The sequence below is a fragment of the Streptomyces sp. NBC_01334 genome (genome assembly GCF_035983595.1).
Taxonomy (GTDB): Bacteria; Actinomycetota; Actinomycetes; order Streptomycetales; family Streptomycetaceae; genus Streptomyces; species Streptomyces coriariae.
Genome location: NZ_CP130718.1, coordinates 9039979 through 9097649 on the forward strand (window position 1 = coordinate 9039979; position 57671 = coordinate 9097649).

Consider the following 57671-nt stretch of genomic DNA (forward strand, 5'->3'; position numbering starts at 1 on the left):
GTCCGCGGGGAAGGCGGCGACGTGCGGGTCGTCTACTCGCCGCTCGACGCGCTGCGGATCGCCCAGCAGAACCCCGACCGCGAGGTGGTGTTCTTCGGCATCGGCTTCGAGACGACGGCTCCCCCCAACGCCATGACCGTCCACCAGGCCCGGAAGCTGGGCATCCCGAACTTCAGCATGCTGGTGTCCCATGTCCGGGTACCGCCGGCCATCGAGGCGATCATGTCGTCGCCGAGCTGCCGGGTGCAGGGCTTCCTCGCGGCCGGGCACGTGTGCAGTGTGATGGGTGTGGAGGAGTATCCGGAACTGGCGGAGCGCTTCCGTGTCCCGATCGTCGTGACCGGCTTCGAGCCGCTGGACATCCTCGAAGGCGTGCGCCGGGCCGTCCGTCAGCTGGAACGCGGCGAGCACACCGTCGACAACGCCTACGCCCGTGCCGTCCGCCCGGAGGGCAACCCGGCCGCCCGGGCCATGCTGGAGGACGTCTTCGAGGTCACCGACCGGGCCTGGCGCGGAATCGGCGTGATTCCCGGCAGCGGCTGGCGGCTGTCGTCGAAGTACCGTGACCACGACGCCGAGCACCGCTTCGAGGTCGAGGGGATCCGGACGGAGGAGCCCGCCGAGTGCCGCAGCGGCGAGGTCCTGCAGGGGCTGCTCAAGCCGCACGAGTGCGAGGCCTTCGGCACCCTGTGCACCCCCCGCACCCCCCTGGGCGCCACCATGGTCTCCAGCGAGGGCGCGTGCGCCGCGTACTACCTCTACCGGCGGCTGGACATGCCCGCCGTCAAGGCCCGGGAGGCGACCCCCGTTGTCTGACATCACCGATCTGCCCGCCGCCGGCCGCGCCCTCGACGTCGAGGGCTGGACCTGCCCGGCGCCGCTGCGTGACCGGCCCCGGGTCGTCATGGGCCACGGTGGCGGGGGAGTGCTCTCCGCCGAACTGGTCCAGCAGATCTTCGCGCCCGCCTTCGGGGGCGAGGTGCTCTCGCAGCTGGGCGACTCCGCCGTGCTGAGCCTGGGCGGGGCCAGGCTGGCGTTCTCCACCGACTCCTACGTGGTGCGGCCGCTGTTCTTCCCCGGCGGCAGCATCGGCGACCTGGCGGTCAACGGCACCGTCAACGACCTCGCCATGAGCGGTGCCCGCGCCGCCTACCTCTCCTGCGGATTCATCCTGGAGGAGGGCGTCGAACTGGACGTGGTCCGGCGGGTGTCCGAGGCGCTGGGCGCGGCCGCGCGTGCCGCCGGGGTGGAGGTGGCCACCGGGGACACCAAGGTGGTGGAGACCGGACACGGCGACGGGATCTACCTCAACACCGCGGGCATCGGTCTCGTTCCCGCGGGCGTGGATCTGCGGCCGCAGCGGGTCGTTCCCGGTGACGTGGTGATCGTCAGTGGCGCCATCGGCGTCCACGGGGTGGCGGTCATGAGCGTGCGCGAGGGCCTGGAGTTCGGGGTCGAGATCAAGAGCGACTGTGCGGCGCTCGGCGGCCTGGTCGACGCCATGCTCGCCGTCACCCCGGATCTGCACGTGCTGCGCGATCCCACCCGAGGCGGCCTGGCGGCCGCGCTCAACGAGATCGCGGCGGCCTCCGGCGCGGGGGTGGTCATCCGGGAACGCGACGTCCCGGTCCCGTCGGCCGTGGCCAACGCCTGCGCCATTCTGGGCCTGGACCCCATGTACATCGCCAACGAGGGCAAGTTGGTGGCCTTCGTCCCGCGCGAGCACGCCGACGCCGTCCTCGAGGCGATGCGGGCCCATCCCCTGGGAGCGGAGTCCGTGGTCATCGGTGAGGCCGTCGAGGCGCATCCCGGGATGGTCGTGGCCAGGACCGGGCTGGGAGGAACACGGGTGGTCGATCTGCCGATCGGGGAGCAGCTGCCGCGGATCTGCTGACGCGGATCCCGTGCGTCGTGCGACGCGCGTCGTAGGGCTCCTCCACGCCCCCGCGGCCGGGGGCGTGGAGGAGCGGGTCGTTCGCGCGCGAGCGGGCCTCAGCGGCCCGATCGGCGTCCGGACGGCGGGTCCTGCGGGTCCACGCCGGTCGCGGCGGACGCGTCCCTGGCGCCGCTGGGACGCTGGGATCGACCCTTGCGGCCGGTGTCGCGTCGGCCCTTCTCGTCCGTGTCGGCGTACTTCTCGCCGCGTTTGCTGAGACTCTCGACCGTGTCACCCGGAACGGACTTCGTCTCCTCGGCTGATCTGGTCCGGCCCCGGCCCTTCTCGTCGGCGTACTCAGCTGTGTGGAAGGAGCGGTGAGAGCTCGGGTTGTCCTGCTGATGTGTCTCGTCCACATCGGGCGACCAGCCGTGCTGCCCGGCGCCCTCGTGCCGGCTCGGCCCCTTGCCGGGGGGCGGCTCGGACGAACGTGGTTTCTTCGACATGGTCCGACCTGCCTGTTCCTGGTCAGTGGAGGACGCCGGTCGAGCGCCACCGTGCTCATTGAATTATCCCCTCTTGTGATATTTCGAGCACGCCGTGACCTCATGCGCCCCGCCGGCCCGGCCGGAACAGTGCTGCCGACTAATTGTTGTCGAAATTGTTGACGATCTCTCGAGTGTGGGCCACGCTGACCGCTCGGTGGCGCCGTCGCCCGTGGCGCGCCCGCACCGAGAGGGGAACCCCATGCGTTGGTCCTTCGTCCGCGGTCGAAGGAGATCGGCCGCTGTCGCCGCCCGGGTGGCGGTGGTGGCCATGCTCGCCGCTGTCCTGGTGCCGGTCACGAGCGCGAGCGGCGCGCAGGCGCCGCACCGTGCCGTCACGGCCGACGGTCTGGCGGATCTGCCCGCGGTGCGGCCCGTGCTGGACTGCGCCCGTGTGACCGGCCTCGACCTGGACGGGGTCACCGACGCGCCGGTCACGATCTCCTCGGCGACCGTCGTGACGACCGGCGCGGCCCCCTACTGCGAGGTGCGGGGGACCATCGCCCCCGCGAACACCGTTGTCATGCGCCTGCCGGTCAACGGCTGGACGCAGCGCTACGTCCAGACCGGCTGCGGTGGCCTGTGCGGAAGCGCCGCCATCAACTACGGCCAGGCGTCGACCTGTCCGGTCGTCCAGGACGGCACGGTCGCGAGCGCCACGACCGACATGGGCCACCAGGGCCTGAACGACGGCTCCTGGGCGTTGGACAATCCGCAGGCACAGATCGACTTCGCCTACCGGGGCGTGCACGTCACGTCCCAGGTGGCCAAGGCGGTCATCGCGAGGTTCTACGGCAAGCGTCCCGCGTACTCCTACTTCACCGGCTGCTCCGACGGCGGCCGTGAGGCGCTCATGGAGGCCCAGCGTTACCCGGACGACTTCGACGGCATCGCCGCCGGCGCGCCCGCGAACAACATGGTCGTCCAGAACACCTTCCACCACGCCTGGAACGTGCTGACGAACAAGGACGCGAACGGCGACTACATCCTCCTCGCCGACAAGCTGCCCCTGATCCACCGGGCCGTGCTGGCGGCCTGCGACGCGCTGGACGGACTGACGGACGGGCTGCTCGACGACCCGCGGCGCTGCGCCTTCGACCCGAGGACGCTGGTGTGCGTGTCCGGGCAGGACCCGTCGACGTGCCTGACGGCAGCGCAGGCCGCCGTCGTCCAGCGACTGCACGACGGCGCCACCGACGCGCAGGGCCGCAGGCTGGAGCTCGCGATCTCCCACGAGTGGGGCTCCGAACTCGAGTGGACCCTGTTCGTGCCGAAGGCGCAGGGCGAGACGGTGGCGAGCGAGAACTTCGTGACGTCCTTCGCCCGCTATCTGGCGTACCCGAACGCCCCCGACCCGGACTTCCGGCTCTCGGACCTCGACTTCACCGTCGAGTCGTTCTGGAAGACCGTCCAGTCCTCCAGCTACCTGGCGGCCATGGACCCCGGCCTCGGCGCCTTCGAGAAGAGCGGCGGCAAGCTGCTCCTCTGGCACGGCTGGAACGACCAGCACATCTCACCGCAGGGGACGCTGGCCTACTACGACGCCCTGCGTGACACGATGGGGGCGAGGACCGCGGACCGGTTCGCCAAGCTGTACATGTTCCCGGGTGTGGCCCACTGCGGGGGCGGTGACGGGCCGAACACCTTCGACGTCCTCACCCCGGTGATGGCCTGGGCGGAGAGCGCCACCACGCCCGGCCGGATCGTCGCGTCCAACAGCACGAACGGCACCGTGACACGCACCCGGCCCGTGTACCCGTACCCCGAGGTCGCCCGCTACGACGGCACGGGCAGCGTCGACGACGCCGCGAACTTCGTGGCCCGGACCCCGTCGGCCCGGCCGGACGGCGACGCCTACGACTGGCTGGGCAAGCGCCTGTACTCCCATGGCTACCAGACGTGGTGCAGGGTCGTGGACGGCGGACTGGTGTGCCGCCCGACCCGGACCTGGCTGACGGAACGGCAGCGGGCCGCGTAGCCCCGGAGCCGGCGTCCCGAGAGGGGCGCCGGCGCTTCCCGCCGGTGATTTCCGTGTCGGCGCTTCCCATGCCGGTGGAGACTGGTCCGTGGACCAGACCGCCGGCCAGGATCCCCGAACCGCTGGGAACGACCATGGACTTCACCGTCGAGACCGCCACCGAACCGGTCGTGGACAGCTTCCGCAGCACCGAGGACCCCCGGCTGCGGGAGGTGCTGAAGAGCCTGACCCGCCACCTCCACGCCTTCGTGAGGGACGTCGGGCCCACCCCGGGGGAGTGGGAGGCGGCGATCGACTTCCTCACCGCCGTCGGGCAGAAGTGCGACGACACCCTGCAGGAGTTCGTCCTCCTCTCCGACGTCCTGGGCGTCTCCATGCTCGTCGAGACGCTCGACGGAGCGGAGGAGGGGACGGAGAGCACCGTCCTCGGCCCGTTCCACATGACCGAGTCGCCCCGCAGGGACCTCGGCGACAGCATCGACCTTCTCGGTACCGGCCGCCCCTGTGCGGTCTCCGGCCGGGTGCTCGCCACCGACGGCACCCCGCTGCCGGGTGCACACTCCGAGTAAGGCAAGCCAATCCTAATGTCGGATAACGTTCCCTGTGCAACTATCTGCCGGGCGCATGCACATGGGGAGTCGGCCTTGCCGCACACGATCGATACCGCCGGGGCCGGACCGGACGCCGTGACCGAGAGGGGCTGGGTGGCGCTGGAGTCGCAAGCCGAACTGCGCGCACTGCTGGGCGAGCCCTGGCCCGTGGTGATCGAGAAGGTCCACGACCGGCTGACCGACCAGGACCTGGCCATCGTCGCCCGCTCGCCGTTCTGCCTGCTGGCCACCTCCGACGCGCACGGCAACTGCGACGTCTCCCCGCGCGGTGACGCCCCGGGTTTCACCCATGTCGTCGACTCCGGCACGATCGCCCTGCCCGACCGGCCGGGGAACCGTCGGGGGGACAGCTTCCACAACATCCTCGACAACCCGCACGCAGGCCTGCTGTACCTGATCCCCGGCGGCAAGGAGGTCCTGCGCGTCAACGGCCGGGCCCGCATCCTCACCGACGCCCCGTTCTTCGACGCCATGACGCTCGACGGCCGGCGGCCCGAGCTCGCCCCTGGTCCTGGAGATCGACGAGGTCTATCTGCACTGCCCGGCGTCGCTGCGCCGCTCGGGCGTGTGGGATCCGGCGTCGTGGCAGACCGGCTGAGCCGGGTGCGGGACACCCCTGATCGACTTGAAGTTAGGTTAGGCTAACCTTCGTCGTGTGAGATCTGGTGAAGAAGCAGCCGCCACCCCGCGGCTACGCGGTCATGAACTGTCGGCCACGGGTGTGACCGTGTCGTACGACGGCGTCGACGTCGTGCACGGCGCCTCGGTCGTGCTCCGGCCCGGCGAGGTGACCGTGCTGGTCGGCCCCAACGGCAGCGGCAAGTCGACGCTCCTGCGAACCATCGCCCGTCTGCAGTCGGCCCGCCACGCCACGCTCAGGATCGATGCCGACACCGACGGCCTCACCCTGACCGCCCGTGAGTTCGCGCGGCACGTCGCCCTGCTGACCCAGGGTCGCCCCACGCCCAGCGGGCTGACGGTGCGGGACGTCGTCGAGTTCGGCCGCTACCCGTACCGGGGCCGCTTCGGCCGGCCCGATCCGGACGCGTCGGCCGCGGTCGACCGGGCACTCGCGCTGACCGGCGTCACGGACCTCGCCGAGCGCGGCGCCGACCACCTGTCCGGCGGGCAACTGCAGCGGGTGTGGCTGGCCGGCTGCCTCGCGCAGGAGACCGGCGTGCTGCTGCTGGACGAGCCGACGACCTATCTCGACCTGCGCTACCAGATCGAACTCCTCGACCTCATCCGCGACCTGGCCGACGACCATGGGATCGCCGTCGGCGTCGTGCTGCACGACCTCGACCAGGCGGCGGCCGTCGCGGACCGGATCACGCTGCTCGAAGCGGGCCGGATCGTCGCCGACGGCCTGCCCGAGGACGTCCTGACACCGGAACGTCTGACGGCTGTCTACGGCATCCGGATCGACGTCGACACCGACCCCCTGACCGGCCGACTGCGCACCCGCCCGATCGGCCGCCACCACACTCGACACACTCGAACCGAAAGGCTCGGCACCACCTCATGAGACGCCTCCTGCTCACCGCGGCCACCACCACCGCCGCGGCGCTCACCCTCGCCGCGTGCGGCACCACCGAGCCTGCCGCCGACAGCTCCGAGAAGCCCTCCCAGGCCATCAGTCTCACCGACGCCACCGGTGCGAAGATCAAGCTCGACGGCCCGGCCACCAAGGTCGTCGCCACCGAGTGGAACGTCGTCGAGAGCCTCGTCACGCTCGGCGTGGACCCGGTCGGCGTCGCCGACGTCAAGGGCTACAAGACCTGGGACACCGCCGTCCCGCTGAAGAACGAGCCGAAGGACATCGGCACGCGCGGCGAGCCGAGCATGGACACCATCGCCTCGCTCGCGCCCGACCTCATCGTGGCCACCACCGATCTGACCCCCGCCGCGGTGAAGCAACTGCGCAAGGTCGCCCCGGTGCTGGAGGTGACGTCCGCCGACTCCACCGACCAGATCGGGCAGATGCTGGAGAACCTCGACCTCATCGCCAAGGCCACCGGCACCACCGCCGAGGCCGAGACGGCCCGTACGGCCTTCGAGGCCAAGGTCGCCGAGGGCAAGAAGGCCCTCGCCGCCGCCGGTCTCGCCGGTGCGCAGTACGCCTTCGCCGACGGCTACGTCGCCTCCAACCAGGTCTCCCTGCGCCCCTACACCAGCGGTTCGCTCATCGGGGCCGTCAACGAGGCGGTCGGCCTGAAGAACGCCTGGACGGTCAAGGGAGACGCGGCCTACGGCCTCGGCACCACCGACGTCGAAGGTCTCACCGCCCTGCCGAAGGACACCCGGTTCGCCTACATAGCCAACGACGACGACGCGAGCAGCACGCCCTTCACCGGTGCGCTGGCGAAGAACGCCGTGTGGACGTCCCTGCCCTTCGTGAAGGCCGGCGAGGTGCACCGACTGCCCGACGGCATCTGGATGTTCGGCGGTCCCGAGTCGATGGAGGCGTACATCGACGCCGTCGTCGACGCGCTGACGAAGTAGCGCCGGCCATGGCCGTCACCGCAACGCCCCCCGCGCTCCGTCCACCGGCCGCCGCGTCCCGGACGGGCGCGGCCGCGGTGACGGCCGCCCTCGTCCTCCTCGTCGCGGCCCTCGCCGTCGTCGACATCACCCAGGGCACCGCCGCCGTCGGACCGGTCGAGGTGTTCAAGGCCCTGACCGGGCGGTCCGATCCGGCCGACGCCTCCGTCGTGATCGCCTCCCGGCTGCCGCGGATGACCGCCGGCATCATGGTCGGCGTCATCCTCGGCGCGGCCGGCGCCGTGCTCCAGGCCGTCAGCCGCAACGTGCTCGCCGCTCCCGACACCCTCGCGGTGAACGCCGGTTCGTACCTGGCGCTCGGGCTGGTCGGCGTCACCGGCGTCTCGCTGCCGATGATCGCCTCCTCCGGGGTCGCCTTCGTCGGCGGACTCCTCGCCGCGACCGTCGTGCTCGCCCTGTCCGGCCTCGGCACGGGCACCGTACGGCTGGTCCTCGCGGGCACCGCGCTGGCGCTGGGGCTCACCTCCGTGACCGAAGGCCTGCTCCTGCTGTTCCCCCAGGAGACCGAGGGCCTCTACCAGTGGAACCAGGGCAGCATCAGCCAGAACGGCTTCGACGGCGTCCTCCAGATGCTGCCCGTCGTCCTGGTCGGGCTCGTCGGCCTGCTGCTGACCGCCCGTCGGGTCGACGCGCTGGCCCTGGGCGACGACGCGGCACGCGGGCTGGGCGTCCCGGTCCGCGCCACCCGTCTGACGGTGGTCGTCCTGGCGACGCTGCTGTCCGCGGCGGCCGTCACCCTCGCCGGGCCCATCGGTTTCGTCGGCCTGTGCGCCCCGGCCCTCGTGCGACCGCTCGCCCGCCGGTACCGGGGCTTCGTCCGGACCCGGACGACCCTGCCCGTGGCCGGCCTGGTCGGCGCGGGCCTGGTCCTCGGGGCGGACGTGCTGCTGCGGGCCCTCGTGCCCGCGGACACGGCGGTCGCCGTGCCCACCGGTGTCGTGACCAGCCTGGTCGGTGCCGTCTTCCTGGTGGTGATGGCCCTGCGGCTGCGGGACACGGCCGGGGCGGACGCGCCGGACCGGTTGCGGATCCCGAGCCGGGCGGCGTTCCTGACCACCCTGGCCGTACTCGTCGTCGTGGTCTTCGGCGTGACGATCGCCGGCGTCCTGCTCGGCGACAGCAAGCTGCTGCTCGGCGATGTCGCGAACTGGGTACAGGGGCGGGCCGGCCGGGCGGTGTCCTTCGTCCTCGACACCCGGGTGCCCCGCGTCCTCGCTGCGCTGTGCGCGGGCGCGGCGCTCGCCCTGGCCGGCACGCTGGTGCAGGCCGTGACCCGCAACCCGCTCGCGGAACCGGGCGTCCTGGGTGTGTCCGGCGGGGCCGCGCTGGGTGCCGTGCTCCTGGTCACCACCGTGCCCGTCGCCGGGACCTGGGGCGTGGCGGGCGCCGCGTTCGCGGGCGCCGCGGTGACCTCCGTCGTCGTCTTCGGGCTCGCCGCCCGGGGCGGCTACCAGCAGAACAGGCTGGTCCTCGTCGGCATCGGCACGGCCGCCGGCACGACGGCACTGATCAGCCTGCTCATCGTGCTCACCGACCCCTTCAACGCGACGAAGGCGCTGACCTGGCTGTCCGGTTCGACGTACGGCCGGACCATGCCGGACGTCCTGCCCGTCGCGCTCGTGCTGACGGTGGGCCTCGCCGTCGCGGCCGCCCGGCGCACCGAACTGGACCTCGTCTCGCTGGACGCGGACACGCCCCGGCTGCTCGGCCTGCGACTGTCCCGGGCCAGGCTCGGGTTCCTGGTGGTGAGCGTCCTGCTCAGTGCGACGGCGGTCGCCTCGGCCGGCACCATCGGCTTCGTGGGCCTGGTGGCGCCGCACGCGGCGCGTGCCCTCGTGGGCCGACGGCACGTCCGGGTGGTGCCGGTCGCGGTCCTCCTCGGCGCCGCCCTCGTCTGCACGGCCGACCTGCTGGGCCGTACGGTCATCGCCCCCGCCCAACTGGGCGCCGGCCTGATGACGGCGGTGATCGGCACGCCGTACTTCCTCTATCTGCTGGTGCGCGGCAGGCGGGGGCGCTAGGCGGGGCGCTGGGCGCTGAGCCGCTCGGGGCGGGCGAGGCTGCGGACCCGTGCGGCGGCGAGGTCGCCGTCCGCCCCCACCGCGATCAGGGCCGCCGTGGCGGTTCGGGTGCCGTCGTCGCTCCAGGTCCCGGCGTTCACGCACTCCAGGAGCGCCAGTGTCAGCCCTTCGACGGCTCGGCCGAGCGGGTCGGGCGGGACACTGGTGTGGAAGACGCCCTGTCGCTGTCCGCGCTCGATGATCGCCGTCGCCGTCTCGCGGGCCGGGCCGAGGATCTCGTTCACGCGCTCCGCCCCCAGGTCCTGGGGTGCCAGTCGCAGCAGCACGCGACAGCGGTCGCCGACGGGCCACAGGGTCAGGACGAAGCGTGCCATCGCGGTGACGGCGTCGGGGCCGAGGACCGGCATGGTCGCCAGCGCGCGTCCGAGGGCCTCCGTCGCGTCCGAGGCGAGCCCCTCCACGAGGGCCGACCGGCCGCCGAAGTGGTCGTAGACGGTGCGGCGCACCACGCCGGCGGCCTCGGCGATGTCCTCGAGGCTGCTGTCGGGATCACGGCCGAGTTCCCGCCTCGCCGCTTCGAGGATGCGGGCCCGGGTGAGCCGTGTCCGGTGGCGTCCACCGCCCGCGACGTGTGGGTCGGTCATGTCGGACCTCCGGTCGGCCGGGGAGGATGCCTCGATAATTGCACGCTGACGGGCAATAAACCAGTGCGCCGGCGCCCTCCGCGGCTCCACCGAGCTCGCGTCACTCGGCCTCGATGCGTACGACCCCGGTGGTCGCGCCCTGGTAGACAACGCCGCTCACCCGCGGGCAGGGCGAGCGTGCGCACGGCGCCCGTGCTCGCCCGTCTGACGCGAACGCGCCTGCGCCGGGGCGTAGTTCCGGGTGTCCGGTCGACAAGGGCCGGCGAGCAGGTGGCCTTGCAGTGGCGTACGACCACGGGAGAACATGGGCGCGCCCCGCGGAATCCGCGCACGCACCGCGCAGCAGGGCACCGTCCGGTGCACAGACTTCAGGACCGAGGGGAGCCACGGTGGGGACAGCGCCCTTCCGCCCGGTCCGTACCGCGGCCCTGTCTCCGGCCCGGACGAAGCGTCGGCACGTCGACCTGTGCCGGACCCACACCGCGCTCTGTCGCTGACCCGACCCGATCTCCGGCCTTCTCCTGACGGGCCTGCGCCTGTCCGCCCTGCCCGACCAAGAGCGGGCCGCGCGGGCGCGGGTCCTCACCCGCCGCCGGAACACCATGTCAGGGCCACCGCCCACAGCCGGGTGTCCGCCCTTCCCGCAGAGCCGCGTCCGGGTGCGAGCCCGTACCCGTGGAACTCCGTCCCCCCCTGAGATGACACCGACGACGGTGAGAAACCGACGTCGGTGAGAAATGGACGAGCAGTGAGCGTGCAGCAGCCCAGGACGCTGAAAACCGTGACCGGAGCCGGCGGTACGTCGGAGACCTACGACCTGGCGGTCGATCCGACCCGGTCCACGCTGGACACGGCCGTACGGGTGGCGAAGCTCGCCGAGGCGGCACGGATCGATGCCCTGTTCACCGCCGATCTGCTGCGCTTCGACGCTCAGGGTTCGATCGGATCGCAGGAGCCCTTGGTCTTCGTCTCGGCACTGAGCCAGGTGACGTCGCGGATCGGCCTGATCGCGACGGTCTCGACGACGTTCCACCACCCTTTCAACCTGGCCCGGTTGTTCGGAACGCTCGACCATGTGAGCAAGGGGAGGGCGGCCTGGAACCTGGTGACCTCCTCGGTCGGTGAGGAGAACTTCGGGCCGGGTGAACTCCCCAGCCCCGAGGAGCGCTACGCACGCGCCGCGGAGACGCTGGAGGTGGTCAACGCGCTGTGGGACAGCTGGCAGTCCGACGCCCTCACCGTCGGTGCGGACGGGAAGGCGGTGCTGCATCGCGACAGGGTGCACCCGATCCACCACTCCGGCCGGTTCTTCGACGTGGCCGGCCCGCTCAACATCCCGCCGCTGCCGCAGCGGCGGCCGGTTCAGATCCAGGCCGGGCAGTCCGCGGCGGGCACGACACTGGGCGCTCGTTTCGCGGAGATCGTCTTCACCTCGCTGCCGACTCTCGACCACGCGCTGGACTTCACTCGGAAGATCCGAGGCCAGGCCGAGGAGTTCGGCCGCGCCGACGGGCTGCCGCTGATCTTCAGTTCGTTCCACGCCACGTTCGGCGCGACCGAGGAAGAGGCGCGGCGACTCGTTCGCGAGCGGCGCGAGGCGATCGACTTCGAGCGCGGTCGCGACCAGGTCGCCGACATGCTCGGTGGCGGCATCGACCTGTCCGGCCTGCCCCTCGACGCACCACTGCCGCAGAGCGTGCTGCCGGAGATCGCCTCGGTGAACCGGCGCCGCGGCCGGGTCGACATCTTCGCCGGGTACGTCCGACAGGGCTACACGCTGCGCGAGCTCATCGTCGCGGCGCAGGACACGGGTCACTGGGCTGCCGCCGGCACTCCCGAACAACTCGCCGACGCGGTGGAGGAAAGGTTCCGTGCGGGCGTGCTGGACGTGATCTCCCTGAGCGGTCTCGCCGACCCACGGCAGCACGACTTCGTCGTCAACGGCCTGCTCCACGAACTCCGCAAGCGGAAGATCGTCGCCGCCGACTACACCGGTACGACGCTGCGGGAGAACCTGGGACTCGAGTTGCCGGCCGGAAAGACGCCGGCCCGCCTGGGCTGACCGGCGCGTGGTCCGGTGCCCAGGCGGCACCGGACCGTTCGGGCGTCACACCTGGCCGGCGCTTCTGCGGCCCCGGCGGTCGGCGCCGAGCCGGACGAAGTGGGCGATGAGTTCGGGGGCGTCCACCGCGGCGGGGTTGACGACCTGCTCGGCGGGTGCGCCCTGGAGGAGGCGTTTCACCGGGACTTCGAGCTTCTTGCCGGTGCGGGTGTGCGGGATGGCCGGGACTTCCAGGATCTCGTCGGGGACGTGGCGGGGTGAGGCGCCGGTGCGGATGGCGTCGCGGATGCGGTTGCGGAGGACGTCGTCCAGCTCCGTACCGGCCGCGAGGACGACGAACAGCGGCATCCAGTAGCCGCCGTCGGGTTCCTCGGCGCCGATGACTAGGGCTTCGGTGATCTCGGGCAGCCGTTCGACGACGTCGTGGATGTCGGCGCTGCCCAGCCGGACGCCGTTGCGGTTCAGGGTGGAGTCGGAGCGGCCGTGGACGATCACCGAGCCGTGGGAGGTGAGCGTGATCCAGTCGCCGTGTCGCCACACACCGGGGTAGGCGGAGAAGTAGGCGTCGCGGTAGCGCGTGCCGTCGGGGTCGTTCCAGAAGCGCAGCGGCATCGACGGGAGAGGCCGGGTGACGACCAGTTCGCCGACCTTGTCCACCACCGGGACGCCCTCGGGGTCGTACGCGACGAGTGCCACGCCCAGGTGCGGCGCGGACAGTTCACCGGCCCAGACCGGCGTGTTGGGCGCGCTGCCGGCGAATCCGGAGACGATGTCGGTGCCGCCGCTGATGGAGGCGAGCAGGACATGACCGCCGACGTGGTCGCGGACCCACGGATAGGCGGAGGCCGGCAGGGCGGAGCCGGTGCAGCCGACGACGCGGATCGACGACAGGTCGTGCACGGACGGGTCGATGCCGAACTTGGCCATGCCCAGCAGGTACTGGGGACTGGTGCCGAAGACGGTCACGCGATGGCGGGCCGCCAGCTCCCACAGGACGTCGGGACGGGTGAACGGGGCGGGGCTGCCGTCGTACGTGCACGTGGTGGCGCCGGTCAGCAGGGTGGAGGCGATGAGGTTCCACATCATCCAGTGGGTGGTGGTGTACCACAGGAGACGGTCGCCGGGGCCGAGGTCGGAGTGCAGGCCGAGGGTCTTGAGGTGTTCGAGCAGGACTCCGCCGTGACCGTGGACGATGCCCTTGGGCAGGCCGGTGGTGCCGGAGGAGAAGACGACCCACAGGGGATGGTCGAACGGCACCGCGGTACAGACGAGTTGTTCCGTACGGGTGGCGGCGTCCTCCCACGGGACGACCGGCGACGGGTAGGAGTGCGAGGGCCAGGGCAGGCCGACATGGCCGACCAGCAGAGTGGCCTTCAACGTCGGCAGCGCGGTGGCCAGTTCGAGGACGGCGTCGCGACGGTCGTGGGTGGCACCGTTGAAGAGGTAGCCGTCCGCCGCGATCAGGACGGTGGGTTCGAGCTGGGCGAAACGGTCGGCCGCGGCCCTGGGGGCGTAGTCCTGCCCGCACACCGACCACACCGCGCCCAGACTGGCGGCGGCGAGGAACGCGATGATCGCGTGCGGGGTGTTGGGCAGATAGCCGACGACCCGGTCGCCCTCGCCGACGCCCAGGTCGCGCAGGGTGGCGGTGACGGAGGCGACCTGGGCGCGCAGCCGCTCCCCGGTCACCTCGTACCCGGCGCCGGTCTCGTCGAGCGCGACGATCGCCGTGTCGTCGTCCCCGAGGTTGCGCAGGGCATGGTGGGCGTAGTTGAGGGTGGCGCCGGGGAACCAGACGGCGCCGGGCATCCGCTCCTCCTCGAGCACCCGCTCGTACGGGGTGTCCGCATCGACGTCGAAGTACTCCCACACCGCGCTCCAGAAGCCCTCCAGGTCGGTGACCGACCAGAGGTGCAGGGAGGCGTAGTCCGCGTCCACGGCCACCCCCCGGTGCCGGGCGGCCCAGCGGGCGAAGTCCACCATGCGGCTGGCGGCGGCGGCCTGCGGATCGGGCGTGAAGAAGGGGTCCGGGCAGTGCGTGTTCATCGCGTGGTGCTCCTCGACAGGCTTTCCTCTGCCGACCGTCGGGAAGGCAGGGGGCTTCGGGTGGTGTGCAGCAGGGACGCCCAGTCGGCCGTACCGGTGAGGTCGCCGGCGCCGGACGGCACGACGTCCATGACGACGCGGTCGGGACGCAGCAGCACGGCGTCCGCCCTTCCCTCGCGCAGCCAGGCGGCGAGCAGGCCGTCGTCGCCGAGGCCGGCCACCGGGACGGTCCGGGCGCCGAGGCCGTCCGCGACCGCCCGCAGCGAGGGCGCCGGCGGTACGGCGGTCAGCAGGGCGAAGGAGTCGCCGAGCAGTTCGTCGAGACGCACGCGTCGACCGTCGACGGCCACCCACGGCTGCGGGCAGAAGCCGCCCGCGAGACCACGGCCGCCCCAGCGGGCGCGACGGCGCACGAGCGGTCCCGGGCCGAGAACCGGACTGAGGTCACGCGCGGCCGCCGTGGACAGGCCGGGGATCCGCACCGCCGCGCTCAGGACGCCGCGCCGGACGGCGGCGGCGCCGTCCTGACCACCGGTCATGGCCCAGCCCATCGCGACCGCGAGCCGGATCATATGGCGGGCGTGCGGCTTGCGTTCGCTCTCGTACGACTCCAACAGTCGCTCGTCCGCGCCCTGCTGGAGGACACGAGCCAGCTTCCAGGTCAGGTTGCGGGCGTCGCGCAGGCCCGCGCAGAGTCCCTGTCCGATGAAAGGCGGGGTGAGGTGCGCGGCGTCACCGAGGAGGAAGACCCGGCCCCGGCCCCAGCGGTCGGCGATGCGCGCCCGGAAGGTGTACCGCGCCTGCCGCAGCACCGTGAAGTCGGCTCCGGGCGCGAGGTCCACCCATGGGGCGACGAGGTCCCGCAGCCGCTCGTGATCGAGTTCGGAGTCGTCCCGCAGCCGGAACTCCCAGCGGTAGCGGTCCTCGCCGATGCGCATGAACGTCGCAGGACGTCGGGCGTCACAGATCTGCTCGACGCCTTCCCAGCAGCGGACCGGGAGGCTGGTGCGCACGTCGACGACCGTCCAGCGTTCCTCGAAGCGCAGGTCCTCCCAGACGGCGCCGACGGCGTCGCGGGTGAGGTTGCCCGCGCCGTCGCAGCCGAGGACGGCGTCCGCCCACAGCAGGTGCTCACCCGTTTCGTCGCGGTAGGCCACGCGGACCGACCCCTCGCCGCTCGCCCCCTGGCCGTTCGCCCCGTCGCCGTTCGCCCCCTCGCCGTCCGGTCCTTCGCCGTCCTGGTCGACGCCGACGACCTCCACTCCGCCGCGCAGTTCGCACTCCGGCGTGCGGGCGAGGGCGTCGCGCAGCAGCCGTTCCAGTTCCGGCTGGTCGAACATGCTGGTCTGCGGGAAGCCGTGGGCGCCCTGCGCGGCGCGCGGGAACTCGGCCATCACCCGGTGCCGGGCGTCCAGCAGCCGCAGCCCGCGCGCGGGGCGGGCGATCGCGGCGAACTCCTCCTGGACGCCCGCGGCCTGGAGGATGCGGCGCACCTCGTCGTCGGTGGCGACGGCGCGGGGCAGGGGGTAGACGTCGTGGTGGCGTTCGAGGACGACGGTCCTCACGCCACGCCGGGCCAGCAGCAGGGCGGCGGTCACGCCCACGGGCCCGGCTCCGACGATCACCACGGGTACGTGTCCCGGCCGGGGCGCGGTGTCCCGTGGTCCGGCGGCCTGGTCTACGGTCATGTGCGGCTCACTTCGGGTCTCAGGTCGCGTCGGTCATTTCGCGTCGGTGACGGCGTCGGTGACGGTGGTGCGCTGCTCACCGAGGTCGATCCGCCCGTCCGGCGTGGCGATCGTCGCGGTGATCAGGTCGCCCCGGCCGAGGTAGCGCGGGTTGCGGGCCTGGCTCTTGAAGAAGGCCTTCCACTTCACGGCAGGCGGCAGCAGCGCGCCGATCTTCTCGACCGCCTTGGGCGGCGCCTTGAGGGCGGTGCCGCCGGGCGTGCCGGTGAGCAGCAGGTCACCGGGGTCGAGCGTCTGGAAGCGCGCCAGCAGGGTCAGTGCCTGCGCGGGACGGACGATCATGTCGGCCAGGGTGCGGTCCTGGCGCGGCTCGCCGTTGACGGACAGCTTCAGCCGCAGGTCGAGAAGGTGCGCGAAGTCCTCCGGGTCCAGCAGGGAGAGGTACGGGCCGGCCGGGGTGAAGGTCGGGTACGACTTGCTCTCGTAGAACTGTGTCTTCGTCAGCTGTACGTCCCGTGCGCTGACGTCGTTGGTGATCACGAGTCCGGCGACGTAGGCGGGCAGGTCCCCTTCCGTGACGACCGTACCGACCGGCAGCGGCGCCCCGATGACCAGGCCGAGTTCGATCTCGTAGTCCAGGAACCGCACGTGGGGCGGGCGGACGATGTCGTCGTGCGGGCCGCTCACCGAGCCGGACGCCTTGCGGAAGAAGGCGGGCGGGATGTCGCCGGTGAATCCCGAATCGCGGGCGTGGCTGCGGTAGTTGACCATCTGGGCGACCACCCGGCAGGGGGTGGTGACCGGTGAGAGGGCGACCAGGTCGGCCACGGGCGTGCCCGTCCCGCCCGAGACGGCGGCCTCCCGGACGGCGGCCCGGTCGGCCAGCAGTCCGGCGGTGGTGACCGCTTCGGTGTCGATACGGACGGCGCGCGTGTCGCGCACCACCCACCAGCCGTCGGCGGTGCGCAGGACGTCGGTGCTCATGTCGTTGCCTTTGTGAGGGGGCGGGGGAGGAGGGGACGCAAGGGGCGGAGGGGGTCAGGAGTTCGTGGCCTTGAGCAGGCCCAGGAGTCGCGCGGTGTCCATCTCGTTGTCGCCGCGCAGGGCCCGGAACACATCGCGGACCCGGGCGGGGGAGGGACTCGCGCCGAGGAAGTCCCGGGTGGCCGGCGGTCCCCACTGGGCGAGGCCGCTCGTGGACATGGGCGCCCAGCCGGGATCGAGGTCGCGGGAGAAGAGGTCGCCGTCGGCGAAGTGCTCCAGCATGAAGCGGTCGGGGTCGCGCCAGTAGTCGAAGAGCTGGCTGCCCTGGATGTGCCGGCCGATGCCCCAACTGCGCTTGTAGCCACGCTCGCCGAGGTACTCGCCGCCTGCGGCGATGGAGTCGAGGTCGGTCACCTGGTAGGCGGAGTGGACATAGCCGTTGCCCGGCCCGAGGTGCATCGCGAGGGTGTGGTGGTCGACGGCGAGACTTCCCTGGTCGCAGCGGATGAAGGCCATCGTCGGACCGCGGTCGCGCTGCCCGTCCAGGAACAGGAAGTCGGACACGATCATCCCGAGGGTGTCCAGGTACCAGTCCAGGGCGCGGGCGAACACCCTTGTCTCCAGCACCAGATGGCCGAGGCGCTGGATACGGGACGGTTCGCGCGGCGGGCGCTGCGCGAGGTTCCTGCGACGGTGGTCCGTGCCGGAGTTGAGGAGCAGCGGCTGCTGTTCGGGCAGCGCCGGCAGCTGCTCCCCGCAGTGCACGACCCGGACCGGGAAGCCCGAGGGATCGAGCAGGTCGACGACCTTGCCGCCCCCGGGCACGTCCGCGTCACGTACGGCTCGCACGTCACGTACATCACTTGCGTCCCGCACGTCACGTACATCCCGCACGTCCGAGCCGGTGGCGCGGGCCAGCCGGTCCAGGTCGGCCCGCTCGGCCGCACGGAACGCCGGGCCGATGAAGCGACTGGCGCGTCCCTTGCGGATCACCATGCACGGTGTGCCCGCGAAGGTGCCGCGCAGCCACAGCTCACGCTCGGTGCGGGCGGCGATGCCGAATCCGAAGTCACGGGCGAAGACCTCGGCGCGGTCCAGGTCGGGCTTCTCGAACTCCAGCCACGCCAGGTCGGCGACCTTGATGACGGGGTTCCGGGAGCGCCCTGGATGTTCGCCGCGCAAGGCGCCCTGCTCGCTGTGGAGGTCCTGGTGGGCCGTCCTGACGTCCGTGACGCCGACCGCGTTGACGTGAGTTCCGGACATGGTGTCCTCCAAGCAACAGTGCCGTAATGAGGAAATCATCAGCTTTGACACTTCGATCGTCAAGGGTCGGCTCGATGATGAGTGATGATTTCGTCAGATGTGAGCTGAGTGATTCATCAGAACTGTGACCTGGCACACCCGGTGGGTAGACTCACGCCCATGTCGACGTCAGCCCCGCCCCTCAACCGTTTCGAACGCCGCCGTGCCGAGACCCGTCAGGCGCTCGTCCGCGCGGCCCGGCAGATCCTCGCCGAGACCGGGGACACCAGCGCGAGCATCCAGGCCATCGCGGAGCGCGCCGATGTCGGCTTCGGCTCGTTCTACAACCACTTCGAATCGAAGACGGACCTGTTCGACGCGGCGGTCAAGGACGCTCTCGAAGAGCTCGGCCAGGCCTTCGACGAGCATCTCCAGGGCATCGACGACCCGGCGGAGCTCGTCGCGGCGGGCTTCCGCCTCAGCGCGCACCTGGCCGATGCCCGGCCCGAGCTGATGCAGGTCCTGCGCCACCGCGGACTCGGCCACATCCACTCCGACACCGGGCTGGCTCCGCGTGCCGTGCGCGACCTGGAGGTCGGCATCGCCTCCGGCCGGTTCACCGTCGGCGACCCGACCGTCGCCCTGACCGCCCTGGGCGGCTCCCTGCTGGCACTGCTGGAGCTGCGGTTCGCCCGTCCGGACCTCGACGGGGACGAGGCGGCCTCGAACCTGGCCGAGATGCTGCTGCGCATGCTGGGTCTCCCGCCGCGGGACGCCCGCGAGGTCGCCCGGCGCCCGCTGCCCGACCTCGGCTGACGCGCGACACCGCACGACGTGACGTCGTAGCGGTGCGCCCCGAACCGTCCGACGCCCGAAGGCCTGAACTCGGTCCGCCCTGGCGCTCCGTCCCCCAGGGCCGAATGCGTGTGTTCACCGCCCGGTCGGGGGCATCCGCTCAGCAACGACCTGGAAAGAGCAACGACACCGCACGAGCGACACCACCGATCCGGCCGACAACCGAACCGGCCGACACTCCGAAGGGACGGACCCCTTGCTCGCCATCATCTCGGCAGTGCTGTTCTTCATCGCCTTTCTGATCAACGCGGCGGAGATCTCCACCAACGACACCTTCACCTCGACCAACCTCATGCTTCTGGGCCTGACCGTGCTCGCCCTCCACGTCGCGGGCATAGGCAGCGGCTGGTCGGTGCGCGGCCGCCGGCGCTGAGCGCCCCGGGCGCAAACCGACCCGTACTCGCGGACAGCCGCCCCCACAAGGGAAGATGGAAGGCGTAAGCCTTGATCGACCGATGTGGAGGAGCGGGCACATGCAGCACGAGCGAGCGGGCACGAAGGCCGGCCCCGAGGATCTCGTCGACGTCGCCCGGCTGGTCACGGCGTACTACGCGCTGCACCCCGACCCGGCCGACCCGGGGCAGCGCGTGGCGTTCGGCACCTCGGGGCACCGGGGATCGTCGCTGAACACGGCGTTCAACGAGGACCACATCGCCGCGACCAGCCAGGCCATCTGCGAGTACCGGACCGCCCAGGGCACCGACGGCCCCCTGTTCCTCGGCGCCGACAGCCACGCCCTGTCCGAGCCCGCCCGGGTCACCGCCCTGGAGGTGTTCGCGGCCAACGGAGTGACGGTGCTCGTCGACAGCGCCGACGGCTACACGCCGACGCCCGCCGTCTCCCACGCGATCCTCACCCACAACCGCGGCCGCACCGCCGCCCTCGCCGACGGCGTGGTCGTCACCCCGTCGCACAACCCGCCCGCCGACGGCGGCTTCAAGTACAACCCGCCGAGCGGTGGCCCCGCCGGCTCCGACGCCACCTCCTGGATCCAGGACCGGGCCAACGAGATCATCGGGTCCGGCCTGAAGGACGTACGGCGCATCCCCTACGCCCGCGCCCTCGCCGCGCCCACGACCGGCCGCCACGATTTCCTCGGCACCTATGTCGCCGACCTCCCGAGCGTCCTCGACCTGGACGCGATCCGCGACGCCGGTGTCCGCATCGGCGCCGATCCGCTGGGCGGGGCGTCCGTCGCCTACTGGGGCCGGATCGCCGAACAGCACCGGCTCGACCTGACCGTCGTCAACCCGCTCACCGACCCGACCTGGCGTTTCATGACGCTCGACTGGGACGGCAAGATCCGCATGGACTGCTCGTCGCCGTACGCGATGGCCTCGCTGATCGAGCAGCGCGACCGCTTCCAGATCGCGACCGGCAACGACGCCGACGCCGACCGGCACGGCATCGTCACGCCGGACGCCGGCCTGATGAACCCCAACCACTACCTGGCCGCGGCCATCGCCTACCTCTACGCGCACCGTGAGCAGTGGCCGGCCGACGCGGGGATCGGCAAGACGCTCGTGTCGTCCTCGATGATCGACCGGGTCGCCGCCGACCTCGGGCGCCGCCTCGTCGAGGTGCCCGTCGGCTTCAAGTGGTTCGTGGACGGGCTGGTCGACGGCTCGCTCGGCTTCGGCGGGGAGGAGTCGGCCGGTGCCTCCTTCCTGCGCCGCGACGGCTCCGTCTGGACCACGGACAAGGACGGCATCATCCTGGCGCTGCTGGCCTCCGAGATCACGGCGGTCACCGGCAGGACCCCGTCCGAGCACTACGCCGGCCTGACGGACCGCTTCGGCTCACCCGCCTACGCGCGCATCGACGCCCCGGCCACCCGGGAGGAGAAGGCGCTGCTCGGCAAGCTCTCGCCCGCGCAGGTCACCGCCGACTCCCTGGCCGGCGAGCCGGTCACCGGCGTGCTCACCGAGGCCCCGGGCAACGGCGCGTCCATCGGCGGTATCAAGGTGACCACGGCCAACGCCTGGTTCGCGGCCCGTCCCTCGGGCACCGAGGACGTCTACAAGATCTACGCCGAGTCCTTCCTCGGCCCCGACCACCTCCGCCGGGTCCAGGAGGAGGCCAAGGACGTGGTCGACGCCGCGCTGGGCGGCTGAGCCGCCCGGACCGGACGGCCATCCATGTGACGCGCGCCACACTATTGCTCCGGAACCCGGTCGGCGGCCGCCCCGACTACTGAAGCGGTACGGCGCGATCCCGGCGACGTCGTACGACGTCACCTGGAGACGCGGCTGATGGACGTATCCCGGAATTCCTCCTTGTCCGGCGTGGGCGCGGCCTTACGGAGGGCGGGTCCCCCGCCCGCCCTCTGCGGCTTCCTGCTGCTCATGGCGCTGATCTTCGCGGTCTCCTACGCCGTCGGCACCGCCTCCGGCCCCGTGGCGCCCGGCATGCACGGCACCGGAACCGGGACGGGCGGCGACGGCGGCGGCAGCGGGGGAGCGGAAGACGCCGACGACATGGGTGACATGGGCGGCATGGCCGACCCGCACGGGGGCGGCCACTGATGAGTACGGAACCGGTGACCGCCCTGGTCACCACCGATCTGATCGTCGGCGGCATGACCTGCGCGGCCTGCGTGACCCGGGTCGAGAAGAAGCTCGGCAAGCTGGACGGTGTCACGGCGACCGTCAATCTGGCCACCGGGCGGGCTCGGGTGAGCCACCCGGCGGACATCGGCCCGGACGAACTCGTCGCGACCGTCGAGAAGGCCGGCTACACGGCCGCCCTGCCCGAGCCGCCCAGGAGCAGGCAGCCCACGGACGGCGGCGACGCGTCCGAGGGAACCCGGCAGGAGCGGCACCGACTGGTCGTCACCGCCCTGCTCGCGCTCCCCGTGCTCGTCCTGTCGATGGTGCCCGTCCTGCAGTTCCGCAACTGGCAGTGGCTGTGCTTCGTGCTCGCCGCACCGGTCGCCGTGTGGGGGGCCCGGCCCTTCCACGAGCGTGCCGTGCGAGGACTGCGGCACTCCGCCGCGACCATGGACACGCTGGTGTCGCTGGGCGTGGTCGCCTCCTTCCTCTGGTCGGCGTACGCGCTGTTCCTCGGCGGCGCCGGAGACCCCGGTATGCGGATGCCGTTCACGCTCGTGCCGACCGCCTCGGACGGCGTCGCGCACATCTATCTCGAAGCGGCCGTCGGCGTACCGCTGTTCGTGCTGGCCGGACGGTTCCTGGAGGCGCGGGCCCGGCACGGCACCGGGGCGGCGCTGCGCTCGCTGGCCCGGCTCGCCGCGAAGGAGGTTTCCGTCCGGGCCGCCGACGGATCCGAACGGCTCATTCTCATCGAGGAATTGAGGGTCGGTCAGGTATTCGTCGTGCGGCCGGGGGAGCGGGCGGCCACCGACGGCGAGGTGGTGGAGGGCAGTTCGGCCGTCGACCTGTCCCTCGTCACCGGCGAGAGCGACCCCGTCGAGGTGGGACCGGGGTCCGCGGTGGTCGGCGGGGCCGTCAACGCCGGCGGGTTGCTGCTCGTACGGGCCGAGGCGGTCGGGTCCGACACCCAACTCGCCCGCATCACCCGGCTGGTCACCGAGGCACAGGCCGGGAAGGCGCGGGCGCAACGGCTGGCCGACTCGGTGGCCGGCGTCTTCGTGCCCGTCGTGCTGGCGCTGGCCGTCACCACCCTCGGGTTCTGGCTGGGCGCCGGGGCCGATCCCCAGGCGGCGATCACCGCGTCCGTGGCCGTCCTGGTCGTGGCCTGCCCGTGCGCGCTGGGCCTCGCGACCCCGACCGCGCTGATGGCCGCGACCGGCCGGGGCGCCCAACTGGGAATCCTGGTCACCGGGCCGCAGGCGCTGGAGGGGCTTCAGCACCTCGACGTCGTCGTGCTGGACAAGACCGGCACGCTGACCTCCGGACACATGAGCGTCGCCCGGGTCACCGCGGCATCGGACGGGCTCGGCCGCGACGCGGCACTGCGGCTGGCGGGAGCAGTCGAGCAGGGTTCGGAGCATCCGCTCGGCCGCGCCCTGTGCGCTTACGCCCGACGGGAGTCCGACGAGCGACGGCTGCCGGAGGTGAGCGACTTCGGCGCGCTGCCCGGGCAGGGAGTGCGTGGCCGGGTCGAGGGACGGCTCGTCGAAGTCCTCGCACCGGACGAGGAGTTGCCCGACGGCCTCCGGGCCGCCCTGGCCGCGGCCGAATCCGCCGCTCGCACCCCCGTACTGGTCCGGGTGGACGGCAGGGCCGAGGCCCTGGTCGAGGTCGGGGACGTCGTACGCCCCGGAAGCCATCGCGCGGTGGACCGGCTGCGGCGGCTCGGTGTGCGTCCCGTACTCGCCACCGGAGACCGGGAGGCGCCGGCCCGTGCCGTCGCCCGGGCCCTCGGCATCGAGGAGGTGCACGCCCGCCGCAGTCCCGAGGACAAGGCCGCCCTCGTGGCCGGGTTGAGGGAGCAGGGCTACCGGGTCGCGGTCGTCGGGGACGGAGTGAACGACGCCGCCGCGCTGGCCGGCGCCGATCTCGGGATCGCCATGGGCAGCGGCACGGACGTGGCCATCGGGGCCGCCGACGTCACCCTCGTCCGCGGCGACATCGAGGCCCTCGCGGACGCGGTCCGGCTCGCCCGGCGCACGCTGGCCACGATCCGCGTCAACCTGGTGTGGGCCTTCGGCTACAACGTCGTCACCGTCCCGCCGGCCATGGTCGGCCTGCTCAACCCGATGGTCGCGGCGGCCGCCATGTCGGCGAGTTCGGTGCTGGTCGTCGCCAACAGCCTGCGGCTGCGCGCCTGGCAGCCCTCGGCCCGCCCCGTTGCCGTGCGGAAAGGCACCCGATGACCGAACGAGTTGCCCGGCCGCCCTCGCGCCGCCGGCTCACCGACACGCTGCTCGCCGCGCTCGCGCCCGTCGCCGTGTGCGGCCTCGCCCTCGGCGGCCTGAGCACGTGGACCGCCTACGGCAACGCCGGCAGCCCGGCCCGGATCAGGGTCACCGACGGCAAGGTCTTCCTGCCCTCCGCCGGTGTCCCGGAGACGGCGGCGTTCTTCCGGGTCGCCAACAGCGGGGGCTCGGCGGACCGGCTGCTCGAGGTGACCACCGCCGAGGCCGGCGCCGGCTCGCCCCGTCTCAGCCGCCACCTCATGACCGGCACCGGCTCGGCCTCCGCGCAGACGGTCGCCTCCGTCGCCGTACCGGCCGGGGGGATCCTCGACATGTCTCCGAGCGGCCTCGACGTGATACTGCCGGTGAAGTCGGGCTGGCAGTCCGGTGACCTCGTCGCGTTCACCCTGCAGTTCGAGCACGTCGGGGCGGTGAAGACGCTCGCGGTGGTGGTCCGGCCGGGCCAGGACAGCGGCTGACCCCGGCTGAGGAAATCGCTCCGCAATCGCGGGAACCCGGGGCCGCCCGTGGCCGACTATTGCTCCGGGACGACCATTCCAAAAAGATGGGGGTATTAATTCGCCGGGAGAAATGCCGGTATTCCATGTCCGACAGTTTCCGACTGTCGGCCCCTCGTGCTGCCCGAAAATCCCGGAATCGGTTTCGGTGCGGCAATGTGAGGTGCGGGAAAACAACCGTTCCCATTCCGGATTCCGACTGCTACGGTGACGGAAATTGATCGACCGGCCGGAATTCCGTTCATGGAATTCCGCATACTGTGATGCTGAGGGGGTGATGGATGATGTCCCTGTTCGTTCTGGCATTGGGGCAGCTCGTCATCTCGCTCGACTACAACATCGTGTACGTCGCCCTGCCGGACATCGGCGCGAGCCTGGGTTTCTCCGGCCACGACCTCCAGTGGGTGGTCAGCGCCTATGTCGTGGCCACCGGTGGTCTCCTGCTCCTGGGCGGCCGGGCCGCCGACCTGCTGGGCCGGCGCCGGATGTTCGTCCTCGCGGCGCTGCTGTACGCGGGTTCCTCCCTGGTGGGCGGCCTGTCGGAGACAGCGGGAGTCCTGGTCGCCGTCAGGGCGGTGCAGGGCATCGGCGGTTCCCTGCTGTTCCCGGCGACGCTGTCCCTGATCAACACCCTGTACGCGGAAGGGCCCGAGCGGAACCGGGCCCTCGCGGTGTGGGGCGCCGCCGGAGCCGGCGGGCTCTGCTTCGGCTCCCTGCTCGGCGGGGTGCTGGTGGAGGCGTTCGGCTGGCCGTCGGTGTTCTTCGTCAACGTGCCCGTCGCGGCCGCGCTCGCGGTGGCGGGGCGGCTGCTCTTCCCGCCCGACGGGCCACGGGACCGCTCGCGGCGCTTCGACGTGGCGGGCGCGCTGACCGCGACGGGCGGGGTCACGCTCCTGGTGTTCCTGCTGGTGCGGGCCCCGGCGGAGGGCTGGGACCCGCCCGCCGCCCTGACCGGCGCGGCGCTCTCGGCCGGCCTGCTGACGCTGTTCGCCGTCGTCGAGCGACGATCGCGTGAACCGCTCGTCCCGGCACGGCTGTTCGCCCGGGGCGGCCTGGTGGTCGCCATGGGGGTGACCGCCCTGTTCAGCGCCACGTTCAGCTCCCTGCCGTACTTCCTCACCCTGTACTTCCAGACCGTCCACGGCTACAGCGCCGTCGCGACCGGCCTCGCGTTCCTGGTGCCCGCCCTGGTGATCGCCGTGGGCACACAGGCCGGGGAACGGGCCGTGACCGCCTTCGGTGTGCACCGGGTGCTGGTCGGCGGCATGGCGCTGGGGGCGGTCGGGGCGGCGGTGCTCGGCCTGGGGCTCACCTCGGACGGCTCGTATCCGCGACTGCTGCCCGGGATCGTGCTCCTGGGGCTCGGTCAGGGTGCCGCGTGGACGGGGATGTGGATCGCCGCGTCCGCCGGGGTGGCCGCCGGCGACCAGGGCGTCGCCTCCGGACTGGCCTCGACCACCCTCCAGGTGGGCGGCGCGGTGGGCCTCGCCGTCCTGGTCGCGATCGCCGGCGGCGTCGGACAGAACGCCCCGGGCCCCGGGCTCCTGGACGGCATCAGGACCGCCGTCTTCGCGACGGCGGGCGCCATCGCCCTCGGCGCGCTCGCACTGCTCGCCCTCCGCCGGAGCACCGTGAGCGCCGGTCCCGCCGCAGTCCGCGCGGAGGGCGGCGATCCCGACGGGACCGGGCGGCCCGGCGGCCACGCCGACGACCCCCGGGCTTCGGGGAGCACGGGTGCCTAGCTGCCCATGGCCGCGGGGAGCACCAGTGCCCAGGCGCCCGTTCCCGCCCGCTCTTCCTGCCTCGTCTCCCGACCCGCGCCCCTGAACCCGCCCCGCTGTCCCACCCCTGATCCACCTCCCCCTCCCCGGGCCGCCCGGCCCGTCCTTCGTCATGCCAGGAGCAGACCCATGTCCCCGATCGCCGGCGGTTCCCCCGCGCCCCCGGCCGCCGTGCTGTGCGGGCTGGCCGGATGGGTGCCGTCCCGGGTGGTGACCAACGAGCACCTCGCGCGACGGCTCGACACCCACGACGCCTGGATCCGCACCCGGACCGGGATCCGCCGACGGCACGTCGTCGAGCCCGGGCAGGCGACCTCCGACCTGGCCGTCGAGGCCGGCCGTCGGGCCCTCGCCTCCACCGGTACCGACACGGTGGACGCCGTCGTCGTCGCCACGGCCACCCCGGACCGCACCTGCCCGGCCACCGCCCCCGCGGTCGCCGCACGGCTCGGCCTCACGGGAGTGGCGGCCTTCGACGTCGGTGCCGCGTGCACCGGATTCGTCTACGGACTGGCCGCCGCCGCCGGGCTGATCGCGGCCGGCGTGGCCGAACGGGTCCTGCTCATCGGGGCGGACACCTACTCCACCGTCGTGGACCCGCTGGACCGGGCCAACGCGATCATCTTCGGTGACGGCGCCGGAGCCGTCGTCCTGCGCGCCGGACATCCCGACGAGCCCGGCGCGGTCGGCCACTTCGACCTCGGCAGCGACGGCGCCCACGAGGACCTGATCATGGTCGCCGCCGGTGGCTCCCGGCAGCGCTCCCGGCCCGCCGAACCCAGCCACAAGGACCGGCACTTCGCGATGCGGGGCAAGGAGGTCTACCGCCACGCGGTGACCCGGATGGCCGAGTCCGCGCGGGCCACGCTGTCCCGGGCCGGCCGGAAGATCGACGACGTCGACCACTTCGTACCGCACCAGGCCAACCTGCGGATCCTGCACGCCGTCGCCGACGACCTCGGTCTGCCCCGGGAGCGGTGTGCGACCCACGTCGAGTCCGTCGGCAACACCGGCGCCGCGTCCATCCCGCTCGCCCTCGCCGACGCGGCCGCCCGTCGCACGGTCCGGTCCGGCGACCGGCTTCTGCTGACCGGCTTCGGCGGCGGCCTCACCTGGGGTTCCTGCCTCCTGACCTGGCCCGTGCTCCATCGACAAGAACGGACGACGCCATGAGCACCACCTACGAGCAGCTCGTCGACATCCTCACGAGACTCCACGACGCCCCCGCCGACCGCATCCGCCCCGAGGCGACCCTCGGCGAACTGGACGTCGACTCGCTGACCACGGTCGAGATCAGCATCCGCATCGAACGCGACCTCGGCGTGACGGTCGGCGACGACGAACTCGGACCCGACCTCACCCTCGGCGACATCGCCGGACTCGTGCAGGCCCGCCGGCCGGCCGCCTGACCCCATGGAAGGAAGCACCGGAATGCAGACAGAGGAACAGCCCGGCACCGCGATCGGCGCCACGGTCGAGGGCTTCGACCACACCACCGCCTCGGACGCCGACATCGAGGCACTCAAGAGCATCGTCTACACGAGGAAGATCGCCGTCCTCAAGGGACAGCACCTCTCCCCGCAGGAGTTCCTCGCGCTCGGCAAGCGGCTGGGCCGCCCCGAGACCTACTACGAGCCGATGTACAAGCACCCGGAGGTCCCGGAGATATTCGTCTCCTCCAACGTGCCGGAGAACGGCAGGCAGATCGGCGTACCGAAGACCGGCAAGTTCTGGCACGCCGACTACCAGTTCATGCCGGACCCCTTCGGCCTCACCCTGATCCACCCCCAGGTCGTGCCGGAGAGGAACCGCGGGACGTACTTCATCGACATGGGACGGGCCTACGAGAAGCTGCCCGAGGAGCTGAAGAAGGAGATCGCCGGCACCCGCTGCACCCACTCGGTGCGCAAGTACTTCAAGATCCGGCCGCACGACGTCTACCGCCCGCTCTCCGAGATCATCGACGAGGTCGAGCGCAAGACCCCGGCCGTCGTCCAGCCGACCACCTTCACCCACCCGATGACCGGCGAGACGGTCCTCTACGTCAGCGAGGGCTTCACCGTCGGCATCGAGGACCGGGAGGGCAACCCGCTCGACGAGGAGCTGCTCAAGCGGCTGTTCGAGGCGAGCGGGCAGCTCGACGACACGTTCACGCACGACGGCATCCACCTCCAGGGCTTCGAGCGGGGCGACCTGCTGATCTGGGACAACCGCAGCCTCGTCCACCGTGCCCGGCACACGAGCACGCCGGAGCCCACCGTCTCCTACCGCGTCACCGTGCACGACGAACGCCGGCTGCACGACGGGATCAAGGCGGCATGACGGACGAAGCCCTGCTGGCGCACGTGCTGACGCCGTACAAGGACCACTGCAGATACCTGCGCTCGGCCGTCGTGACGGAGATCGACGGGCGCGCCTCGGCGCGCTGCGAGTTCGAGATCCCCGAGTCGTGCTACATCGACGACACCGGCCATCTGAATTCCGTCGAGGTGAACATCTGCTACAACCAGATGATGTATTACCTCGTGGCCAAGTCCGTGCAGGAAGGACTGGGCACGGGATTCGAGTCCTGGACCCTGGACGACTTCTTCGAGCGCCAGCTCCCGGACATTCTCATCGCCCGTTTCGCCGCCAGTTTCCGGCGCCCGATCGATTCCCGCGCGTTCTCGGGGGAGATGGAATTGAGTTCCGTCACCCGGCGCGTCCCGGCAGCCGGCCACCCGTTCCTCCACGCCGAGACCGCCTACCGCTACCGGGACGCCGGCTCGGGCCGGTGCGACGGCGAGGCGACCCTGGCGTTCGTCAACCTACCCTGACCCGAGGCGAGAGAAGAACCATGACCACGGACAGACTCCCCCACCCGGAGCTCCGGACGCTCGTCCGGACCACGGGATTCCACGCGCGGCACCGGCCCACCACCCCCGCGATCCTGTGCGAGGGGCGCACGCTGACGTACGGGCAACTGCACCGCGAGAGCAACCGCGTCGCCCACGCCCTCCGGGCCGCCGGACTCACCCCGGGCGACCGGGTCGCCTACCTCGGCAAGGAGTCCGAGCACTACTACGAGATCCTCTTCGGCTGCGCCAAGAGCGGCACGGTGCTCGTCCCCGTCAACTGGCGGCTCACCGCGCCCGAGGTCAGCCACATCCTCCAGGACTCCGGTACCCGACTGCTCTTCCTGGAGGACGAGTTCGGGCCGATCGTCGACCGGATGCCGACCGCGCCCCCCGAGACCGTCGTCGCGCTCGGCGAGCGCCTCGCCGCCTGGAAGGCGCCCCACCCCGACACCGAACCGCCGGACACCGCCACCCCGGACACCCCGGTGGCCCAGCTCTACACCAGCGGCACGACCGGCCTGCCCAAGGGCGTGGTCCTCGCCCACCGCAGCTTCTTCGCGATACGGGACGCCCTGGCGAGCGAGGGGCTGGACTGGATCGACTGGCGGGCCGGCGACATCGCGCTGATCGGCATCCCCGGCTTCCACGTCGGCGGCCTGTGGTGGGCCACACAGAACCTCAACGCCGGCACCACGATCGTCGCGATGCGCGCCTTCGCCGCACGCCGGGCCGTCGACCTCATCCGCGACCTTGGCGTCACCACCGCCTGCGTCGTCCCGGCGATGCTCCGCATGATGCTGACCGAACCCGGCGTCCGCGCCGAGGACTTCACCACCCTGCGCAAGACGGTCTACGGCGGTTCCCCCATCTCCGAGGCCCTGCTGGAGGAGAGCCTCGCCGTCCTCGACTGCGAGTTCGCCCAGATCTACGGGCTCACCGAGACCGGCAACACCGCCGTCTGCCTGCCCCCGGCCGCCCATGTACCGGGCGGCCCGCTGATGCAGGCGGCGGGACGGCCGTACCCGGGCGTACGCGCCAAGGTGATAGACGGGGAGGGCCGGGAGCTGCCGCCGGGCGCGGTGGGGGAGGTCTGTCTGGCCACGCCCGCCCACATGGTCGAGTACTGGGGACTGCCCGAGAGGACCGCCGAGACCCTCGTCGACGGCTGGATCCACACCGGGGACGCCGGCTGCCTCGACGAGGACGGCTACCTGTTCATCCGCGACCGCATCAAGGACGCGATCCTCGTCGCGGGCGAGAACGTCTACCCGGCCGAGATCGAGAACGCGCTGGAAGCCCATCCCGGCGTGGCCGAGGCCGTCGTCGTCGGCGCACCCGACGAACGCTGGGGCGAGTATGTGCACGCCTTCGTCGTCCCGGCCCCCGGCCCGCCGGCCCGCCCCCGGGACCTGCACACCTTCCTCGTCCCACGGCTCGCGAGCTTCAAGCTGCCCGCCCGTTACGAGTTCATCGACGCCGTACCGCGCAATCCCAGCGGAAAGATCCTGCGCCGCGAACTGCGCGACCGCTTCTGGCGCGACTCCGCACGCAAGGTCAACTAGCCCCTCACCAGGGCCGGATCGAGAGAGAACGACATGCCTGCTCCCCTCACCCTGGACGGCTTCCGCGCGGACCTGGCGGAGTACCTGTACCAGCATCCCGACGAGGTCGACCTCGACGAGCACCCCCTCCACGCGGGCCTGGACTCCCTGCGGATCGTCACCCTCCTCGAACGGTGGCGGGAGACCGGCGTGGACGTCACCTTCGTCGACCTCGCCGAATGCACCTCGTTCGCCCAGTGGTGGCAGCTGCTCTGCGCCCGCCGGGGAGGAACGACGTGACTCCGCGCCGTCCGCTGCCGCCCGCCCAGGAAGGCGTGTGGACCGGACAGCGGCTCGACCCGGACAGCCCCGCGTACAACACGGCCGAGTACGTGCACATCCACGGCCCGGTGGACGCGGTCCTCTTCGACGAGGCCCTGCACCTCGTGGTCGCGCAGACGGAGGCCCTGCACGTCGTCTACGGCGTCGACGACCAGGGCCGCCCCTGGGAAACGGACGCCCCGGCCGGCGACTGGCGCCTGCACACGGCGGACCTCACCGCCGAACCCGACCCGCACGCGGCGGCCCTGGCCTGGATGGACGAGGATCTGGCGCGCCCCGTCGACCTCGCCCGCGGCCCGGTCTTCGGCCACGCCCTGTTGCGGATCGCGGGGGATGAACACCTCTGGTACCACCGCGTCCACCACATCGCCCTGGACGGCTTCGGCCTGTCGCTGGTCGCCCGGCGGGTCGCCGAGGTGTACACCGCTCTGGTCGCCGGGGAGCCGGTGCGGGAGAGCGGCTTCGGCACCCTGGCCTCGGTGCGGGAGGAGGAGCGTGCCTACCGCGAGTCGCCCCGCTTCGCCGAGGACCGCGCCTACTGGACGGACCGGTTCGCGGACCGGCCGCCCGTGGTGACCCAGGCCGGCCGGGCGGCGCTGCCCGGGCGCACTTTCCACCGACGGGTCGTCGACCTGGACGCGGCGCGGACGGAGGTCCTGCGCGCCGTCGCCCGCGACCTGAAGGTCACCTGGTCCGAGCTGCTGCTGGCCGTCACGGTGGCCCGGCTGCACCACACGACCGGCGCCCCCGAGATCATTCTCAGCCTGCCGGTGATGGGCCGCCTCGGCTCGGTCTCCCTCCGCGTCCCCTGCATGGTCCGCAACATCCTGCCGCTGCGGGTGACGGTTGCCGGCTCGGACAGTCCGCGCGACCTCGCCGTCCGGATCTCGCGCGAACTGCGGGCCGCGCTGCCGCACCAGCGCTACCGCTACGAACAACTGCGGCGCGACCTCAGACTCCTCGGCGGACAGCGGCGGCTGTCCGGCCCGGGCGTCAACATCATGCCCTTCGCCTACGACCTCCGGTTCGCCGGACACCGCAGCACGGTCCACAACGTCTCCGCCGGCCCCGTCGACGACCTGTCCGTCAACGTCTACGACCGCTCCGAGGGCGCCGGCCTGCGCATCGCCGTGGACGCCCACCCCGACCTCTACGACGCGGCGGACGTCGCCGCGTTCCAGGAGGGGCTGCTCGCCCTGCTCGCGGCGGCCGTCGCCGCACCCGACCGGGCGCTGGACGAGCTGCGCGCCCGCGAGACCGTCACGGTCCTGGACGGGGGACCGCTGCCCGGACCGGCCCGCCCGGTGCTCGGCCTGATCGCCGAGCACGCCGCCGGGAGCGGCGGCTCGGTCGCCGTCGAGCACGACGGCCGCGGCGTGACGTACGCGGAACTCCTCGGCTGCGCGCATGACCTGGCCCGCCGGCTGGCCGTCCGGGGGGTGGGCCCCGGAGACCTCGTGGCCATCACCCTGCCGCGCGGCATCGACGCCGTCGTCGCCGTCCTCGGCGTCCTGCTCCGCGGGGCCGCCTACTGCCCGTTCGACCCGACCGCGCCACGGGCGCGTGGGGCCGGGCTGCTGGACGAGCCCCGGCCCGCGCTGGTCCTTTCGGCTGCCACGTACGCCGACGTGATGGCCGACGACCGTCCCGGCCCCGGCACGATTCCACCGGCCGCACCGGCGCCCGACGACCTCGCCTATGTGCTGCACACCTCCGGTTCCACCGGCCGCCCCAAGGGCGTCGAGGTCGGCCACGGGGCACTCGCCCACTTCGTCGCCGGCGCCTCGCACCGCTACGGACCGCGACCCGGCGACCGGGTGCTCGGGTTCGCGCCCCTGCACTTCGACACCAGCGTCGAGGAAATCTTCCTCACCCTGTGCGCGGGCGCCACGCTCGTGGTCCGCACCGACGACATGACCGACTCGGTCCCCGCCTTCCTGGACGCCTGCGCCCGGCTGCGGATCAGCTTCCTCGACCTGCCCACCGCCTACTGGCACGAGGTGGCCCACGCCGTCTCGACCGGAGCCGCAGCCCTCCCCGCCGAGGTGCGGACCGTCGTCATCGGCGGCGAGACCGCCCTGCCCGAACGGGTCGACCGCTGGCGCGAGGCCGTCGGCCCGTCCGTGCGGCTGCTGAACACCTACGGCCCGACCGAGGCCACCGTGGTCGCCACCGTCGCCGACCTCCACGACCCCGACCTCGCCCCCGGGGACGTACCCATCGGGCTACCGCTCCCCGGCACCGGCGCGGCGGTCGTCGACGGCGAACTCCACCTCCTGGGCGGCAGTCTGGCCCTCGGCTACCGGGGGAACCGGCCCCCGGACGCAGCCCGCTTCGCGCCCCTCCACGCCCTGCCCGGAGCCCCCCGCGCCTACCGCACCGGCGACCTGGTCCGCGTCGGCGACGACGGTCAACTGCGTCATCTGGGCCGCTCGGACTCCGAGTTCAAGATCAGCGGGCACCGGGTGCAGCCCGCCGAGGTGGAGAGCGCCCTGCTGGGCCACCCGGGAGTACGCGACGCCGTCGTCGTAGGACAGGTGCTCGAGGGAGGGACACGGCGCCTGGTGGCGTACGTCGTGCCGGACGGGCCCGCCCCGGCGGCGGCCGCGATCAGGGAGCACCTGCGCACGGCGCTGCCCGCGGCGATGGTCCCGTCGGCGGTCGAGTTCCTGGACGAGCTGCCCCGGTCAGGCTCGGGGAAGACCGACCGCCACGCGCTCGCGACGAGACTCCCCGTCACCCGGACCGCGGTGTCCGGCACGCTGGAGCACACCGTCACCGCAGCCTGGCGACAGGTGCTCGGGGCGGCGACCCTGTCCGCGCAGGACGACGTGTTCGAACGGGGTGCCCAGTCGCTCCAGGCCATCCAGGCCGCCAACCGCCTCGGCGTCGCACTCGGCCGGGAGGTGAAGGTCGCCTGGCTCTTCCAGCATCCGACCGCCGCCGAACTGGCCCGATTCCTGGAGCGGCGGGCGGGGCCGGCCACGGTCGGCCCGCCGGAGAGCCTGCTCGCCGACGCCGTCCTCGACCCCGGCGTCCGCCCCGGCGACGGTCCCCGGGCGGGCGGCACACCGGATCGGATCCTGCTCACCGGCGCCACCGGTTTCGTCGGCGTCCACCTGCTGGCGCAGCTCCTCACGAGCACCGGCGCCGAGATCGTCTGCACGGTCCGCGCCCCGAGCCCCGCAGTGGCCACCGAGCGCGTCCGACGGGCCCTGGACACCCACCGGATCGGCCTCACGGACGCGGCACGCGATCGGGTCACAGCGGTCCCCGCGGACCTCGCCCGCCCCCGACTCGGCCTGGAAGAAGGGGAGTTCACCGCACTCTCCCGCACCTGCGACGCGATCCTCCACAACGCGGCGAACGTCAGCATCCTGCGCGAGTACGCCGGCCTTCGCGCCGCCAACACCGAATCGACCAGGGAACTGCTGCGCCTCGCGGCCCCGCGCTCGATCCCCCTGCACTTCGTCTCGACGCTCTCCGTCGCCCCGCCGCTCGCCCTCGCCGCCGAGGTGCCCGAGGCGTTCCTCCCGCCCCACCCCGGGCTGCGCTACGGCTACCAGCAGTCGAAGTGGGCGGCCGAACAGCTGCTGCGCCAGGCCGCCGAGCGGGGCCTGCCGGTCACCGTGCACCGGCTCGGCCGGATCGTCGGCCCGGCCGCCACCGGCCATGTGAACGAACGCGACTTCCTCTGGAGCGTGCTGCGCGCCGGGATCCCCGCAGGCATCGTCCCCGACCTCTTCGAGGAGGAGATCTGGACACCGGTCGACCACCTCGCCGAGGCGCTCGTGCGGCTCTGCCTCGGGCCGCTGGGCCCGGCGACCGTGTTCAACCATGCCGCCACGGCCCCGGTGCGGCTGAGCGACGTCTACGACTGGCTGGAGGAGTACGGCTACCCGCTGCGGCGCCTGCCCCTGGACCGGTGGCGTGCCGAGTTGCCGCGTTCCTCCGGTGCCGCGGCGACCACGCTCGCCTTCTTCGACGCCCGGGACGCGGACCCGCGCGATGCCACGGGCACGGACCTGCGCCTGGGACGGGTCCGCGCCGACAACGTCGCGGACGGACTGCGCACCGGCGGCGTCACCTGCCCGCCCGTCGGCAGGGAACTCGTCCACCGTTACCTCGACCACTGTGTCACCACGGGCAAGCTGCCCGCTCCCCTCGGGCGGCGGAGCCGTCCGGCAACTCCCGCGAAGTAATGGGGGATTGCCGGGAACTCACGCCAGCCGCGCCCCGACTACTGCAACAGAACCCGTCGCGTCACGAGTCCCCCGCTGCAAGGAGCCCGCATGTCGAAGAAACGGCCGGTCGCCGTCGCCCTGGCCGGCGCCCTCTGTCTGGTCACCACGGCGTGCGGCGCCGACTCCTCGACCGACACGGCCGGCGGCAGCGGCGACAAGGCGTCCGCGGCCGCCGCCGGGTCCGGCTACCCGGTGACGCTCGAGAACTGCGGGGTCGCCGAGAAGTTCGGCGAGGCGCCGAGCCGTGTCGTCGTCATGAACGGCGCCTCGGTCGCCGAGGTCTCCACGCTCCTCGCCCTCGGCCTCCAGGACAGGATCGTGGCCAACCAGCAGAGCTACGGCATGTCCGAGGTCACGGGACGAGCCGCCGCCATCAAGGCGCTGCCCAGCGGTGACGTGAAGCTCAACGACGCCTACGACATCCCGCGCGAGGCGATGATCGGACTGCGCCCGGACCTGGTGCTGTCCACGACCTCGTACGGCTTCGACGAGAAGAACGGCTTCGCCACCCGGGAGCAGTTGACGCAGATCGGCGCCCACACCTACGTCTCACCGCAGGGTTGCGACCAGGACACCACGAAGATGACCATCGCCGACAGCTACACGCTGCTGCGTGACCTCGGCAAGGTCTTCGACGTCGGCGACCGGGCCGAGAAGATCGTCGCCGCGTCGGAGAAGCGCATCGCCGACATCGCAGCGAAGGTCAAGGGCGAGCCGCGGCCCAAGGTGATGGTGCTGTTCTCCAACATGGCCATGGGCGGCAACGACTTCAGCTCGGTCGTCGCCAAGGGCATCTACAACGACATCCTGGCCAAGGCCGGCGGCTCCAACGCCTTCGAGTCCGCCTCCGAGACCTCCTTCGCCGACCTGAGCAAGGAGAAGGTGGCCGCCACCGACGTCGACGCCCTCGTCGTCATCGGCTACAACGACCCCGACCCGGCGGCCTACGCCGAGAAACTGCTGAAGGAGTTTCCCCAGTGGCCGGCCGCGAAGAACAAGACGTACGTGGCCCTGTCGGACTCGATGTACCTCGGCCCGAGCAACGACCTGGCGGTCGCGAAGATCGCCGAGATGCTGCACCCCGACAAGGTCTGAACGGACCGAGGCTGTCCCTGGCCGTCGGCGTCCTGCTGGTGGTGCTCGTCGCCGTCATGGTGGCCGCGGTGAGCATCGGCGCGGTCAACATCCCGGTCGGCGAGGTCTGGGGGATTCTCCTGCACCACCTCACCGGGCGGGGAACCACCGGCGACCCGGCCCTGGACCAGATCGTGTGGACCTTCCGGGCCCCCCGCGTCGCCCTGGCCGCCCTGGTCGGCGCGGGTCTGGCCGTCGCCGGGGCGGTGCTCCAGACCCTGGTCTCCAACCCGCTCGCCGACCCCGTCGTCCTCGGCTTCTCCTACGGCGCCTCGCTCGGTGCCGTGCTGGTCATCACCCTCGGCGGGGCGGCGCTCGGCGGACTGGGCGGCCTCGGTGTGTCGGGCGCGGCGTTCGTCGGCGCGCTGGCGGCCGGCGCCCTGGTGTTCGCCCTCGGGCAGCGACAGGGGCGGCTCGCCCCCACCCGGCTGGTGCTGGCGGGGGTCGCGGTCGGCTACGTCCTGCTGTCCGTGACCAGTTTCGTCCAACTGCTCGCGACACCCACCGAACTGCGCACGGTGATGTTCTGGATGCTCGGCAGCGTCGCCGGCGCCCAGTGGAGCCAACTGCCGACCGTCACCTTGGTGGTCCTGACGAGCACGGCCCTGCTGACCCTGTTCGGGCGTCGGCTCAACGCCCTGCTCGCCGGAGACGAGTCCGCCACCGCGCTCGGCGTGGACGTCGACCGGCTGCGCGCCGTCCTGCTGGTCATCAGCGCGCTCCTGACCGGCACGGTCATCGCCGTCGCGGGCGGGGTCGGCTTCGTCGGCCTGATGATCCCCCACCTGGTCCGCCTCACCGTCGGCGCCGACCACCGTCGGCTGCTGCCGCTGAGCTCACTGCTCGGCGCCGTCTACCTGGTGGTGGTGGACCTGCTCTCGCGCACCGTCAACCGACCCAACGAACTGCCGCTGGGCATCCTCACCGCCCTGCTCGGCGCCCCCTTCTTCCTGTGGCTGCTGCGCCGCAACAAGGGCCTGGACACCGTATGAAACTGACCGTGGACCAGCTCCACATCACCCTGGAGAACAAGGCGATCCTCCGCGAGGTGAACCTGGAGGCGGCGGGGGGCGACATCGTCGGACTGGTGGGCCCCAACGGCAGCGGGAAGTCCACCCTGTTGCGCACGGTCTACCGCTCGCTGCGCCCGGCCGACGGAGTGGTGCGGGTGGGCGGTGACGACGTGTGGGAACTGTCGGCGCGCGCCGCGGCCCGGCGCACGGCGGCCGTCCTCCAGGACGCCGGCACCACCACCGGCCTGACCGTGACCGAGATCGTCGCCCTCGGCCGCACCCCCCACCACGGCCTGCTGGGCCGCGACGGCGCCGAGGACCGCGAGGCGGTGGCCGAAGCGGTCGCCCGCTGCGGAGTCGCCCCCTTCGCGCACCGGGACTACGCCACCCTGTCCGGCGGCGAACGCCAACGCGTCCTGCTGGCCCGCGCCCTCGCCCAGCGCCCGCGGCTGCTCGTGCTGGACGAACTCACCAACCATCTCGACATCCGCGCCCGGTTCGAACTGCTCCACCTCATCCGCAGCACCGGCATCACCACCCTCGCCGTCCTGCACGACCTCGACCTGGCCGCCCGCCTCTGCGACCACCTCGTGGTGCTGCACGAGGGCGCGGTGGTGGCGGCGGGTCCCGTCCTGGAGGTCCTCACCCCGGACCTCCTGCGTGACGTGTTCGGCGTACGGGGGGACACGGAACGGCATGCCGACGGCGTCGTGCGCATCACCTACGCGGCCGAGCCGCTCGACCTGGACCGGGAGGCCGAGCCCGCCGAGCGGTGACGCGCGTCCGGGCCCCGGCCCGCATGTGTACGAATGGGTCTCGATCCCGGCCGCCGCTTGGGCTGCGGGAGCGGTGCGGCAATCATGGGGCCATGCACCGGCCCGTCCGTCTCCGTACCCACGAGTGGTTCACGGTCGACGACTCGACCCTGAACGTCGCGCTCGTGTACCCGATGCAGGGGCCCGCCGGGGTGTTCGGACCCACCTGCGAGACCTGCGCCCGGCTGGCCGCGGAGGAGATCAACAAGGCGGGCGGAGTGCTCGGCAAGGAGCTGCGGCTCCTCGAGGTCGACGGGGGCGCCGAGCCGCGGCAGGTCGCCGACGACGTGGAGGCCCTGGTGGCCACCGGGGCGGTGCAGGGGGTGACCGGCTGGCACATCTCCTCGGTGCGGCAGGCGATGGCCCCGCGGATCGCGCACCGGGTGCCGTACGTCTACACCGCGCTGTACGAGGGCGGCGAGCGCACCGACGGCGTCTACCTGACCAGCGAGACCCCCGCCTGGCAGCTGCTGCCCGCCATGCGGCTGCTCACCGAGGCCCGGGGCGTGCGCCGCTGGTTCGTCGTCGGCAACAACTACGTCTGGCCCCGGCGTACCGCCCGGGCCGCCCGCCGCTACGCCCGTGACTCCCGCGGCCGGGTGTGCGGCGAGGCGTATCTCCCGCTGGGCGCCGACGACTTCCACGACGTGCTGGGCCGGATCGAGCGGGCCGACGCCGACGCGGTACTGATGCTGCTGGTCGGCAGTGACGCGGTCCGCTTCAACCGGGCCTTCGCCGCCGCCGGACTCGACCAGCGCTGCCTCAGACTGAGCACGCTGATGGACGAGAACATGCTGCTGGGCAGCGGTCCCGAGGCCACCGTCGACCTCTACAGCACGGCCGGCTTCTTCGCCTCGCTCGCGGACCAGAACACCATGGACTTCCACGGCCGGTACGCCGACCGCTTCGGGGTGTCGGCCCCGACCCCGGGCAGTCTCGGCGAGTCCTGCTACGAGGGCGTACTGCTGCTCGCCGCACTCATCGAACGGGCCCGCACCCTGGACGTCGCCGCCATCGGGGCCGCCGCCGACACCGTCTCGTACGAGGGTCCGAGGGGGCTGGTCGGACTGGAGGGCCGGCATGTGCGCCAGCGCATCTATCTGGCGCAGGCGGACGGTCTCGACTTCAACGTCCTCGCTCAACTGCGCGCTCCGCACGACCTGTCGTAGCGCCGCTTCCGTCCTCGAGCACCTCCGCCAGGCGGTCCAGCAGGACTTCCAGCCGTTCGCCCCGCTCTTCCCCCAGCAGCGGCTCCCACCCCGCCCGGTCGGCCCGCACCGCGCGGACCAGTTGCTGCCGACGCTCCATGCCCCGCGGGGTGAGGCAGGCCAGGACGCGTCGCCGGTCGGCGGGGTCGACCCTGCGGAACACCAGGTTCTGGTCGACGAGTTGGTCGATCAGCTTGGTGGCGCTCGGCGCGGGCATGACGGCGTGGTCGGCGAGGGCCGTCATGTGGTGTCCCTGTCCGTCCGAGAGCAGGTCCAGCACCCACCACGCCTCCACCGAGCAGTCGAACTCCTCCAGCACGGACTGGAGTCGGCGTGCGGCGAGACGCTCGGCCCGGGTCAGCAGACGGAGCAGTTCCTGAGGCCGTCTCGCCATCGCACTCCTCCGCTCGAAGCCCTGGTTCCCCGTGCGGGGTCGGGCAGGAGCCTACCGTAAAAGGTCCTTTCCCCAGGAAGTATCAATGCCCGCTTTATTGCTTCCACCAGAAACTGTTCATCAATTGCGCGGAAACGCGGAGGAAACAGTTTCCTCGCAGGCTGTGCGCCAACGCCGCGGCTACCGAAGCGCGTTGGATCCCCTTTCTCCCCAGAGTCCTTCCGCTCCTTCGCACCGCCCTTCGGGGCATGGAGGTTTTGTATGTCCGGGCTCAGCATCAGCAGGCGTGGCCTGTTGGCCGGTATCTCGGCGGTCGGCGCCTCCGCCGCCCTCAGCGCCTGTGGCGCCAAGACGGGTGAAGGCTCCTCGGCGGACGCGGCCGGCGCCTCCGCCGACACCTCCGGCAGCACGGTCAGGGTCGGTCTGCTGAACTCCCTGTCGGGCACGATGGCCATCAGTGAAGTCACCGTCCACAACGCCCTGTTGCTCGCCATCAAGGAGATCAACGCGGCCGGTGGCGTGCTCGGCAAGAAGCTCAAGGCCGTCAGTCAGGACGGCGCCTCCGACTGGCCCACCTTCGCGGAGAAGGCCGAGGCCCTGATCAAGGACGACAAGGTCGCGGCCACCTTCGGCTGCTGGACCTCGGCCAGCCGCAAGGCCGTCAAACCGGTCTTCGAACGGTACAGGTCGCCCCTGTTCTACCCCGTGCAGTACGAGGGCCTGGAGGAGTCGCCGTACATCTTCTACATCGGCGCGACCACCAACCAGCAGATCGTCCCGGCCCTCGACTATCTCAAGAAGCAGGGCCTGACCAAGCTCTACCTGGTCGGCAGCGACTATGTGTTCCCACGCACCGCCAACAAGATCATAAAGGCCTATGCGAAAGCCAAGGGAATGACGGTGGTCGGCGAGGACTACGCGCCGCTCGGTTCCACGGAATTCGGCACCATCGTCAACAAGGTCAAGGACTCCGGCGCGGACGCCGTGTTCAACACCCTCAACGGCGACAGCAACGTGGCCTTCTTCAAGGAGTACAAGTCCTCCGGGCTGACCGCGAAGAGCATGCCGGTGCTGTCGGTCTCCATCGCCGAGGAAGAGGTGAAGAGCATCGGCACCCAGTACCTCCAGGACCAGTTGACCGCGTGGAACTACTACGAGACGACACCCGGCGCGGCCAACACCGAGTTCGTGGCGGCCTATCAGGCCGAGTACGGCAAGGACAAGCCGACCAGTGACCCGATGGAGGCCGCCTACATCTCCGTGTACCTCTGGAAGGCGATGGTGGAGAAGGCCGGCTCCTTCGACGTCGCCAAGGTCAAGGCGGCCTCGGACGGCATCACCTTCGACGCCCCCGAGGGCAAGGTGACGGTCGACGGCGCGAGCCAGCACGTCTACAAGACGGCCCGGATCGGCAAGGTCGGCGCGGACGGCCTGATCACCGAGGTCTGGAACTCGGGCGGTCCGATCAAGCCGGACCCGTACCTCAAGGGCTACGACTGGGCCTCCGGCCTGTCCTGATCCCGGCCCGGTCCTGCCCCTTGGCCTCGTCCTGATCGGCCTCGTCCCGGACCGCTCGCCGCTCCCGCGGTGGGACCCGGCCCCGTCCAGGGGCCGGGTCACGCGCATGGCCCGCCCGCACCCCCGTCCCCGACCAGGAGCCGCTTCATGACGGTCATCCTCAACCAGTCCTTCACCGGCATCAGCATCGGCGCAGTCCTCCTGCTCATCGCGCTCGGCCTGACCCTGACCTTCGGTCAGATGGGCGTGATCAACATGGCGCACGGCGAGTTCATCATGACCGGCGCCTACACCACGTACGTCCTGCAGAAGTCCATCAGCGACGCGGGCGTCTCGCTGCTCGTCGCCCTGCCGGTGGCCTTCCTGGTGGCCGGCGCGATGGGCGCGCTGCTGGAGTGGCTGCTCATCCGGCGCCTCTACACCCGCCCGCTGGACACCCTGCTGGTCACCTGGGGCGTCTCCCTGATGCTCCAGCAACTCGCCCGCGACGTCTTCGGCGCCCCCAACGTGCAGACCCACGCCCCGGACCTGCTCACCGGCAACATCTCGACGGGCGGCGGCGTCACCTTCGCCAGCAGTCGCCTGTTCATCCTCGGCCTGGCCATGCTCAGCGTCCTCGCCCTCACGATCGTCCTGAGGCTCACCCCCCTCGGCCGCCGGATCCGGGCCGTCGTACAGAACCGCGACCTCGCCGAGGTGTCCGGCATCGCCACCGGCCGGGTCGACCGCGTGACCTTCTTCATCGGCTCCGGCCTCGCGGGCGTGGCCGGCGTCGCGCTCACCCTGGTCGGCCCGATCGGCCCGACGATGGGCACCAACTACATCGTCGACGCCTTCCTGGTCGTCGTCGTGGGGGGCATCGGGCAGCTCAAGGGGAGCGTCATCACCGCCTTCGCGCTCGGCGTGCTCCAGTCGGTCCTCGAGTACTCGACGACGGTCAGCGTCGCCAAGGTCATCGTGCTCGTGGCGATCGTCGCCTTCCTCCAGTGGCGACCCCAGGGCCTGTACACACTGCGCACCCGGAGCCTGGCATGACGACGATCACCGAGACCCCGCCCACCCCGCTGCCGGCACGCCTGCGCGTCCCCGGCGCCTTCGTCCTGGGCGCCGTCCTCCTGCTCGGTGTGGCCCCGCTCGCCCTCTCCGACTTCCGTCTCTCGCTCCTCGCCAAGTACCTGTGCTACGCGATCGTGGCCGTGGGAGTGAGCCTCGCCTGGGGCCGGGGCGGGCTCATGGTGCTCGGCCAGGGCGTCTTCTTCGGCCTCGGCGGCTACGCCATGGCCATGCACCTCAAACTCGCCGACGCCGCCGCGACCGGCGAGACACTGCCCGACTTCATGCAGCTGTACGGCACCGGCGACACCCTGCCCTGGTGGTGGAAGCCGTTCGCCAACCCGGGCTTCGCGCTGGCCATGACCGTACTGCTGCCCATGGCGGTCGCCGCGCTGCTCGGCTTCTTCGTCTTCCGACGCCGGGTCAAGGGCGCCTACTTCGCGATCCTCAGCCAGGCCCTGGCCGCAGCGCTGTCCATCTGGCTGATCGGTCAGCAGGCCACCACCGGCGGTACCAACGGACTCACCGACATCCAGGGCTTCTTCGGCTACTCGCTGGACGACCCCGTCAACCAGCGGATGGTGTACTTCGTCATCGCCGCCGTGCTGCTCCTGCTCATGGCGGCCGCCCGCCAGCTGTTCGTCAGTCGCTACGGCGAACTCCTCGTCGCCGTACGCGACTCCGAGGAGCGGGTCCGCTTCCTCGGCTACAACCCGGCCAACGTCAAACTCGTCGCGTACGTCGTCGCCGCCGGCATGGCTGGCCTCGCCGGGGCCCTCTTCGTCCCGGCGGTGGGGATCATCTCGCCGGCGCTGATCGGGATCGTGCCGTCCATCGGCTTCGTCATCGGCGCCGCGGTCGGTGGCCGGGCCTCGCTGGCGGGCGCGGTGCTCGGCGCGATCGCCGTCGCCTGGGCGCAGAGCACGCTCTCCGACGCGTTCCCCGGGGCCTGGACGTACCTCCAGGGCCTGCTCTTCGTCCTGGCGGTCGGCTTCCTGCCCGGCGGCCTCGCTTCCGTCGGCTTCGTCCTGCGGCGGCGCCGTACCCGTACCCCTGCGACTGGAGAGACAGCATGAGCGGCGAGGGACTGACCGTGCGCGACCTGCGGGTGACGTTCGACGGGTTCACCGCCGTCGACGGCGTCGACCTGGACATCCGCCCCGGCGACCTGCGCTTCCTCATCGGCCCGAACGGCGCGGGCAAGACCACCCTCGTGGACGCGGTCACCGGGCTGGTCAAGGCGACCGGATCGGTCCGCTTCGGCGACCAGGACCTGCTGGGCAAACCCGTACACAAGATCGCCCGGCTGGGGATCGGCCGTACGTTCCAGACGGCGACGGTCTTCGAGGAACTGACCGTCGTGCAGAACCTGGACATCGCCGCCGGCGCCGGCCGCGGGGTCCGGACCATGCTGCGGCGCCGCAAGGACGTGCCCGAGCCGGTCGCCAGGGCCCTGGAGACCATCGGCCTGAGCCACCTGCGCGACCGCCCCGCCGGGGTGCTGGCCCATGGGCAGAAACAGTGGCTGGAGATCGGCATGCTGCTCGTCCAGGACGTACGGCTGCTCCTGCTGGACGAGCCCGTCGCCGGCATGAGCCACGACGAACGCGAGGCCACCGGTGAGCTGCTGCGGCGGGTGAGCGAGGACCGCACGGTCGTCGTCATCGAGCACGACATGGACTTCATGCGCGCCTACGCCCGAAGCGTCAGCGTGCTGCACGCCGGCAGGGTGCTCAGCGAGGGCTCCGTCGCCGAGGTCCAGGCCGACGCCAAGGTCCAGGAGGTCTACCTCGGGCGCGCCTCCGAACCCGAGCCCGCTCTCCCTCCCGCGGCCGCCCCCGCAGCCGCGTCCGTCGCCGAGGAGGCGTGAAGCCCATGCTGGAGATCAACACCGTCCGGGCGGGCTACGACCGCACCACCGTGCTGCACGGGGTGACCGTCGCCGTCCCCGAGGACGGCGTCGCGGCCGTGCTCGGGCACAACGGGGCCGGCAAGAGCACCCTGCTGCGCGCGGCCATGGGCCTGATCAAGCCGACCGGCGGGAGCGTCCTGCTCGACGGCGAGGACATCACCCGTCTCGCCCCGCACCAGCGGGTCGCCCGCGGTATGGCGTACGTCCCGCAGGGCCAGCAGTCCTTCCCGCACCTCACCACCGCCGAGAACCTCCAGCTGGTCGCGGACGGCCGCCCGAGGGTCTCGCCGGGCCGGTCGGGCGGCGGGGGCGGGAAGGAGGCGATCGCCGAGGCACTGGACCTGTTCCCCGTCCTGCGCGAGCTGTCCGGCCGCCGGGCCGGCCTGCTCTCCGGCGGCCAGCGCCAGCAGCTCGCCATCGCCCGCGCCCTGGTCACCCGGCCGAGGCTGCTCCTGCTCGACGAACCGACCGAGGGTATCCAGCCGTCCGTCGTCGCCGAGATCGAGGAGACGATCCTGGCCCTCGCCCGCCGCGGCGGACTCTCCGTCCTCCTCGTAGAACAGCACGTGGGCTTCGCCATGCGGGCCGCCCAGCGCTACTACGTGCTGGAGGCGGGCCGGGTGACCTCCTCGGGCGAGGGCGGCACGGGCGCCGAGCAGACCGTGCGGGCGGCGCTCAGCGTGTGAGCCGGCAGGGCCACGCCGGTGCCGCCCGTGGGGCGGCACCGGCGGGGGCTCACAGGCCCCCGAGGGCGGTGATCCGGCCCGCGAGGACGATGATCCGTTCCGCCTCGTCCGGGCCGGGGGAGGGGAGGGGGCGGGACGAGCACGGGATGCGCTGTCCGCGCGGGAAGATCTCACCCGGCGCGGGGGGTTCCGCGGAGGTCGTCGACGGGCTGTGCGAATCCGGCTTTGTCGGGCCGAGCCTCGGGGCCGGTATCATCCTCTAAAGGTAAAATGTGAGGTTTGCCCGATGGGGCTGCCCTCCCGACGAGCTGCCGTCCCGCCGGAGTGATCAATGTCCCGCAAGCGCCCCACGGACGACGGCGACGAGCTGCTGGCCAGACTCGGTTCGCTGACCGCCCAGGCGCGCGAGCGCGCGGAGCTGCAACGCTCCCGCGTCGAGCTGGCCCTCGCCCTCCAGCGCGGCATGCTTCCCAGGAACCTGCCCGCTGCGCCCGGCTTCCGCCTGGCCGTGCAGTACGCGCCCGCCTGCCACGGCCTCAACGTGGGCGGCGACTGGTACGACGCCTTCGCGATGCCGGACGGGCGCATCGGCCTGTCCATCGGGGACGTCCAGGGCCACAACATAGAGGCGACCGCGTTCATGGGTCAGGTGCGGGTAGGTCTGCGTGCCCTCGCCTCCGTGACCGGCGAGCCCGGCGAGCTCCTCGCCCGGACCAACGACCTGCTCCTCTCCCTCGGCGGTGACCTCTTCGCCACCTGCACCTTCATGCGGCTCGACCCCGCCACCGGGGTCCTGGAGAGCGCAAGAGCGGGGCACATCCCCTGTGTGTGGGCCACGGCGGACGGCAAGTCCGGCGTCGCCGAGGACGAGTGCGGCCCGCCCCTGGGGGTCCAGGAGGGCATGGACTACCCGGTCACCCGCTACCGGCTCACCAAGGGCGGGGTGTTCGTCCTGCTCACGGACGGCGTGGTGGAGGGGCCGACCCTGAGCGTCGACGAGGGCCTCGACCAGGTCGTACGGCTCGCCGGCATCGCCGCCGTCGCCGGCATGGCGGCGGACTCCCTCGCCGCCGCGGTGATCAAGAGCGCCGAGCGCGTGGGACACGAGGACGACGCGGCCGTACTGGTGGTGGGACACGACGGACTGACGGCGCCGGACGTCCCCCTGGTTCAGCCATAGGGCCGGACACCGCGCGTCTCGCCTCGCCGACAGCGCCGCGCAGGTGTCTGATGGCTGCTGTGGTGGGTACCCCGGATCTGCGTCGAGCAGCCGTCTTCGCCGTGCAGACACTGGCCGTAGCCCTGGGCTACTACGCGGCCGGGCGGCTGGGGCTCATGCGGCAGCTCGTCGTCGAGGGCGCGATCTTCACCCCCATCTGGCCGCCCACGGGCGTGGCGCTGGCCTGTCTGCTGATCCTCGGGATCCGCTGCTGGCTGGGCATCGCCCTCGGTGCCCTCTTCGTCGTCCTCTCCCTGACCTCGCTGCGGCCCGTGGTGATCGGCAACCTGGTGGGCAACACCGCCGCCCCCGTCTGCGCGTACCTCATGCTCCGCAGGGTGGGCTTCCGCAACGACCTCGCCCGGTTACGGGACGGCCTCGCGCTGGTCTTCCTGGGCGCCCTCACCGCCATGCTGGTGAGCTCGACCGTCGGTGTCGGTCTCCTGATCCTCACCGACAAACTCGGCACGCACAGCTTCTGGCCCGTCTGGCTGGCCTGGTGGGTCGGCGACGCGATGGGCGTTCTGATCGTCACGCCGGTCCTGCTCGTGCTGCACGCGATGAGCCGGCCCCTGCACCTGTCCCGCTGGAAAGAGGCCACAGGACTGGCTCTCATCGCCGGCGCCCTCGTCCCGCTGGCCACACGCAGCCCCGTCAGCCTGCTCTTCCTCGTCTATCCCCTGCTGATCTGGGCGGCGCTGCGATTCCAGCTCGTCGGCAGCATGCTGTGCGCCCTGTTCACGTCGGTCATGGCCACGATCGCCGCGACGGACGGCATCGGCCCCTTCGACCGGCTGACCCGCATCGAAGTGATGATCAAGCTCCAGGCCTTCAACGGGACGATGGCCCTGACCGCCCTGCTGCTCTCCGCGGTGATCACCGAGCAACGCAACACCAGACGCTCCGTGGAACGCGCCTGCCAGGAACTGGTCGAGGTCCTGGAGCACCTCACCGCTGGCGATGCCCCACCGGGCCGACCGGCGAAGGACATCCAGGACACGGAGAGCGGGGAACGTACGGAGCGCACGGAACGTACGAAGAAGGAGAGCACGAAGGACCCGAAGAACAAGAAGAACACGAACAGTTGACGGCGCTGCGCCTGCGTCGCGGCCGGGGCCGGGCCGACCCCTCCACGGTGGGCGGGGCTCCCGGTGTGCCATAGTCGTTCGCCATGATCTCTGGGGTGGAGACACGCAGGAGGCGGCTGAAGCACGCCGCCCTCGTCGCGGTCGGCCTGCTGCTCATCGCCGGATGCGAGGAGTCCCTGGGAAGGCCGCCGCTGCCCCCGACCGCACCGTCCGCCGTCACCGCTTGTCTCACGGCATCCGGGCAGCTGACGACCGACGTGAACAACGACGGCCGGCCGGACCTCGTCGCCGACCCGTCCCGCAGCGGCGCCCGGCTGACGATCACCTTCGGCGCCGGGTCGGCCCGGGAGAGGACGGTCGGAGGGCGTGGGTTGGCCGATCGCGCCGGGGAACACCAGCAGTACGTGCGCGTCGCCGTCGCGGACTTCGACGGCGACGGATGGACCGACCTCGTCGTCGTCGCCGGAGCGGAACAGCGGGGCGACGACCCGATCCCTCCGAAGCTCTCCGAGCTGAGGCTCGGGCCCTTCTCCGACACCGGCCGAGGGCAGCGCATCCTGCACCTCGACACGGGGCCCACGAAGGACATCGGCGTCACCGACTCCAACCACGACCGGTACCCCGACCTTGCGGCGTACACGTACAGCGGCGACGGCGTCCACGAGACACGGATCCGCCTGGGGGGCAAGGCCGCCGCACTCGCCGCTCAGGCGGAACCGACGGGCTGCGGAGACGCAGGCGATCTGCCCCGCACCGGTCTCGATCCCTTCTACCCGCGCTGCGCGGCCGGTGACCCGGCCGAGGCGCCCGGCACCGCCTGACGTGATTGTCAGTGCCTGGGCCTACATTTCGGGGAGTGGGACTCGCCGGAACGGCCGCGGGTCCACCCTGGGGAGGGTTTTGTCATGGCTACCGGGTCCAGCACCGTGTCGACGACGTATCTGGAGCTGTCGCAGGACGGCGGCGGCGCGCACAAGTTCTACGAAGTGGCCGTCGACGGCGTGGTGGTGACGGTGCGGTACGGGCGGATCGGCGCCACCGGGCAGCTGCAGACGACGACGTTCCCCACCGCCGAGAAGGCCCGGGCCGCCGCCGCGCGGAAGGTCGGGGAGAAGGTCCGCAAGGGGTACGCCCCGGCCGTCGCGGGCGAGCGTCCCCCACGTTCGGTGACCCGCCGTCAGGTGACCTCGGCGCCGTCCACCGCACGCGCCGTGGCCCCGGTGCTGTGGCGGTTCCGCACCGGCTCCTCGGCGTTCGGCATCCACGTGGACGACGACCGCTGCTGGGTCGGCAACCAGTCCGGTGATGTCTACACCCTGGACCACGAGGGTGGCGTCCTGGCCCGCTTCAGCCTGCCGGACGGCGTGAAGTGCCTGGTCGCCGACGACTTCTGGATCTACGCGGGCTGTGACGACGGCAAGGTCTACGACCTGTCCTCGAAGCTGCCGTTCGCCGCGTACGACATCGCGGCGGACGTCGACATCTTCTGGCTGGACATCCACGAGGGCCTGCTGAACGTCTCGGACCGCGACGGCCGGCTCACCGTCATCGACCACGAGGACGAACACCAGTGGGCCCGCCGCAGCCAGGGCGAGCACGCCTGGATGGTCCGCGCGGACGACCGGGCCGTCTACCACGGTCACCACCGGGGCGTCACCGCCTACGCGCCCGACGGCGGCGGCGAACTCTGGCACACGCCCACCCGCGGCGGCGTCCTGTTCGGCTGGCAGGAGGAGCACGCCGTGTTCGCGGGGACCGCGCACAAGGTGGTGCAGCGCCTGTCGAAGGCCACCGGCGCCGTCGAGGCCACGTACGGCTGCGACAGTGCGGTCTACTCCTGCGCCACCTCGCCCAACGGGCGCTTCGTGTTCGCAGGTGACGCGTCGTCGTCCGTCTACTGCTTCGACCGGGACGGCACGCGCCTGTGGAAGCTCGGTACGGGCGGCGGCTCGGCGCTGTCGATGCAGTACCGCGACGAACGGCTGTACCTGGTGACCACGGACGGCTCGCTGGTGTGCGTGGACGCGAGCGAGGCGGCCATCACCGCGGCCGAGCAGGGCACGGTGCCGGTCGCGCGGGACGTCAAGCTCGCCGCGGCCCTGCCGACGTACGTCCCCGCCACGGCCGCGGCCACGGTGGCCACCGTGGCCCAGGCGCCCTCCGGGTCGATCGTCGTCGAGTGCGTCCAGGAATCGGGGCGGGTCCGGGTGCACGTGGTGTCCGACGGCTACGACACCTCCTGGAACGTCCAGTTCCCGCGCGAGATACGCGAGCCCGGGGCACGGTACGTGGTGGACGCCCTGCACACGGCGGCCGGCGGCTTCTACCGGGTCCGCGGTGACATCCGACGGCTGCTCTGACCGTACCGTTCCGGCCCGGGCTCGCTCATCGACCGATGCCGCCCCGGGCGGCGACCGGCGGCGCGACCGCCGGTGCGGCCGGAGGGGCCGCACCGGCGGGCCGCCAGCCCAGCTCCGGCGCGATCGAATGCCGGACGTCGTACAGGATCTGCTCGTAGTCGCCCCGATGGAACTCGTACGGCAGCTCCAGGCGCAGCTCCGACACGGCCGAGACCACGGGATCCGCGGTCAGTTGCTCCAGGATCTGCTCCGCCGTCCCGACCACGTCCGGCGCGAACAGGGTCCGGTTCCTGCCCTGCGGCGCCAGGGTGCGGGCATGCCGGGCGGCCGCGTACTCCCGGTACCGGGCCCGGGTGCCGGCGTCGGCGCTGTCGAGCGGCACGATCACCCGGCCCAGCGCCACCCGCGCCGGACGAGCGGCGGAGACCGTGCGCCGGTACTCGGAGAGCAGGGCGAGCTGGGCCGTGGTGAAGTCGTCGGTGCCCTCACCGGTGACGATGTTGCCGCTCAGCAGGTTCAGGCCGTGTTCCGCGGCCCACCGGATCGAACGCAGGCTGCCGCCGCCGTACCAGACACGGTCCAACAGGCCCGGGTCGTGCGGCTGCAGCCGCGGCCGCTGGGTGTTGCCCGGCGACTGGATCACGGTGTCCGGGCTCCCGAGGTAGTCCCCGCGCAGGTTGTCGACGACACGCGCGATCCTGCCGTACGACAGGTCGAAGCCGCGCCAGTCCCCGTCGTACACCAGGTCGCCGAGCAGCTCGGCGTGCGGCATGCCCGTGCTGAACCCGGCCTGAAGCCTGCCGCGGGACAGCACGTCGGCCAGGGCCAGGTCCTCGGCCAGCCGGAACGGGCTCTCGTACCCGATCGGGATGACCGCGGTGCCCAGCTCGACCCGCTCGGTCCGCTGGCCCGCCGCGGCGAGGAACACCGCCGCCGAACCCACTCCGTGCTCGAGATGCCGCTGCCTGACCCAGGCGCCGTCGAAGCCGATCCGCTCGCCGTACTCGAACAGCTGAAGCGTCTCCTCCAGCCCGGTGTAGGGATCGTCGTCGGCGAAGTTGCCCGGGGTGAGAAAGGCCAACGAGGTGATGGAGGGGATGCTCATACGGTGCCAGTCCTCAGGGTCGGGGTCGGCTCATCGGTGCTCTGTGCTCGGCGGTCAGGACCCACCCCGCTCGCGGGGGATCTTCTCGCCGGCCTCGACCGGCACGGGCAGCCGGTTCTCCGCGGGCGGCAGCGGGCAGGTGGCCAGATCGGTGTAGGCGCACGGCAGGTTCGCCGCCCGGTTGAAGTCCAGAACGACCGTGCCGTCGGCGGCGGGCGCGTCCAGCGCGAGGGCCCGGTTGGCCGCGTAGGTGGTGACCCCGGAGGTCGCGTCGGTGAACAGCAGGAGCAGACTTCCCGGGCCGTGCCCTGGGAACGCGGTCAGTGCCAGCGGACGCCCGTCCAGCTCGAACTCGACCCGCCCCGGCGCGTCGTACACATGCTCCAGCCCCTCGACCGCCGCACCCACGGTCGTCGGCCTGGGCTCGTCGAACGCCGTGTAACGGCCGGTCACCACCCAGCGGGGGTGCGGGGCGTAGGCCGGTGTGCCGCTGAAGCCGGTACGCAGCGGTGTGTCGGGATGCCGGGGGCGGATGATGTCCTGCCCGCCGCGCTTGGCCACCTCGATGACGGCGTCGCCCCACACGGCGTCGACCCCGCCGCGCTCCGGGATCACTCCGAAACGGTGCTCGCCCCGGACGGTGGTTCCGTCGACGACCAGTTCCTCGCCTTCGTCGAGGACCACGACGATCCCGTCGGCGCCGGTGGACCACGCCCCCGGCGCGTCCGGGAAGCGTTCCGGCCGGTCACTCAGCCAGTGCAGTCCGGTGATCGCCAGGAACCCGTGCGGGTCGGCGAGTCGTGCCTCCTGCCGGTGATGCCACTCCTGCCAGTCGTGGACGAAGGCTTCGAGTTCCGCCGACGTGTCCTGAACGGTCACAGGTGCTCCTTCGGTTGGTGCGGCCGGTCCCCGGCCGACGCGTGGCGGCCGCCGGGGATCGCCGCGAGCAGTTCGCGGGTGTAGTCGTGGCGAGGATGCGTGAACAGGTCCTCGACGGTGCCCGTCTCGACGACGCGGCCGGACCGCATGACGGCCACCCGGTGCGCGATCTGACGTACGACGGCCAGGTCGTGCGAGATGAACAGGTACGCCACGCCCGTGTCGGCCTGGAGTTCGGCGAGCAGGTCGAGCACCTGCGCCTGGACCGACACGTCGAGCGCGGACACCGGTTCGTCGCACACCACCAGATCGGGCGAGAGCGCGAGGGCGCGGGCGATCGCGACGCGCTGCCGCTGCCCGCCGGACAGTTCCGCCGGGCGACGGTCCAGCACCGAGCCGGGCAGCGCCACCCGGTCGAGCAGTTCCCGGGCCCGGGCGAGCCGGGAGGCACGGTCGCCGACCCGGAACGCGCGCAGCGGCTCGGTGATCACCTCGCCGATCGAGAACCGGGGATCCAGCGAGGCGTACGGGTTCTGGTAGACGAGCTGGGCCCGTCGGCGCAGCTGCCGGGCCCCTGCCCCGCGGACGGTCGTGACATCGGCGCCGTCGAACAGGACGCTCCCGGAGGTCGGATCGACCAGCCGCAGCACCAGACGGGCGGTGGTGGACTTTCCCGAGCCGGACTCGCCGACCAGGGCCAGCGTCCGGCCGCGGTGCAGGGTGAGACTGACGTCGTCGACCGCGCGCAGGGTGCGGGCCGCGCCCGCGGCGGCGGGCAGCCGGAACTCCTTGACCAGGTTGCGGGCCTCCACCAGCGGTGCGTCGTCGGGAGCCGGCGCGGCGACCGCGGCCGTGGCACGCGGCCGGGCCGTCGTGAGACTGGGCGCGCTGGCCAACAACCGCCGGGTGTACGCGTGCTGCGGGTTCTTCAGGACTTCGCGGGTGGGACCGGCCTCGACGACCCGGCCCTCGGACATGACCACGAGCCGCTGCGCCCGGTCGGCCGCTACGCCGAGGTCGTGCGTCACCAGCAGCACGGCGGTGCCGGACTCCTCGGTGAGGTGCTGGAGATGGTCGAGGATGACGCGCTGCACGGTGACGTCGAGCGCGCTGGTCGGCTCGTCGGCGATGATCAGCCGCGGTTTCGCGGCGATGGCGACCGCGATCAGGGCCCGTTGGCGCATCCCGCCGGACAGTTCGTGCGGGTACTGCCGGGCGCGGGTGGCCGCATCGGGCAGTCCCGCCTGGTCCAGGATCGCGATCGCGGACGACGGAGCGGAGCGGCGGGTCGCCAGCCCGTGGATGCGCAGCACCTCGGCGACCTGCTCACCGATGCGTTTGACGGGGTTGAGGGACACCGTCGGGTCCTGCGGCACCAGACCGATCCGTGCGCCGCGTACGGTACGCAACTCCCGCTCCGACAACGCGGTGAGGTCGTGCCGGCCGAAGCGGACGGTACCGGCGTCGATGCCGCCGTTGGCCGCCAGCAGCCGGGTGATCGCGTGCGCGGTCGTGCTCTTCCCGGAACCCGACTCGCCGACCACCGCGGTGACCTGTCCCGGCCATACGTCGAGGTCCACGCCCCGCACCGCGCGCACGGTCCCGCCACGCGTGCGATACGACACGGACAGACCCCGCACTTCCAGCAACGCGGGCTCGCCCGCTGAGGCCGCGTCGGTTGCGGCCTCACCGGCGGCGGGCCTGTCGGTGGCGGACTTGCCCGTCGTGACCGCGCTGTCGGCAGCGACCTGGTCGAATGCGGTCTGGTCCGCCGTGGCCTTGCCCGTCGCGGTTCTGTCGGCTGCGGTCTCGGCCGTCGCGGCCTCGCTCGTCGTGGGGTGACCGGTCGCGCCGTGGCCGGACACGGCCTGGTCGGTCGCGGACTCGTCGGTCGCGGACTCGTGGGTCGCGGACTGGTGGGTCACGGCTTCTTCCGTCACGGGTACGTCCGTCTCGGGTTCGTTCGTCGTGGGGCCGGTCATCGCTGTCGGGACCATTCGCCGTCCAGCGCCCGCGCGATGCGGTTGGTGGCGAGGCCGGTCGCCGCGATCGCCAGTCCGGGCAGCGCGGTGAGCCACCAGGCGTTGGCCAGGTAGTTGCGCCCGTCGGAGATCAAGGTGCCCCATTCCGGCGCCGGTGGGGGCGCCCCGTAGCCGAGGAAGCTCAGCGACGACACGGCGAGGATGGCGGCGCCGAACTCGAGGGTGGCGAGCACGATCACCGGGCCCGCCGCGTTGGGCAGGACGTGCCGGCCCAGCACCGAGTACCAGCGGGCCCCGCAGGAGCGCGAGGCCTCGACGAAGACCGCCTGCCGCACCCGCAGCACCTCCGCGCGGGTCACCCGGGCGAAGCCGGCCACGCTGGCGATGCCGACCGCGACGGCCACCTTCACCGTTCCGTAGCCCAGCGCGGTGACCAGGGCCAGGGACAGGAACAGCGACGGGATCGACAGCAGTACGTCGACGAAACGCATCAGCACGTCCTCGACCCAGCGGCCGACGAACCCGGCGACCAGGCCGATGAGGCCGCCGACCACGAACGCGAACCCCACGGCGATCAGGGTCGCCTTCAGCGACAGCTGGGCACCGTGCACCACCCGCGAGAACACGTCACGCCCCAGCTCGTCGGTGCCGAACCAGTGCCCGCTGCCGGGGCCTCGGAAGTTCTCCGCGGGCACCCCGTGCAGCGGGTCCTGCGAGGTGAACAGCCCTGGCCAGAACGCGGCCAGCACCACCAGCACCAGCACCAGGACCGAGGCCAGCAGCCCGGGTCGGCGCAGCAGGAACAGCAGGAACCGTCGCGGGCCGACACCGCGTCCGGCGCTCGCGGGGCCCGGGTCGGCCCCGGGATCCACCGGCCGGGCCAGGCCGGCCGCGGCTTCGACCGGTCCGACCGCTTCGGCAGTTCCTGCCGCTCCGGCGGCTCCGGCGGTGACATCGTCGGCAAGTGTCCGGCTCATGCGGGACGCACCTTCCTGCTCGCCGCCACCACGATCCGCGGGTCGAGCAGCGGGTAGACGAGATCGACGATCAGATTGGCCGCCACGAAGATCAGCGCCCCGAACACCACGACCCCCTGGACCAGCGGGATGTCCTGGACCGTGACCGCGGCGGCGGTCACCCGGCCCAGACCGTCGCGGGAGAACACCGTCTCGACGACGACCGAACCGGCGATCAGCTGGCCGGCCAGCAGTCCGACGACCGTCATCGCCGGCAGCGAGGCGTTGCGCAGCGCGTGCCGCAGATGAATGCGCAGTCGGCCGGCGCCCTTGGCCCGGGCGGTCTCCACATAGGCCTGGTCCAGCGCCGTGAGCAGGCTCTTGGCCAGCACCTGCGCCACCAGGGCGCCGGTCGGGACCGCCAGCGTCACTGCGGGCAGCACCAGGCCCCGCAGCCCGTCGTTGCCGAACGCCGGGAACAGCCTCGTCCGGAAGGAGAACAGCTCGACGAGTACCAGCCCGACCCAGAACGTGGGCACCGACACCCCCAGCGGCGGTAGCGACAGCAGCAGCTGTCGCAACCAGCGCCGGGTGGTGTAGGTCGCCAGCACCGCAAGCCCGCCGCCGAGGAAGACCGCGAGGAGCAGTGCCGCCCCGGTCAGCTGGAGGGTCTGCGGCAGCGCGTCGGCCAGCGTCGAGGTCACCGGTCGGCCGGTGGACACCGAGTCGCCGAAGTCGCCGCGCACCGCCCTGCCGAGATAGTCGGCGTACTGCGCGAGAACCGGCTTGTCGAAGCCGTACTCGTGCCGCAGCGCCGCGAGTTGGGCCGGATCGACCTGACCTGTGTCCGCTCCCGCTCCGGCCATCGCAGAGACGGGGTCACCGGGCAGGTAGTCCAGCACGAGGAAGGACACCGTGTAGGCCGCCCAGAGCACCCCGAGGGCCTGCGCGAGTCGCTTGACCACATAGAGACGCATGCCGGCCGCTATCCGACCCAGGTGTCGTGCAGCTGGATCCGGCTGGAGGCCTCGAAGTCGAGGTTGTGCACCTTCTTAGCCACCCCCAGCTGGGTCTGAAGCTCCACCACGGGGACGACGTAGGCGTTCTGCACGATCAACTGCTGTGCCTGGGTGACGAGTTGCTTGCGCTTCGCCGCGTCGGTCGTCGCGGCCTGCTGAGTCAGCGCGGTGTCCAGCGGGCCGGCCGGCAGGTGGTAGAAGTTGGCCAGCAGAGTGGAGTACGAGCTGCGCAGGATGTCCGGGTCGGCGCGGGTCACGTTGCCCCACACCGCGTCGAAGTCACCGGACTGTAGGGTCGGGGAGAACTGGGCGATCTGGAGCTGCTTGAGCACCACCTCGACACCGACGGCCTTGAGCTGCTGCTGGATCAGTTCCAGCGCGGGCTGGTTGGTGGCCGCGTTGGCGAACCACTTGACGGTCAGGCTCAGCTTCTTGCCGTCCTTGGCCCGGACGCCGTCGCTGCCCGCCTTCCAACCGGCGGATTCCAGTAGGGACTTCGCCTTGGCTGCGTCGAAGGTCAGGTCGGAGCCGAGGTCGGTGTAGTCCGGTGTGGTGTGCGCCAGGATGCTGGTCGCCGCCTCGGTGCCGGTCGGGAACACGGCGTCGACGATCTGCTGCCGGTCGATGGCGAACAGGATCGCCTGGCGTACCTTCGCGTCCTTGAAGAGCGGCCGGGAGTTGTTGAGCCCCAGGTTGAACACCACGCCCGGGTTGGCCCGCGCCTGGAGGTTCACCGCGCCGCCCTTGAGCGCCGCCTCGTTGGCCCTGCCGACGCTGCCGATCGCGTCCACCTGGCCGGACTGGAGGCTGCCGGTGCGCACGCCCGCCTCGGGCACCACCTTGAACACCAGCTTGTCCAGGTAGGCCTCGCCCTGCTTGGTCCACAGGGAGGAACCCCAGGCGTACTTGGCGCGCTTGGCCAGGGTGATCGACTGGTTCTGCACATAGCCGTTCAGCACGAACGGCCCGGATCCGACCACTCCCTTGCTGCACTTCTCCTGCGGGCTCCTGCGCACGCTCGCCGACGACTCGATCCCCAGCGAGTGCGTGGCCGTGGCCTGGAGGAACTGCGCGTTGGGCTGCTTGAACTTCACCCGCACCGTGAGCGGGTCCACGGCGGTGGTGCTCTCCACACCGCTCAGGTACCCCTGGGCGAGTGTGGCGAGGGCGCCGAGCTTCGGCACCGCGTCGAAGTTGTCCTTGACCACCTGCGCGGTGAGCGGTGTCCCGTCGCTGAAGGTCACCCCTGATCTCAGGTGGAACGTGAACGTCGTGGTGTCCGCGCTGACGTCCCAGCTCTTCGCGAGCCACGGCACGATCTTGCCGGTCTTGGGGTCCTGGTCGGTCAGGGAGTCCACGACCTGACGCAGTGAGTAGATGGTGTCGTTGCTGCCCACCTGCTGCGGATCCACGCAGCCGGCGTCGGAACCCACCGCGAAGGTCAGGGTGCCACCCGACTTGGGGCTGCCGCCCTCGCCGCTCGAGCTGCCGCTGCCGCTCGACGAGCAGGCGCTGAGCAGAAGGCTGCCGGTCACGAGTGCGGCGAGCGCCGCCCACCGGGGGGTACGGGAATCCGGATGCGCTGTCACGGGATGGTTCTCCTACTCCAAGGTCACCGCGCGCATGCCGGTGCGGAACGCGGCATGGCGATGCGCGGAGGGTGCCGGCCACGCACGGGCCGGCACTGCTCAGAACTGTTCAGGGGGAGGGGGTGTCGACGACCGGGTCGATGGCGACGTCGACGACGGCGTGACCGCGCTGTGTGCGAGGGTCAGCCTGCGGGGTGGGGCGTGATCAGCCCTGACACAGACAGCTGGCGGAGCGCTGCAGGTCGATGTGGCGCCTGCGCGAGAAACCGGAGAACAGTTCCGCGGTCGCGATCGAGGCACTCAGGTTGCCGCTGTGCCGCACGCTGGTCCTCCACATCTCAGGCCCCTGGAACGGGGCCACGCGCTTGCAGGGTCGGTGACCCTGCCGGGCTTTCACCTGGAGCACCCCACCGCGGAGGAGGGTTGCCGGTCAGCTAGCCAGGGCTTGATGCTGACACTCAATGCCGGGGTCGATCTTACGGAGTACTGACATTATCCGTCAATATCGGTAGGAGAGTTGAACG

At 71.9% G+C, this 57671-nt stretch carries 49 protein-coding genes, 2 pseudogenes and 1 riboswitch (1 of these 52 running past the window's edge); of the genes and pseudogenes, 36 read left to right on the forward strand and 15 right to left on the reverse strand.

Translation table 11 applies throughout. The features are described from left to right. Positions 1-816: the 3' portion of a hydrogenase formation protein HypD gene (hypD, locus tag OG736_RS40215; protein WP_327186835.1), read on the forward strand. Its footprint begins 312 nt before the window's first position; only the last 816 of its 1128 coding nucleotides appear in the window; its start codon lies beyond the left edge, outside the window; its stop codon occupies positions 814-816. Further along, positions 809-1894, forward strand: coding sequence for a hydrogenase expression/formation protein HypE (hypE, locus tag OG736_RS40220; RefSeq protein ID WP_327186836.1), 1086 nt, complete (start codon positions 809-811; stop codon positions 1892-1894). Before hypD ends, hypE begins: the two co-directional genes overlap by 8 nt. 98 nt (positions 1895-1992) lie before the next feature. On the opposite strand, the gene OG736_RS40225 is transcribed toward hypE, so the two are convergent. Then, positions 1993-2382: a hypothetical protein gene (locus tag OG736_RS40225; protein WP_327186837.1), complete on the reverse strand. Its 390-nt coding sequence runs from the start codon at positions 2380-2382 to the stop codon at positions 1993-1995. A gap of 241 nt (positions 2383-2623) precedes the next feature. Here OG736_RS40225 and OG736_RS40230 point away from each other — a divergent pair, with 241 nt between their 5' ends. From OG736_RS40230 to OG736_RS40255, 6 genes and pseudogenes are all read left to right on the forward strand, one after another. Beyond that, positions 2624-4399 carry a tannase/feruloyl esterase family alpha/beta hydrolase gene (locus OG736_RS40230; protein ID WP_327186838.1) on the forward strand — a complete coding sequence of 592 codons (1776 nt, stop codon included), beginning with the start codon at positions 2624-2626 and terminating at the stop codon, positions 4397-4399. Positions 4400-4533: 134 nt separating this feature from the next. Continuing rightward, positions 4534-4956 (forward strand): annotated as a pseudogene (locus tag OG736_RS40235) (dioxygenase); the annotation flags it as partial. An 87-nt stretch (positions 4957-5043) separates the two neighbouring features. After that, a pseudogene (locus tag OG736_RS40240) lies at positions 5044-5608 on the forward strand (MSMEG_1061 family FMN-dependent PPOX-type flavoprotein). A gap of 57 nt (positions 5609-5665) precedes the next feature. Then, positions 5666-6535: an ABC transporter ATP-binding protein gene (locus tag OG736_RS40245; RefSeq protein WP_327186839.1), complete on the forward strand. Its 870-nt coding sequence runs from the start codon at positions 5666-5668 to the stop codon at positions 6533-6535. Continuing rightward, positions 6532-7512 (forward strand): iron-siderophore ABC transporter substrate-binding protein, encoded by a 981-nt coding sequence (locus tag OG736_RS40250; RefSeq protein ID WP_327186840.1) that lies wholly within the window; start codon positions 6532-6534, stop codon positions 7510-7512. Before OG736_RS40245 ends, OG736_RS40250 begins: the two co-directional genes overlap by 4 nt. 8 nt (positions 7513-7520) lie before the next feature. Next, positions 7521-9593, forward strand: a complete 2073-nt coding sequence (locus OG736_RS40255) for an iron ABC transporter permease (protein ID WP_327186841.1) — start codon at positions 7521-7523, stop codon at positions 9591-9593. On the opposite strand, the gene OG736_RS40260 is transcribed toward OG736_RS40255, so the two are convergent. Further along, complete coding sequence (locus tag OG736_RS40260; RefSeq protein WP_327186842.1) at positions 9590-10237, reverse strand: TetR/AcrR family transcriptional regulator; 648 nt, start codon at positions 10235-10237, stop codon at positions 9590-9592. The genes OG736_RS40255 and OG736_RS40260 overlap by 4 nt on opposite strands. 781 nt (positions 10238-11018) lie before the next feature. Here OG736_RS40260 and OG736_RS40265 point away from each other — a divergent pair. Then, positions 11019-12299 (forward strand): NtaA/DmoA family FMN-dependent monooxygenase, encoded by a 1281-nt coding sequence (locus tag OG736_RS40265; protein WP_327186843.1) that lies wholly within the window; start codon positions 11019-11021, stop codon positions 12297-12299. A gap of 45 nt (positions 12300-12344) precedes the next feature. Here the strand turns inward: OG736_RS40265 and OG736_RS40270 are convergent, their stop codons facing one another. The 4 genes from OG736_RS40270 to OG736_RS40285 are packed head-to-tail and all read right to left on the reverse strand — an operon-like array spanning position 12345 to position 18280. After that, positions 12345-14345, reverse strand: coding sequence for an acetoacetate--CoA ligase (locus tag OG736_RS40270; protein WP_327186844.1), 2001 nt, complete (start codon positions 14343-14345; stop codon positions 12345-12347). After that, the gene (gene mhpA, locus OG736_RS40275) at positions 14342-16033 is read right to left on the reverse strand and encodes a bifunctional 3-(3-hydroxy-phenyl)propionate/3-hydroxycinnamic acid hydroxylase MhpA (protein WP_327186845.1); all 1692 of its coding nucleotides are present in this window, start codon (positions 16031-16033) and stop codon (positions 14342-14344) included. The genes OG736_RS40270 and mhpA overlap by 4 nt, the downstream gene beginning before the upstream one ends. Before the next feature lie 33 nt (positions 16034-16066). Continuing rightward, positions 16067-17017 carry a fumarylacetoacetate hydrolase family protein gene (locus OG736_RS40280; RefSeq protein ID WP_327186846.1) on the reverse strand — a complete coding sequence of 317 codons (951 nt, stop codon included), beginning with the start codon at positions 17015-17017 and terminating at the stop codon, positions 16067-16069. Between the two features lie 54 nt (positions 17018-17071). Beyond that, on the reverse strand, positions 17072-18280 hold the full coding sequence (locus OG736_RS40285) for a VOC family protein (RefSeq protein WP_327186847.1): 1209 nt from the start codon (positions 18278-18280) through the stop codon (positions 17072-17074). A 159-nt stretch (positions 18281-18439) separates the two neighbouring features. Between OG736_RS40285 and OG736_RS40290 the strand changes: the two genes are divergently transcribed. The 18 genes from OG736_RS40290 (at position 18440) to OG736_RS40375 (ending at position 39348) form a co-directional block, all read left to right on the forward strand. Next, a complete protein-coding gene (locus OG736_RS40290; protein ID WP_327186848.1) occupies positions 18440-19075 on the forward strand; it encodes a TetR/AcrR family transcriptional regulator in 636 nt (211 codons plus the stop codon). Between the two features lie 235 nt (positions 19076-19310). Further along, positions 19311-19487: a hypothetical protein gene (locus OG736_RS40295; protein WP_020126694.1), complete on the forward strand. Its 177-nt coding sequence runs from the start codon at positions 19311-19313 to the stop codon at positions 19485-19487. Positions 19488-19587: 100 nt separating this feature from the next. Further along, positions 19588-21228: a phosphoglucomutase (alpha-D-glucose-1,6-bisphosphate-dependent) gene (gene pgm / locus OG736_RS40300; RefSeq protein ID WP_327186849.1), complete on the forward strand. Its 1641-nt coding sequence runs from the start codon at positions 19588-19590 to the stop codon at positions 21226-21228. Positions 21229-21366: 138 nt separating this feature from the next. Further along, positions 21367-21639 carry a hypothetical protein gene (locus OG736_RS40305; protein WP_327186850.1) on the forward strand — a complete coding sequence of 91 codons (273 nt, stop codon included), beginning with the start codon at positions 21367-21369 and terminating at the stop codon, positions 21637-21639. Further along, positions 21639-23912, forward strand: coding sequence for a heavy metal translocating P-type ATPase (locus tag OG736_RS40310; protein WP_327186851.1), 2274 nt, complete (start codon positions 21639-21641; stop codon positions 23910-23912). The genes OG736_RS40305 and OG736_RS40310 overlap by 1 nt, the downstream gene beginning before the upstream one ends. Continuing rightward, entirely contained in the window at positions 23909-24433 is a 525-nt protein-coding gene (locus tag OG736_RS40315; protein ID WP_327186852.1) for a copper chaperone PCu(A)C, read from the forward strand. Before OG736_RS40310 ends, OG736_RS40315 begins: the two co-directional genes overlap by 4 nt. Positions 24434-24756: 323 nt before the next feature. Continuing rightward, a complete protein-coding gene (locus OG736_RS40320) occupies positions 24757-26214 on the forward strand; it encodes an MFS transporter (protein WP_327186853.1) in 1458 nt (485 codons plus the stop codon). Between the two features lie 168 nt (positions 26215-26382). Continuing rightward, positions 26383-27426 (forward strand): beta-ketoacyl-ACP synthase 3, encoded by a 1044-nt coding sequence (locus OG736_RS40325; RefSeq protein ID WP_327186854.1) that lies wholly within the window; start codon positions 26383-26385, stop codon positions 27424-27426. Further along, complete coding sequence (locus OG736_RS40330) at positions 27423-27662, forward strand: acyl carrier protein (protein WP_327186855.1); 240 nt, start codon at positions 27423-27425, stop codon at positions 27660-27662. The genes OG736_RS40325 and OG736_RS40330 overlap by 4 nt, the downstream gene beginning before the upstream one ends. Positions 27663-27684: 22 nt before the next feature. Beyond that, positions 27685-28575: a (3R)-3-[(carboxymethyl)amino]fatty acid oxygenase/decarboxylase gene (gene scoE, locus OG736_RS40335; RefSeq protein ID WP_327186856.1), complete on the forward strand. Its 891-nt coding sequence runs from the start codon at positions 27685-27687 to the stop codon at positions 28573-28575. Next, on the forward strand, positions 28572-29069 hold the full coding sequence (scoD, locus tag OG736_RS40340) for a (2E)-enoyl-ACP glycyltransferase (protein WP_327186857.1): 498 nt from the start codon (positions 28572-28574) through the stop codon (positions 29067-29069). Before scoE ends, scoD begins: the two co-directional genes overlap by 4 nt. A 20-nt stretch (positions 29070-29089) precedes the next feature. After that, complete coding sequence (locus OG736_RS40345; RefSeq protein ID WP_327186858.1) at positions 29090-30652, forward strand: fatty acid-ACP ligase ScoC; 1563 nt, start codon at positions 29090-29092, stop codon at positions 30650-30652. 33 nt (positions 30653-30685) lie between these two features. Continuing rightward, positions 30686-30931, forward strand: a complete 246-nt coding sequence (locus OG736_RS40350; RefSeq protein WP_327186859.1) for a phosphopantetheine-binding protein — start codon at positions 30686-30688, stop codon at positions 30929-30931. Then, positions 30928-35175 carry a non-ribosomal peptide synthetase gene (locus OG736_RS40355; protein WP_327186860.1) on the forward strand — a complete coding sequence of 1416 codons (4248 nt, stop codon included), beginning with the start codon at positions 30928-30930 and terminating at the stop codon, positions 35173-35175. Before OG736_RS40350 ends, OG736_RS40355 begins: the two co-directional genes overlap by 4 nt. Before the next feature lie 90 nt (positions 35176-35265). Then, positions 35266-36312, forward strand: coding sequence for an ABC transporter substrate-binding protein (locus OG736_RS40360; RefSeq protein WP_327186861.1), 1047 nt, complete (start codon positions 35266-35268; stop codon positions 36310-36312). Positions 36313-36368: 56 nt separating this feature from the next. After that, positions 36369-37343 (forward strand): FecCD family ABC transporter permease, encoded by a 975-nt coding sequence (locus tag OG736_RS40365; RefSeq protein WP_327187842.1) that lies wholly within the window; start codon positions 36369-36371, stop codon positions 37341-37343. Next, positions 37340-38140: an ABC transporter ATP-binding protein gene (locus OG736_RS40370; RefSeq protein WP_327186862.1), complete on the forward strand. Its 801-nt coding sequence runs from the start codon at positions 37340-37342 to the stop codon at positions 38138-38140. The genes OG736_RS40365 and OG736_RS40370 overlap by 4 nt, the downstream gene beginning before the upstream one ends. A gap of 92 nt (positions 38141-38232) precedes the next feature. Continuing rightward, complete coding sequence (locus tag OG736_RS40375; protein ID WP_327186863.1) at positions 38233-39348, forward strand: substrate-binding domain-containing protein; 1116 nt, start codon at positions 38233-38235, stop codon at positions 39346-39348. On the opposite strand, the gene OG736_RS40380 is transcribed toward OG736_RS40375, so the two are convergent. After that, on the reverse strand, positions 39305-39781 hold the full coding sequence (locus OG736_RS40380; protein WP_327186864.1) for a MarR family winged helix-turn-helix transcriptional regulator: 477 nt from the start codon (positions 39779-39781) through the stop codon (positions 39305-39307). The genes OG736_RS40375 and OG736_RS40380 overlap by 44 nt on opposite strands. A 261-nt stretch (positions 39782-40042) precedes the next feature. On the opposite strand from OG736_RS40380, the gene urtA reads away from it, so the two are divergent. From urtA to urtE, 5 genes are all read left to right on the forward strand, one after another. Further along, the gene (gene urtA, locus OG736_RS40385; RefSeq protein ID WP_327186865.1) at positions 40043-41299 is read left to right on the forward strand and encodes an urea ABC transporter substrate-binding protein; all 1257 of its coding nucleotides are present in this window, start codon (positions 40043-40045) and stop codon (positions 41297-41299) included. Between the two features lie 147 nt (positions 41300-41446). After that, the gene (urtB, locus tag OG736_RS40390; protein WP_327186866.1) at positions 41447-42334 is read left to right on the forward strand and encodes an urea ABC transporter permease subunit UrtB; all 888 of its coding nucleotides are present in this window, start codon (positions 41447-41449) and stop codon (positions 42332-42334) included. Continuing rightward, positions 42331-43428, forward strand: coding sequence for an urea ABC transporter permease subunit UrtC (urtC, locus tag OG736_RS40395; protein WP_327186867.1), 1098 nt, complete (start codon positions 42331-42333; stop codon positions 43426-43428). Before urtB ends, urtC begins: the two co-directional genes overlap by 4 nt. Beyond that, the gene (gene urtD, locus OG736_RS40400; RefSeq protein ID WP_327186868.1) at positions 43425-44222 is read left to right on the forward strand and encodes an urea ABC transporter ATP-binding protein UrtD; all 798 of its coding nucleotides are present in this window, start codon (positions 43425-43427) and stop codon (positions 44220-44222) included. The genes urtC and urtD overlap by 4 nt, the downstream gene beginning before the upstream one ends. 5 nt (positions 44223-44227) lie before the next feature. Next, on the forward strand, positions 44228-44950 hold the full coding sequence (gene urtE / locus OG736_RS40405) for an urea ABC transporter ATP-binding subunit UrtE (protein ID WP_327186869.1): 723 nt from the start codon (positions 44228-44230) through the stop codon (positions 44948-44950). Positions 44951-44999: 49 nt separating this feature from the next. Here urtE and OG736_RS40410 read toward each other — a convergent pair whose 3' ends face one another. Further along, a complete protein-coding gene (locus tag OG736_RS40410; RefSeq protein WP_327186870.1) occupies positions 45000-45206 on the reverse strand; it encodes a hypothetical protein in 207 nt (68 codons plus the stop codon). 75 nt (positions 45207-45281) lie between these two features. On the opposite strand from OG736_RS40410, the gene OG736_RS40415 reads away from it, so the two are divergent. The 4 genes from OG736_RS40415 (at position 45282) to OG736_RS40430 (ending at position 49617) form a co-directional block, all read left to right on the forward strand. Beyond that, positions 45282-46130 (forward strand): PP2C family protein-serine/threonine phosphatase, encoded by an 849-nt coding sequence (locus tag OG736_RS40415; protein ID WP_327186871.1) that lies wholly within the window; start codon positions 45282-45284, stop codon positions 46128-46130. 50 nt (positions 46131-46180) lie between these two features. Further along, positions 46181-47257: an MASE1 domain-containing protein gene (locus tag OG736_RS40420; protein WP_327186872.1), complete on the forward strand. Its 1077-nt coding sequence runs from the start codon at positions 46181-46183 to the stop codon at positions 47255-47257. 95 nt (positions 47258-47352) lie between these two features. Further along, positions 47353-48078: an FG-GAP repeat domain-containing protein gene (locus OG736_RS40425; RefSeq protein ID WP_327186873.1), complete on the forward strand. Its 726-nt coding sequence runs from the start codon at positions 47353-47355 to the stop codon at positions 48076-48078. Positions 48079-48162: 84 nt separating this feature from the next. Further along, complete coding sequence (locus tag OG736_RS40430) at positions 48163-49617, forward strand: WGR domain-containing protein (RefSeq protein ID WP_327186874.1); 1455 nt, start codon at positions 48163-48165, stop codon at positions 49615-49617. A gap of 25 nt (positions 49618-49642) precedes the next feature. Here OG736_RS40430 and OG736_RS40435 read toward each other — a convergent pair whose 3' ends face one another. The 7 genes from OG736_RS40435 to OG736_RS40465 form a co-directional block, all read right to left on the reverse strand. After that, positions 49643-50722, reverse strand: coding sequence for an LLM class flavin-dependent oxidoreductase (locus tag OG736_RS40435; protein ID WP_327186875.1), 1080 nt, complete (start codon positions 50720-50722; stop codon positions 49643-49645). 54 nt (positions 50723-50776) lie between these two features. After that, positions 50777-51601: a DUF1684 domain-containing protein gene (locus OG736_RS40440; protein ID WP_327186876.1), complete on the reverse strand. Its 825-nt coding sequence runs from the start codon at positions 51599-51601 to the stop codon at positions 50777-50779. After that, complete coding sequence (locus OG736_RS40445) at positions 51598-53541, reverse strand: dipeptide ABC transporter ATP-binding protein (RefSeq protein WP_442817132.1); 1944 nt, start codon at positions 53539-53541, stop codon at positions 51598-51600. The genes OG736_RS40440 and OG736_RS40445 overlap by 4 nt, the downstream gene beginning before the upstream one ends. Positions 53542-53579: 38 nt before the next feature. After that, positions 53580-54560 (reverse strand): ABC transporter permease, encoded by a 981-nt coding sequence (locus OG736_RS40450; protein ID WP_327186877.1) that lies wholly within the window; start codon positions 54558-54560, stop codon positions 53580-53582. Then, positions 54557-55516, reverse strand: coding sequence for an ABC transporter permease (locus tag OG736_RS40455; RefSeq protein ID WP_327186878.1), 960 nt, complete (start codon positions 55514-55516; stop codon positions 54557-54559). Before OG736_RS40455 ends, OG736_RS40450 begins: the two co-directional genes overlap by 4 nt. Positions 55517-55524: 8 nt before the next feature. Next, positions 55525-57147: an ABC transporter substrate-binding protein gene (locus tag OG736_RS40460; RefSeq protein WP_327186879.1), complete on the reverse strand. Its 1623-nt coding sequence runs from the start codon at positions 57145-57147 to the stop codon at positions 55525-55527. 205 nt (positions 57148-57352) lie between these two features. Then, positions 57353-57484, reverse strand: coding sequence for a putative leader peptide (locus OG736_RS40465; RefSeq protein ID WP_327186880.1), 132 nt, complete (start codon positions 57482-57484; stop codon positions 57353-57355). A 19-nt stretch (positions 57485-57503) separates the two neighbouring features. Then, positions 57504-57613, reverse strand: a riboswitch (SAM riboswitch). Positions 57614-57671: the final 58 nt, after the last annotated feature.

Excerpts from the sequence above, each read along its gene's own strand:
- OG736_RS40225 (WP_327186837.1), bottom strand. The coding sequence starts at position 2,382 with ATGTCGAAGAAACCACGTTCGTCCGAGCCGCCCCCCGGCAAGGGGCCG.
- OG736_RS40230 (WP_327186838.1), top strand. The coding sequence starts at position 2,624 with ATGCGTTGGTCCTTCGTCCGCGGTCGAAGGAGATCGGCCGCTGTCGCC.
- OG736_RS40250 (WP_327186840.1), top strand. The coding sequence starts at position 6,532 with ATGAGACGCCTCCTGCTCACCGCGGCCACCACCACCGCCGCGGCGCTC.
- OG736_RS40255 (WP_327186841.1), top strand. The coding sequence starts at position 7,521 with ATGGCCGTCACCGCAACGCCCCCCGCGCTCCGTCCACCGGCCGCCGCG.
- OG736_RS40260 (WP_327186842.1), bottom strand. The coding sequence starts at position 10,237 with ATGACCGACCCACACGTCGCGGGCGGTGGACGCCACCGGACACGGCTC.
- OG736_RS40270 (WP_327186844.1), bottom strand. The coding sequence starts at position 14,345 with ATGAACACGCACTGCCCGGACCCCTTCTTCACGCCCGATCCGCAGGCC.
- mhpA (WP_327186845.1), bottom strand. The coding sequence starts at position 16,033 with ATGACCGTAGACCAGGCCGCCGGACCACGGGACACCGCGCCCCGGCCG.
- OG736_RS40280 (WP_327186846.1), bottom strand. The coding sequence starts at position 17,017 with ATGAGCACCGACGTCCTGCGCACCGCCGACGGCTGGTGGGTGGTGCGC.
- OG736_RS40285 (WP_327186847.1), bottom strand. The coding sequence starts at position 18,280 with ATGTCCGGAACTCACGTCAACGCGGTCGGCGTCACGGACGTCAGGACG.
- OG736_RS40290 (WP_327186848.1), top strand. The coding sequence starts at position 18,440 with ATGTCGACGTCAGCCCCGCCCCTCAACCGTTTCGAACGCCGCCGTGCC.
- pgm (WP_327186849.1), top strand. The coding sequence starts at position 19,588 with ATGCAGCACGAGCGAGCGGGCACGAAGGCCGGCCCCGAGGATCTCGTC.
- OG736_RS40305 (WP_327186850.1), top strand. The coding sequence starts at position 21,367 with ATGGACGTATCCCGGAATTCCTCCTTGTCCGGCGTGGGCGCGGCCTTA.
- OG736_RS40310 (WP_327186851.1), top strand. The coding sequence starts at position 21,639 with ATGAGTACGGAACCGGTGACCGCCCTGGTCACCACCGATCTGATCGTC.
- OG736_RS40315 (WP_327186852.1), top strand. The coding sequence starts at position 23,909 with ATGACCGAACGAGTTGCCCGGCCGCCCTCGCGCCGCCGGCTCACCGAC.
- OG736_RS40320 (WP_327186853.1), top strand. The coding sequence starts at position 24,757 with ATGTCCCTGTTCGTTCTGGCATTGGGGCAGCTCGTCATCTCGCTCGAC.
- OG736_RS40325 (WP_327186854.1), top strand. The coding sequence starts at position 26,383 with ATGTCCCCGATCGCCGGCGGTTCCCCCGCGCCCCCGGCCGCCGTGCTG.
- OG736_RS40330 (WP_327186855.1), top strand. The coding sequence starts at position 27,423 with ATGAGCACCACCTACGAGCAGCTCGTCGACATCCTCACGAGACTCCAC.
- scoE (WP_327186856.1), top strand. The coding sequence starts at position 27,685 with ATGCAGACAGAGGAACAGCCCGGCACCGCGATCGGCGCCACGGTCGAG.
- scoD (WP_327186857.1), top strand. The coding sequence starts at position 28,572 with ATGACGGACGAAGCCCTGCTGGCGCACGTGCTGACGCCGTACAAGGAC.
- OG736_RS40345 (WP_327186858.1), top strand. The coding sequence starts at position 29,090 with ATGACCACGGACAGACTCCCCCACCCGGAGCTCCGGACGCTCGTCCGG.
- OG736_RS40350 (WP_327186859.1), top strand. The coding sequence starts at position 30,686 with ATGCCTGCTCCCCTCACCCTGGACGGCTTCCGCGCGGACCTGGCGGAG.
- OG736_RS40360 (WP_327186861.1), top strand. The coding sequence starts at position 35,266 with ATGTCGAAGAAACGGCCGGTCGCCGTCGCCCTGGCCGGCGCCCTCTGT.
- OG736_RS40365 (WP_327187842.1), top strand. The coding sequence starts at position 36,369 with ATGGTGGCCGCGGTGAGCATCGGCGCGGTCAACATCCCGGTCGGCGAG.
- OG736_RS40370 (WP_327186862.1), top strand. The coding sequence starts at position 37,340 with ATGAAACTGACCGTGGACCAGCTCCACATCACCCTGGAGAACAAGGCG.
- OG736_RS40375 (WP_327186863.1), top strand. The coding sequence starts at position 38,233 with ATGCACCGGCCCGTCCGTCTCCGTACCCACGAGTGGTTCACGGTCGAC.
- OG736_RS40380 (WP_327186864.1), bottom strand. The coding sequence starts at position 39,781 with ATGGCGAGACGGCCTCAGGAACTGCTCCGTCTGCTGACCCGGGCCGAG.
- urtA (WP_327186865.1), top strand. The coding sequence starts at position 40,043 with ATGTCCGGGCTCAGCATCAGCAGGCGTGGCCTGTTGGCCGGTATCTCG.
- urtB (WP_327186866.1), top strand. The coding sequence starts at position 41,447 with ATGACGGTCATCCTCAACCAGTCCTTCACCGGCATCAGCATCGGCGCA.
- urtC (WP_327186867.1), top strand. The coding sequence starts at position 42,331 with ATGACGACGATCACCGAGACCCCGCCCACCCCGCTGCCGGCACGCCTG.
- urtD (WP_327186868.1), top strand. The coding sequence starts at position 43,425 with ATGAGCGGCGAGGGACTGACCGTGCGCGACCTGCGGGTGACGTTCGAC.
- urtE (WP_327186869.1), top strand. The coding sequence starts at position 44,228 with ATGCTGGAGATCAACACCGTCCGGGCGGGCTACGACCGCACCACCGTG.
- OG736_RS40410 (WP_327186870.1), bottom strand. The coding sequence starts at position 45,206 with ATGATACCGGCCCCGAGGCTCGGCCCGACAAAGCCGGATTCGCACAGC.
- OG736_RS40415 (WP_327186871.1), top strand. The coding sequence starts at position 45,282 with ATGTCCCGCAAGCGCCCCACGGACGACGGCGACGAGCTGCTGGCCAGA.
- OG736_RS40420 (WP_327186872.1), top strand. The coding sequence starts at position 46,181 with ATGGCTGCTGTGGTGGGTACCCCGGATCTGCGTCGAGCAGCCGTCTTC.
- OG736_RS40430 (WP_327186874.1), top strand. The coding sequence starts at position 48,163 with ATGGCTACCGGGTCCAGCACCGTGTCGACGACGTATCTGGAGCTGTCG.
- OG736_RS40435 (WP_327186875.1), bottom strand. The coding sequence starts at position 50,722 with ATGAGCATCCCCTCCATCACCTCGTTGGCCTTTCTCACCCCGGGCAAC.
- OG736_RS40450 (WP_327186877.1), bottom strand. The coding sequence starts at position 54,560 with ATGAGCCGGACACTTGCCGACGATGTCACCGCCGGAGCCGCCGGAGCG.
- OG736_RS40455 (WP_327186878.1), bottom strand. The coding sequence starts at position 55,516 with ATGCGTCTCTATGTGGTCAAGCGACTCGCGCAGGCCCTCGGGGTGCTC.
- OG736_RS40465 (WP_327186880.1), bottom strand. The coding sequence starts at position 57,484 with ATGTGGAGGACCAGCGTGCGGCACAGCGGCAACCTGAGTGCCTCGATC.